This window comes from Cryobacterium frigoriphilum, from assembly GCF_004403305.1.
GTDB lineage: Bacteria > Actinomycetota > Actinomycetes > Actinomycetales > Microbacteriaceae > Cryobacterium > Cryobacterium frigoriphilum.
The window spans coordinates 1-57,671 of sequence record NZ_SOHE01000036.1; the positions used below are offsets into that span (position 1 = coordinate 1).

Below are 57,671 nucleotides of genomic sequence, written 5' to 3' on the forward strand. Positions count from 1 at the left end.
GCTGCTGCCGGCGCCGGTGCTGCAACGGGCTCGGGTGCGGCGACGGGTTCCGGGGCCGCGGCCTCGGCGGCGGGTGCCTCCGGGGCGGCGGCCGGCGCGGAGCCGTCACCGATGACGACGAGGGCGGTACCGACCTCGACGGTTTCGTCTTCCTGAACCAGGATGGCCTCAATGATGCCGGCGACGGGGGACGGGATCTCGGTGTCCACCTTGTCGGTCGATACCTCGAGCAGGGGCTCGTCGACCTCCACGCGGTCGCCCACGTTCTTGAGCCAGCGGGTGACCGTGCCCTCTGTGACACTCTCTCCGAGTGCCGGGAGGCTGACGGATTCGCTCATGCGCATGTCTCCTTCAAAACCATATGTATGCTGAAAAATTCTGTATCTAACACGTGCCTATGGAACAACTGCGTAGAAATGGTGAACGAGCCCGATTACATCGCGTGCAGGGGCTTGCCGGCGAGGGCCATGAAGGCCTCGCCCAGCGCCTCATTCTGCGTGGGGTGGGCGTGAACGAGGGGCGTGATGTCCTCGGGGTACGCCTCCCAGTTCACGATGAGCTGGCCTTCGCCGATGAGTTCGCCGACGCGGGCGCCGATCATGTGCACACCGATGATGGGGCCATCCGTCACGCGCACGAGCTTGATCGAGCCGGACGTGCCGAGGATCGAGCTCTTACCGTTGCCGCCGAGGTTGTACTCGTAGGTTGCGATCTTGTCGGCGCCGAATTTCTCGGCGGCCTTGGCCTCTGAGTAACCGACCGAAGCGACCTCGGGGTCGCAGTAGGTGATCTTCGGAATGTTGATGTCTTCAACGACGATCGGGTTCAGGCCGGCGATTTCTTCGGCAACGAAGATGCCCTGCTGAAAACCGCGGTGTGCGAGCTGCAGGCCGGGCACGATGTCGCCCACGGCGTAGACGCCGGGCAGGTTCGTGGCGAGGCGCTCGTTGGTGAGCACGAAGCCGCGGTCCATCGTGACGCCGACCTCGTCGAAGCCCAGACCAGCGGTCGACGGGCCACGGCCCACGGCGACGAGCAGAATGTCAGCCTCGACGGTGGTGCCGTTTTCGAGTGTGACGACGACGCCATTCTCATCCTGCGTGACGCTCTTGAAGCGGATGCCGAGGGAAAATTCGATTCCACGCTTGCGGAAGGCGCGCTCGAGCTGCTTGGAGACGGATTCTTCCTCGTTCGGAACGAGGTGGGGGAGCGCCTCGATGATCGAGACGTCGGCTCCGAAGGACTTCCAGACGCTGGCGAATTCGACGCCGATGACGCCGCCGCCGAGAACGGCGACCTTCTTGGGGATGTAATCGAGCTCGAGGGCCTGTTCGCTCGTGATGACACGGCCACCGATTTCGAGGCCCGGAAGCGAGCGCGAGTAGGAGCCCGTCGCCAGAATCACGTTCTTGCCGACGATGGTATCGTCGCCGACCTGCACGGTCGTCGGGGAGACCAGATGGCCCTCACCCGCAATGACCGTGATGCCGCGTGCCTTGATCAGGCCCTGGAGTCCCTTGTACTTGCTGGCCACGATGCCCTCACGGAAGGCGGTGACGGCAGCGATGTCGACCCCGTCGAACGTGGTCTTGACGCCGTACTTGCCGGCCTCGCGGCTGACGTCGGCGACCTCGGCCGAGTGCAGCAGAGCCTTGGTGGGAATGCAACCCACGTGCAGACAGGTGCCGCCGAGTTTGCCCTTCTCGATCAGGCCAACGGTGAGGCCGAGCTGCACGGCGCGCAACGCTGCTGCGTACCCGCCGCTTCCTCCGCCAAGAACGACAACGTCAAAATTCTGCTCCGACACTCAGTTACTCCCTCGTGCATCACACCATGCCACGGCGGCTTTCGATTCGAGCCGCCGCGCAAACGATTAGTGGCAAGCTTTTCTTGCCCCTTCGACTGTACTACGGGCGTGAAAAGTCCTCGGCCAGTCGAAGCAACGCCCGCACCGACACTCCGGTCGGTCCGACTCCCGTGAAACCCCACGGGCTTCCGGTGTTTTGAGCCGGTCCGGCGATGTCCAGGTGCGCCCAGGGAATCGTCACTCCGTCGGCGTTCGTACCGACGAACTCCCGCAGAAAGACCCCGGCAAGAAGCATGCCGCCCGCCGGACTGCCGATCTTGGCATTGGCGATGTCCGCCACGTCGGAATTCAGCAGCGCACGCAGCTCGTCCGGAAGCGGCATCGGCCAGACCTGCTCATTGGCATCGGCACTGGCCGCGAGTACGCGCTGCACCAGGGCGTCATCGCCCATCGTTGCGTAATAGCGGGTACCGAGGGCCACGATCGCCGCCCCGGTGAGGGTGGCCACGTCGATGATCGCGTCGGGCTGTTCCTCGCTGGCGGCGACGAGGCCGTCGGCAAGCACCAGGCGACCCTCGGCATCCGTATTGAGAACCTCGACCGTGCGGCCGCCACGCATGCGCAGCACGTCGTTCGGGCGGATGGCCGAACCCGACGGCATGTTCTCGGCGATGCACATCCAGGCGGTAATGCGCACGGGCAGGGCCAGTCGAGCGGCGGCGAGCGTCACAGCGAGCACCGTAGCGGCACCGGTCATGTCGTACTTCATACCGACCATGGAGGCCGGCGGCTTGAGCGAGAGTCCGCCGGTGTCGAAGGTGATTCCCTTGCCCACGAGAGCCAGGTGCTGGGCGGCGCCGACCGGCGAATAGCTGAGCTTGACGAGTCGGGGCGGGCGAGCGGAGCCCTGCCCGACGCCGGCGATGCCGCCGAAGCCGTCGGCGACCAGTTCTTCCTCGTTCCACACGGTGACCTCGACGGGCAGGCCTGCTGCGGCAGTGACGGCGCGCTGGGCGAGGGAGTCCGGATACAGATCGAGGGGAGGGGCGTTGACGAGATCCTTCACGAGGCTCACGGCCTCGGCGCAGGCGAGTGCGCGAGCGAGCACGGCCGTTTCGGTGAGCTCGTCGTCGCCGAGCGCGGTGTGCACGCTGATCTGCGTTGCGGGCAGCTTCGTCTCGGCGAGGGAACTGTGACGGTAGGAGGTGAAAGAATACGCGCCGAGAGCCGCGCCCTCGAGTACGGCTTCGGCCTCGTCGGTCGTGGTGACGGGGATCGCAATGGCGAGGCTGGTCACACCGGTCAGCTGACGTACCGCCGAGCCGACCGCGTGACGCAGCGTGTGCACCGTCACTTCGCGCCCGAGACCGACGACGGCAACGGCCCGCGCGGCCATGGTGCCGACCGACGGGACAAGCCTCACGACCTCGTCGCGAGCGCCGGTCACCGCGAGGGCGCCGAGCTGGTCGGCCAGGCCGGCGAGACTCGCGTCGGCGTACAGAACGGCGCCGGCATCCGTTTGCAGCGCCGCGACGACGACCAGGTCGACATCGGCGTCGATGGCGGGGCGGCTGGACAGTGAAAGGACAGGAATGGTCATAGTCGATCGTAACCATCGGTGCCGGGTCGTCGCGTGTTCGCTGAGGGCACCAAGCCGGACGCACCGATTACCCTTCCGGCGGTCGAGCCTCGGATTAGAGTTGAGGCATGCGCGATCCTGGTGAATTGTACGAGCTGACCGCAGACGCCGACAGCGTGCCCGAGGGCCTGCACCTGGTGGCCGGGCTCACCGGCTTCGCCGACGCGGGAGGCGCGGTGTCACAGTTTTCGGAGTACCTGCTCGGTACTCTCGGCCACACCGTCATCGCTAACTTCGATGCCGACACACTGCTCGACTACCGTGCTCGACGGCCGATCATTTATTTCGACCAGGATCATCTGACCAACTACCAGCCACCGTCGCTGCGCCTGTATCTCGCGCTCGATGAGATCGGGCAGCAGTTTCTGTTTCTGACCGGGTTTGAACCGGACTTTCGTTGGAACCAGTTCTCGGCGGCGGTGCTGCAGCTCGTGGCACGCTTCAAGGTCGCGTCCACGACGTGGGTTCATGCGATCCCGATGCCCGTTCCGCACACGCGACCGATCGGCGTGACCGTCAGCGGCAACCGATCGGATCTCATCGAGAGCATGTCCGTCTGGCGACCGCACACCCAGGTCGCCGCCAACGCGCTGCATCTGGTCGAGTACCGCCTGCAGGAGGGCGGTGCCTCGACGGTCGGCTTCGTCCTACTCGTCCCGCACTATCTCGGGGACACCGAGTTTCCCTCGGCTGCGCTCTCGGCGCTCGAAAGCACGAGCGCCTCGACGGGGCTGATTTTCCCCACCGATCGGCTGCGCGAACAAAATCGCGATTTTGTGGCCCGCATCGACGAACAGGTGAGGGACAACCCCGAACTCGCCAAACTCGTGGGAACGCTCGAGCAACGCTACGACGCCTATATGGAGGGCAGCACGCTGCGCTCGCCCCTGACCGATGAAGACGGTGAGCTGCCCAGCGCCGACGAAATCGCCGCTGAACTGGAGAAGTTCCTGGCGATTCGGCGCAGCAAAGACGAGGGCTCCGCGGCCTGACGCAGGCTCGCCCCGGTGACGGGCGGCGCCTGCCGAGGGGTAACTTGGGGGTAATGAACTCCCGTTGGTCCTGGTTGGTATTCGTTGTCGGGTCGTTTGCCTACCTGTCGGCGGTCTTGCAGCGCACCTCGATGGGGATAGCCGGCGTCGCCGCCACCGAGCTCTTCGGCGGTTCGGCGGCGGTGCTGTCGAGCCTTGCCGTGGTGCAGCTCATCGTCTATGCCGCCATGCAGATCCCGGTCGGTGTGCTGATCGACCGATTCGGCCCCCGCACCCTCATTCTCTGCGGAACGTCTCTCATGATCGTGGGTCAGCTCACCCTCGCGTTTGCCCCCACGGTGACGGTGGCCGTCATCGGTCGCATTCTGGTTGGCGCGGGCGACGCGGCCCTGTTCATCTCGATCATCCGGCTGATCAGCTCGTGGTTCTCCGGGCGAATCGTTCCCCTGCTCTCGCAGTGGCTGGGCAACATCGGCCAGCTCGGCCAGGTGCTCTCGGCCGTACCGCTGGCCTGGCTGCTGCATGAGGCCGGGTGGACCCCGGCGTTCGTGTCCGCGGCATCCGTCGCCGTGCTCGCGTTGATTCTCTCGATCATTTTCGTGCGCGACCGGCCGGCGGGAGCCGCTGACCTGCACCGGACGACGAGCTGGACCAACGCCCTCACGCAATTGCGGCACAGTTTCAAACGGCCGGGCACCCAGCTGGGATTCTGGTCCCACTACGTCACCCAGTCCTCCGGCACGGTCTTCAGCCTGCTCTGGGGATACCCCTTCATGGTCTACGCCCTGCAGATTGAACCCGTGCTCGCGGCGGCACTGCTGACGACCCTGGTCGGCACGGGCCTCGTCTTCGGCCCGATCCTGGGGGTGCTGACGGCGCGATACCCGATGCGCCGCAGCAACATTGTGCTTGCCATTGTCAGCGCGATGGCCGTCATGTGGGCCATTTTTCTGCTCTGGCCCGGCGTGCCGCCACTCTGGCTGCTGGTGCTGCTGCTCGTCGTCGTGGGTATCGGCGGACCCGGTTCGCTGATCGGCTTCGACTTCGCCCGCACGTTCAACCCCCAACGCAGCCTGGGCTCGGCGAACGGCGTGGTCAATGTCGGTGGTTTTCTGGCCAGCTTCGTCACGATGTACCTGATCGGGCTCGCGCTCGACCTGCAAAATGGATGGCGCATGGCCGCGGGGGAGGCCAGCGACCTCTATGCCCTCGACTCGTTCCGCATCGCCTTTGCGGTGCAGTACCTCGTCATCGGCATCGGTGTGGTCTTTCTGGTGCGGGCCCGCCGCAACACCCGCCGTCTGCTGCTGCACGATGAGGGCCTCGAGGTCGCTCCACTGTGGGTGGCCGTGGCTCGGGCCTGGCGATCGCGCCGGGATCGCCGGGATGATCGAGGAAACCCTCCCGCCTGAAACCTGACGGCACGACGAACAGCGCAAAGATTGTAGCCGTGGCTTGCCTCCGCTGTAAACCGTGCGATAATTATCTCTAGGACCCGTTCAGGTCCGGGGAGTTTTGTGCCTTCGTGTCATAGCGACGGTGTAGAACTGAAACAGTGTGAGACTGCTGCCCGGGACTTGACATGGGTCCAAGTACTGCCCAAAATTCACACTGCTCAGAGTCAGTGCGGCCCGGTTCGCGTGGGCCGTGCGGCGCAGCAGCGCCGTCCGGTGGCGGCATGAGAGGTATTCGAATGGCAACCCCCGAAAAATCCGAGGCGACCGACGTGGCAGCCGCTGAGTCCGCACAGACTCCGGCCGCCAAGGCGCCCACGGTCAAGAAGCCCGCGACGAAGACCGCTGCGGCAAAGACGGCCGCTGCCAAGGCCGCAGCCGTCAAGAAGGCCGCGGGCGCCGATGCCCCGGCCGCCGAGAAGGCTGCGCCCCGTAAGCGGGCCGCGACAACTCGCGCCAAGGCCAGCAAAGACGACGACACCTCTTCAGAGGACCCGGCCGGCGCGCACGATGATGACGCCGACGACGATGACCAGGGCAAGCGCGCCGCGTCGACCGAACCGCTGCCCAAGGGCGCGCTGGTTTTGTCCCTCGTCGACGACGAAGACGAAGTTCCGGTCTACTCGAGCGCCATTACGGGCGCCACGGCCGACCCGGTCAAGGACTACCTGAAGCAGATCGGAAAGGTCGCCCTGCTGAACGCGGCCGAAGAGGTCGAGCTTGCCATGCGCATCGAGGCCGGTCTGTTCGCCGAGGACAAGCTGTCGGAGATGACCGAGGCAGAGAAGAAGACGCCGCTGGGTCGTGAGCTGCAGTGGGTCGCCAAGGACGGCGCTCGCGCCAAGAGCCACCTGCTCGGCGCCAACCTGCGTCTCGTCGTGTCCCTCGCCAAGCGCTACACGGGTCGAGGAATGCAGTTTCTCGACCTCATCCAGGAGGGAAACCTGGGCCTGATTCGCGCGGTTGAGAAGTTCGACTACACGAAGGGCTTCAAGTTCTCCACCTACGCCACCTGGTGGATTCGCCAGGCGATCACGCGCGCCATGGCTGACCAGGCCCGCACCATCCGAATTCCCGTGCACATGGTCGAGGTCATCAACAAGCTCGCCCGCGTGCAGCGTCAGATGCTGCAGGACCTGGGCCGCGAACCCACTCCTGAGGAACTGAGCCGGGAACTCGACATGACCCCCGAAAAGGTCGTCGAGGTTCAGAAGTACGGCCGCGAGCCCATCTCCCTGCACACCCCGCTCGGTGAAGACGGAGACAGCGAATTCGGTGACCTCATCGAGGACACCGAGGCCGTGGTGCCCGCCGACGCCGTCGGCTTCACAATGCTCCAGAAGCAGCTCGAGAGCCTGCTGGATTCCCTGTCCGAGCGTGAGGCCGGCGTGATTCGCATGCGCTTCGGACTCGGAGACGGCATGCCCAAGACCCTGGACCAGATCGGAGACACCTTCGGCGTGACGCGTGAGCGCATCCGTCAGATCGAGTCGAAGACGATGGCCAAGCTGCGTCACCCCTCCCGGTCCCAGTCGCTGCGCGACTACCTCGAGTAGGAGTCGGGTGCGATACACGCCGGCAATCCTCATCGGCCGGGGCGTGCGGGTACTCGCCCGCTGGCGCAAGCCCGGGGGCGGGTCTGCCGTTCCGGGCCTAGTGGTCAACACAATCGCGCCCGGTTTTCTCGCTCACGCGCTCAACGGTTTTCCGCAGGGCCTCGTGATCGTCTCGGGGTCGAGCGGCAAGTCCACGACCACCAAGATGCTCGTGGCCGCACTGCGCGCTCACGGGCTCACGGTCTTCACCAATTCGTCGACCGCGAACATTCGCCAGGGCCTCACCTCGGCGCTGCTCGAGCGGGCCAGCGTGACCGGCCGGGTCGCGGGCGATATCGCGGTGCTCGAAATGGATGAGGGACACGGCGCGGCGATCGCGCCCACACTCACGCCCCGGGTGGTGGCTCTCACGAACGTGATGGTGGACCAGATCGATCGCTTTCACGACTCCGACATGGTCGCCGGCCTGTTGCGTAAGATCGCGCTGCGCTCAACCGGCGTCGTCGTCATCAACGCCGACGACGCCTACCTCGCCGATCTCGGCGGGGAGCTTGACTCCGAAGCGACCGGCGTCACCGTCGAGCGCTATGGCGTCACGAGCGACGTACTCGCGGCGAACCCGCGCGGCCTCGGGTACACGCGCACCGCCGCGGAACGACTGCCGGCCGGCGACGGACTGCTCGTCACCGAGGTGAGCGGAAGGTCAGCTCGGTTCGCCCTTGAGGGTGTGAGTTACCCGGTTGCCCTGCCGGCGCGTGGAACGCACTACGCCGTCGATGCCGCGACCGCCGTTGCCACGGCCCGCGCTGCCCTCGGGTCGCGGTTCGACGCCGCGGTGGCCATCGAGGCCGTTGGCACGATTCCGCCCGTCTTCGGGCGAGGCGAAATCGTCACCGTGAACGGACACGAGATTGAGTTCGTGCTGGTTCAGAATCCGGCGAGTTTCCAGCTCAACGTCGACAGCCTCGAGCCCAGCACCGAACAGATTCTCATCGCGATCGGCTCCGACGTGCGCGATCCCTCGTATTTCTGGCCCGTCGACACCTCGAGCCTGGGTCATGTACTGATTGCGTCGGGATCGAAGGCGCACGATATTGCGCTGCAGCTCGTCTATGACGATGTCACCGTCGACCGAATCGAGCCCGACGTCGGAGTGGCCCTCGACGCCTTCCTCGCCCTGCCGAAACCCGCGCACGGCATGAAAACCATCATCTTTTCCGCCGACGGGATGCGCCGCACACGCGCGCACCTCGGCCTGGCGACAAACGCTGAGGAGCCCGTTTGACCTCCGTCACGATCGTGTCCCTGCTGCCGGAACTGCTCGGCAACAACGGCGATGCCGCGAATGCCCGGGTGCTCGCGCAACGCGCCAGATGGAGCGGCGCGGACGCATCCATTGTTCCCGTGCGCACGCGTGCGGATCTGCCGGACCGGGTCGACGCCGTCGTTATCGGTACCGGTACCGATTCGGATCTGGTTGCGGCCAGGGACATCCTGCTGACCATGGCGACCGAGCTGCGCGAGTGGCTCACCGGCGGAGTGCCGATTCTCGCCGTGGGAACCGGCTGGGAGCTGCTGAGCTGGGGCATCGAGCTCACCGACTCAACCGTCGAGGGTCTGGGTCTCGTGCCGGGACACGCCGTACCCCGTGTCGAACGCGCCACCGGTGACCTCGTCGTGGCGTCGAAGTTTGGCCGTCTGATCGGTTTTGAGAACCACGCCCGCGATTACGTCGGTGCGGAGGCTTCACCGCTCGGCCGAGTCGAGTCCGGGATCGGCAACGGGAGCGCAGCGAGCGGCCAGGAGGGTGTGGTGATGGGGGAGTTCTTCGGCACGCACCTGCACGGCCCGGTCCTGGCCCGCAACCCAGGGCTGGCCGACCATCTGGTCAGGCTCATGCTCGACCGCATCGGCGTGGAGTATGTGGCCGGCGCCCAGAGCGTGCTGGTCGATGACATAGCTCGAGCCGCACGCAATCAGATTGCGGTGCGGCTCGAACGTGCGATTGAGGCTTAGCGCGACGGTTTAGGAGCGCTTGTCCTCCAGGAGTCGGCTCGACTCGTCGTGCCAGCTCTCGGCGATGGCCGACAACTTCTCTTGGTGCTTACGACCGTGGTGCGCGCAAAACAACAGCTCACTGTTGTTCACGACGACGCGGATGTACGCCTGCGCTCCACAAGCGTCGCAGCGGTCGGCTGCGGTGAGCTGGTGGGGGGCGCCCTGTTGGTCAACTGCACCATTCTCAGTGGCGATCTGGGACATAATCTCCTCCTCCAGACGAAATTTCTAAAACCCTTAACCGTAATGTAAACACGGCAGGCTGTGCTTTGGGAGTCAATTGCGTGGCATTTCGCTCACCGCGTAGCTGACTTCATCTTTGGGGTGTCGATCCGGGTGGTTTACACGCGGGTCACTAGGCTTAACCGTTGTGAGTTCCGACTATTCCGCCCGCCACCTGTCAGTTCTCGAAGGCCTCGAGGCGGTGCGTAAGCGTCCCGGCATGTATATCGGTTCCACCGACTCTCGCGGGCTCATGCACTGCCTGTGGGAAATCATCGACAACTCGGTCGACGAGGCCCTCGGCGGTCACGGTGATCGCATCGAAATCGTGCTGCACGGCGATGACAGCGTCGAGGTGCGCGACACCGCACGCGGCATCCCCGTCGATATCGAACCCAAGACCGGCCTGACCGGCGTCGAGGTGGTCTTCACGAAGCTGCACGCCGGCGGTAAATTCGGCAGCGGATCGTACGCCGCCTCCGGCGGTCTGCACGGTGTGGGCGCATCCGTCGTCAACGCCCTGTCCGAACGGCTCGACGTCGAGGTCGACCGCGGCGGCAAGACCTGGGCCATGTCTTTTCACCGGGGCGAGCCGGGCATGTTCGCCGATGCCGCACCGTTCAAGGACGGTGGCCTGAAGAGCCCCGACTCGCCCTTCACCCCGTTTGAGAACCAGAGTGAGCTGCGCGTCGTGGGCAAGGCCGCGCGCGGCGTGACCGGTACCCGCATCCGCTACTGGGCCGACCGCCAGATTTTCACCAAGGGCGCCAGCTTCCAGACCGATGAGGTGCTCAATCGTGCGCGCCAGACGGCCTTCCTCGTTCCGGGTCTTGCGATCTCGGTCGACGACCGTCGCACCGATGAGCCCGTGCAGCATGCCTTCCAGTTCGATGGTGGTATCTCCGAGTTCGTCGACCACCTCGCGACGGATGCCCCGGTCACGGACACCTGGCGTCTCACCGGAACCGGGTCGTTCCGGGAAACCGTGCCCGTGCTCACCGATTCGGGCGCGATGATCCCGACGGAACTCGAACGGGAATGCCAGGTGGACATCGCCCTGCGCTGGGGTACCGGCTACGACACCATCGTGCAGAGCTTCGTCAACATCATCGCGACGCCCAAGGGCGGCACCCACCAGGCCGGTTTCGACGCCGGCCTGCTGAAGTTTCTTCGCGCCCAGGTCGATCTGAATGCTCGCCGGCTCAAGGTCGGCTCCGACAAGCTCGACAAGGACGACGTGATGGCTGGCCTGACGGCCGTGCTGACCGTGCGTTTGCCGGAGCCGCAGTTCGAGGGTCAGACCAAGGAGGTGCTGGGCACTCCGGCCGTGCGGGCCATCGTGGCCGCCGTGGTCGCGAAGGCAATGAGCGAGCGATTCACCTCGACAAAGCGCGACGACAAGACCCAGTCGGCCGTTGTACTCGACAAGATCGTCGCCGAGATGAAGTCGCGGATCTCCGCTCGCGCCCACAAAGAGACCCAGCGCCGTAAGAACGCCCTGGAAAGTTCGTCACTTCCGGCCAAGCTCGTCGACTGCCGCAGCAACGATGTGAAGACCAGCGAACTCTTCATCGTCGAGGGTGACTCAGCGCTCGGCACCGCCAAGCTCGCGAGAGACAGCGAGCATCAGGCGCTGCTGCCGATTCGCGGCAAGATTCTCAACGTGCAGAAGGCATCCGTCTCCGACATGCTCTCGAACACGGAGTGTGCCTCGATCATCCAGGTGATCGGTGCCGGAAGCGGCCGAAGCTTTGACATCTCCTCGGCGCGGTACGGCAAGGTGATCATCATGAGCGACGCGGATGTCGATGGTGCCCACATTCGCACCCTGCTGCTGACGCTCTTCTTTCGCTACATGCGCCCCATGATCACGGAGGGCCGGGTCTTCGCCGCCGTGCCGCCGCTGCACCGGGTCATCGTGATGAATCCGGGCTCGAAGCCCAACGAAACCATTTACACCTATTCAGAGGTCGAGCTGCACGGCGTGCTTGCCGGGCTCGACAAGCGCGGCAAGAAGTATCAGGATCCGATCCAGCGCTACAAGGGCCTCGGTGAGATGGATGCCGACCAGCTCGCGACCACGACCATGGAGCGCGCTCACCGCACGCTGCGACGGGTGCGTGTGGATGACGCGGAAATGGCCGGCAAGGTCTTCGAACTGCTGATGGGTAACGATGTGGCCCCGCGCAAGGAGTTCATCATCGAGAGTTCCGACAAGCTCAGCCGCGAACGAATCGACGTCTAGCCTGCATGACAGCCGGTCGTGCAGGCCTCGCCCGGCATCCAGTGAACGCCGCGGCGCGGGTTGGTAGTGAGCGGCGCGGGTTGGTAGTGAGCGGCGCGGGGGCTGCGCCGCTGCGCGGGATGTGCGCCACCCGCGCAGCGGCGCACCTACCGCGCTCGATCACGACCCCACTCACGGCGCAGAGTTCGTCGTGGTGGCGCGGGTCAGATCTGGGCGCCGATCGCCCCGATGATGGCGTCGAGCATGACACCGGAGGCATCGCGGCGTGATCCCGACTCCGGCAGTGCACGCGCAGTGCCGTCCGGTGCGACGGCTCGCGCCGGCGCCGGTCCGACCCACGCGACCGAGATGGCGTCTTCGCCCTTGAGAAAACGCTGCGACCGCACACCACCCGTAGCGCGGCCCTTGGCCGGATACTCCGAGAAATCGGATACTTTCGTGCTGCCAAAATCAGGGAGCAGCAAGACTTCACTGCCGATAGCGACGGTCGCCACGACCGCTGACTCGGCGTCGCCGACACTGAGGCTCGTGAAAAACACCACCGACGTTCCCGCGGCGAGTTTGATGCCGGCCATGCCGCCGGCCGCGCGTCCCTGGGGACGCACTCCGGCCGCCGAAAAGTGCAGCAGCTGGGAATCAGAGGCGACGAAGACGAGCTCGTCGTCGTCGGCACCCTGAGCGGCCCCGACCACCTCGTCCTTCGGCTTGAGCGCAATGATCTCGAAGTCGGGGCGGTTGGCCCAGTCACCGGGAGTCACCCGTTTCACGATTCCCTGGCGGGTACCGAGGGCAATGGCGCGTTCGGTTTCGAGGGACACGAGGGCGAGTACTCGCTCATCGCGGCCGAGTACCAGATAGTCAACGACCCGAACACCGGCCGCGAGCTGGATCGAGGTCGGCGGCATGACCGGCAGGTCGACGGGGGAGAAGCGGATGAGTCGGCCCCGGTTGGTCACGGCGCCCACCTCGGTGCGGCTCGTGGTCTCGAGCGACGACAGCACGGCGTCGTGTTTGCTGCGGCGTTGCGGCGGTACGATGCGCTGCGGCTGGGACTCGTTTTCCACGAGCAGATCGACGCGGGCAATGCGACCCGTGCAGCTGAGAAAGATGCGGGTCGGGATGTCCTGCACCTCGAGGACGGCTGCATTGCGTTTGGCGGCCGCGGCCGACACACCCGCGATGCTCGGTTTGGCCTCGGTCAGCACGGTGCGGCGTGGAGTGCCGAATTTGTCGGCAACGGCCGCGAGTTCCTCGGAGACGAGGTTGCGGATCGCACCCGTGCTCGAGAGCAGCTTCTCGAGTGCCGCGATCTCCGCGAGGAGCTGGTCGCGTTCTGCCTCGAGCTCGATCCGCGAGAACCGGGTGAGGCGTCGGAGCCGCAGTTCCAGAATGTACTCGGCCTGCACCTGGCTGAGGTCGAACACATCGATCAAACGCAGGCGTGCCTGTTCGGTGTCGTCGCTCGCCCGAATCACCTGGATGACCTCGTCGATGTCGACGATTGCGACCAGCAGCCCCTCCACGAGGTGCAGCCGCTCCTTGCGTCGGGCCAGACGGTAGGCGGACCGTCGGGTGACGACCGCAATGCGGTGGTTGACGTAGACGAGCAGCAGCTCGCGCAGCCCGAGCGTCTGCGGAGCCCCCTCGACGAGGGCAACCGCGTTGATGTTGAAGGAGTCTTCGAGCGGGGTGTAGCGGTACAACTGCTCGAGAACGGCATCGGGGCTGAACCCGGTCTTGATGCCGATCACGAGGCGTAGTCCCTTGGTGCGGTCGGTGAGGTCGGTGACGTCGGAGATGCCGCTGAGCTTCTTGGAGTTCACCCCGTCTTTGATCTTCTCAATGACCTTTTCGGGTCCCACGAGGTAGGGCAGCTCCGTGACGACGAGACCGGTCTTGCGGGCGCTGATGGCCTCGACCGAGACGCGGGCCCGAGTCTTGAAACTGCCGCGACCGGTCAGGTAGGCATCCTTGATGCCCGCCAGACCCACGATCGTACCGCCGGTGGGCAGGTCGGGACCGGGAATGAATTCCATTAGGTGCTCGAGCGAGGCATCCGGGTACGTGAGCAGGTGGCGGGCAGCACCAACGACCTCGATCAGGTTGTGCGGGGCCATGTTGGTCGCCATGCCCACCGCGATACCGCTTGCTCCGTTGACGAGCAGGTTGGGGTACGCGGCCGGCAGAACGTCGGGCTGGGTGAGCTGGTTGTCGTAGTTCGGAACGAAGTCCACGACATCCTCGTCGAGGTTTTCGGTCATCGCCAGTGCGGGAGCGGCCAGGCGCGCCTCCGTGTACCTCGGTGCGGCCGGGCCGTCGTCGAGGGAACCAAAGTTTCCGTGCCCGTCGATGAGCGGTACCCGCAGCGAGAAGGCCTGGGCCATGCGCACCATCGCGTCGTAGATCGCGGTGTCACCGTGGGGGTGCAGCTTGCCCATGACCTCACCGACAACGCGGGCGCTCTTGACGTGTCCGCGATCGGGGCGCAGACCCATCTCACTCATCTGGTAGAGGATGCGACGCTGCACGGGCTTCAGGCCATCGCGCGCATCGGGCAGGGCGCGCGAATAGATGACCGAGTAGGCGTACTCGAGAAAGGATCCCTGCATCTCAACGGACACGTCGACGTCTTCGATGCGTTCGGTGCTTGCGGCGGGCGGCATGCTGGGTGAGCGGCTCATTCGTGAATTCTGCTGTGGAGGCGCGTGTGCACGGGCATGCACACGAAAGATGCGGCCCGCCCTATGTCAGACTGGGGCCGATGTCCTCTATGCTACCGGCCCGCGAATTCAGCACTCTGCGCCTTGCCGACGTTCTCACAAGTTCCCTCGACGCCATCCTCTCGCGGCCGAACCCGCTCGGGCTTCCCGCGGTGAGCAAGGCCGTCGTCGTGCTCGCCGACGGCCTCGGTGTCAGCTCGATTCGGGCCAGAGCCGGGCACGCCCGGTTTCTCGCCGCCCGCCTCAACAAGACGAGCATCATCGACGGTGTCTTTCCGGCCACGACCGTCGCCGGCATCGCGACGCTGACGACCGGCGTCGAACCCGGACAGCACGGCCTCGTCGGCTATCAGGTGCTCGATGCCGACCGCGACCGCGTGATCAATCAGCTGACCGGCTGGGACGCCGGCATGAACCCGGCGACCTGGCAACGAGCCCGCACGGTCTTCGACATCGCGGCCGAGCACGCGGTGCCGAGTTTCGCGATCGGGCCGAAGCGGTTCACGAACTCGGGGTTCACCGGAGCGGTGCTGCGCGGCGCAACCTACGTTCCGGCCGAAAGCATCGCCGATCGGTTCCGCGCCGCGCGCGCACTGCTCAATGATGAGCCGACCGCGCTGATCTACCTCTACGTGTCAGAACTCGACGTCGCCGCTCACGCGCACGGCTGGGAGTCGGCCCGCTGGCTCACCCAGCTCGAGACCCTGGACTCGGAGTTGGCGAAGTTCGCCTCAGGCCTGCGCCGCGACGAGGGACTGCTGCTGACCGCTGACCACGGAGTGCTCGATGTGCCCGCGACCAAACACGTGTTGTTTGACACCGTTCCGGAACTGGTTGCCGGAGTCCGGCATGTCGCCGGCGATCCGCGCTGCGTACAGCTCTATCTCGAGCCGGATCAGTCGCTCGTGACGGCCGATTCACTGGCCGAGGCCTGGCGTCGGGTCGAGGGGGAGCGGGCCTGGATCTTCACGCGCGCCGAGGCCGTGGCCGCCGGCATCTTCGGACGGGTCGCGCCCGAGGTGCTGCCGCGCATCGGCGATGTCATCGTGGCGGCGCGGCGTGTGGTCGCCTACTACGACTCCCGGGACAGCAACAAAGGCGCCCGCTCCATGATCGGCCAGCACGGGTCCCTCACCGATGAGGAACTTCGCGTGCCGCTGATCCGGGCGGGCGCCTTCGAACGCTAGTGCACTAGCTCGGGTACTGGCCGCGCTTGACCTGCGGCTTCGGCAGCCGCATCGGGCGCAGCTGCAGGGCACGCATCGCGGAATACCAGCGGATGCGTTCCGCTTTGGCCTCCCCGAACTTGGCGTTGACCTTCTTCGTGAGGATGAAGCCGAGCACGATGCAGTCGATGATCGCGACGATGAAGAAACCCCAGAGCGCGAGAATGCCATACGTTTGCACGGACGGGTCGGGGAAGAACGTCAGCAGGATCACGAGGAACATGACCGGGATCATGAATTCACCCACGTTGAAGCGCGCGTCAACGTAGTCGCGCGCGAACTTCTTCTGCGGGCCGCGCTCGCGCTGCGGCAGGTACTTGTCGTCGCCGGCCGCCATGCCCACGCGGGCCCGGTCGCGGGCGGCGAGCGACTTCGCCCTGGCCTGCTTCGCGGCGAGCTTACGGTCATCCGGCACCAGAGGGCGCTTGCGCGCCGCTTCCTGCTGCTTCCGGGTTGGGGTCGCCTGACCCTTGCCGGCGGGAGATCCGGCCAGTCGGGCCGCCGTTTCTTCCACGGTTTCGATCGACGGTTTGCCGTCGGGGTTTACTTTAGCCACATCAAATCCTTGCAATTGGGTGCCTTAAGATTACCCGTATGACGGTTACACCAGAGACAATCCCGACTATGGCACTGCGCCAAGCCGTGGAACAGGGGCTTCCCACCACCATTTCGGATCTGTGCGCCCTCGTGCGTATCCCGTCGGTGTCGTGGTCGGCGTTCGATCGCGACCCGGTCGCGGCCAGTGCGGAGGCCGTGGCTGACCTCGCTCGCGACCTGAACGTGTTCGAGACGGTCACCGTGAGCCAGGCGCTTATTCCCGGCACCGACGCTGAGCTCGGCCAGCCGGCCGTGCTCGCCGTGCGCCCCGCCCGCAACGGCCGACCGACCGTTCTTCTCTATGCCCACCATGACGTGCAGCCTCCCGGAAACGATGCCGACTGGGAATCACCCCCGTTCGAACCGACCGTTCGCNCGGGCGCGGCGCGGCCGACGACAAGGCCGGTGTCATGGCCCACATCGCGTCGATCAGGGCGCTCGTGGCGGCCGAAGGACCCGACTTCGACCTGGGCATCACGCTCTTCATCGAGGGCGAGGAGGAATTCGGCAGTCGCTCGTTCACATCCTTCCTCGACGACAACCTCGAGGCACTCCGCGGCGATGTCATCGTCGTGGCCGACTCCAATAACTGGGATGTCACCACCCCCGCCATCACCGTCAGCCTGCGCGGCAACGTCACGATGCGGTTGACCGTGCGTACCCTCGCCCACGCCTCCCATTCGGGAATGTTCGGGGGAGTGGTTCCCGACGCGATGCTCGCCGCCATTCAGTTGCTCGCAACCCTGCACGACTCCGACGGATCGGTCGCCGTCGCGGGGCTCACGAGCTACGACGCGCCGACCCCCGACTATGACGAAGCCCAGCTCCGCAGCGAGACCGGACTTCTTGACGGCGTCTCTCCCATCGGTCACGGCTCGTTACTCAGCCGCATCTGGTCGCAGCCGTCGATCACGGTCACCGGGATCGACGCCCCCACCGTCGACAATGCGTCCAACACCCTGTCGCCGAGCATCACCGTGCGGCTCAGCGCGCGTATAGCGCCCGGCCAGAAGGCGACGGATGCCGCGACCGCCCTGCAGGCGCACCTGCGCTCCCACGCCCCCTATGGCGCCGTGCTCGAGTTCGACGACATCGACGTGGGCGAGCCCTTCCTGGTTGACACGAGCGGATGGGCCGTGACGGAGGCTGCCGCTGCGATGACGGATGCCTGGGGTACGCCACCGGTCGACATTGGTGTGGGCGGTTCCATTCCCTTCATCGCCGACCTCGTGCGGGTGTTCCCCGAGGCCCAGATTCTCGTGACCGGGGTCGAAGACCCCGACTCACGCGCGCACAGCCCGAATGAATCACTTCACCTCGGTGTCTTCAAACGTGCCGTGCTGAGCGAAGCGTTTCTGCTCGGTCGCCTCAACCACCGAACCGGCGCCTGACCGGCACCGTCGGCACTCAGAAACTTGTTGTGGGAATGTCCATGATGACTTATTGGTTGTCGACGGTAGAATCTATTGAGATCCGATGATTTCGATCTATCGATTCAGGTCTCGCGTACGCGCGGGATCGTGACACGTGCGAACCCGAGGAGACCCATGACTGACACCCTGACTGACAGCACCGTAGCCAACACCGCAGTTGCAAGCGACAGCACTACCGCGACCGAGGCCCCGAGCACCGCTGCGCACGGTGTCGGCCTGACCGAGACCGCGGCCCTCAAGGTGCGCAGCCTGCTGACCCAGGAAGGCCGCGAAGACCTGCGCCTTCGGGTCGCCGTGCAGCCCGGCGGCTGCTCCGGCCTGATCTACCAGCTCTACTTCGACGAGCGCGTTCTCGAGGGCGACGCCCTCGTGGACTTCGACGGCGTCGAGGTCGTCGTTGACAAGATGAGCGTGCCGTACCTCGACGGTGCCACGATCAACTTCGAAGACACCATCGAGAAGCAGGGCTTCACGATCGATAACCCGAACGCCGGCAGCAGCTGCGCGTGCGGCGATTCCTTCAGCTAGACCGCGCAGCACACACCAAGCGCCGGGAGGCCATCCGTTGGATGGCCTCCCGGGCGTGTTTAACGGCTTTGACAAGACCGCCGACGCAAAAATAGTGAGAATATCGGCACCCGAACGGGGAAACTTCGCTGATCAGGTGCCACTGCGCACATTAGTCACTGCGTCTCGCAGTAGGCTAGAAACGGTCACCGCACTTCCTGTGAAGTGCCCTCGAGTCTTCCGAAAGGTCCCCGGTGCGCATGAATCACCGTCTCCGATGGGCTGCAATCCCGATCGCAGCGACGTTAACAATCTTCCTAGCAGGGTGCTCCACGGCCCAGCTCAATGGCTACCTGCCCGGTTTTGAGGAGGGGCAGGAGGCAGTCACCAACCAGACCGAACGAGTTTCGGGACTCTGGACAACATCGTGGATCGTGCTACTCATCGTGGGTATCATCACGTGGGGCCTCACCATCTGGACCGTCGTCGTCTACCGACGACGCAAGGGCCAGACGGGTCTGCCGCCCCAGCTTCGATACAACATGCCGATCGAAATCTTCTACACGGTCGTGCCTCTCATTCTCGTGGTCGGCTTCTTCGCCTTCACGGCGCGGGACCAGGCCGCCATCGAGGCCCGTTTTGACGCGCCGGACGTGCAGATTGAAGTTCAGGCCAAGCAGTGGGCCTGGGACTTCAACTACGTGGATGAAGACGTCTACTCCGCCGGCGTTCAGGCTCAGCCTGACCCCGACGGCGAGACAGGCGCCATCCTGCAGGATGAACTTCCCGTTCTCGTGCTTCCCGTGGACCAGAAGATCGAGATCGCCCTCGAAGCACGCGACGTCATCCACTCTTTCTGGGTCATCGACTTCCTGTACAAGAAGGACCTCGTTCCCGGCAAGACCAACTACATGTCGGTCATCCCGGAACGCATCGGCACCTATGCCGGTAAGTGCGCCGAACTCTGCGGCGAGTACCACTCCCTCATGCTCTTCAACGTGGAGGTCGTGTCCCAGGAGGACTACGACACCTACATTGCTTCCCTGCGAGCCGCAGGTAATGAGGGACAGCTCGACAACGAGTTCGACCGCAATCAGACCCAGCCGGGCACTGGTGCCCCGACAGCTCAGGAGGACAACTAAGCCATGAGCACGACCATTGCCGCAGTGGAGACACGCTCCACGCCCCCGGTTTCGCGATCCGCTGAGAACAAGGGCAACACCCTCGTTCGCTGGATCACCTCGACCGACCACAAGGTCATCGGGTATCTCTACCTGATCACGTCATTCGTGTACTTCTGCATCGGCGGCGTCATGGCGCTGATCATTCGTGCGCAGCTCTTCGCCCCCGGTCTGGAAATCGTGCAGACCAAGGAGCAGTACAACCAGCTCTTCACCATGCACGGCACGATCATGCTCCTCATGTTCGCGACGCCGCTGTTCTTCGGTTTCGCCAACTTCCTGGTGCCGCTGCAGATCGGCGCCCCCGACGTGGCGTTCCCTCGCCTGAACGCCCTCGCGTTCTGGTTCTTCTTCTTCGGCAGCCTGATTGCCGTCGCCGGCTTCCTCACCCCGCAGGGAGCAGCATCCTTCGGATGGTTCGCGTATCAGCCACTGGCGAGTACCACGTTCTCGCCCGGTGTCGGTGGCAACCTCTGGATGGTCGGCCTCGGCCTGTCGGGCTTCGGTACCATTCTCGGTTCCGTGAACTTCATCACGACCATCATCACGATGCGTGCCCCCGGCATGACGATGTGGCGTATGCCGGTCTTCACCTGGAACACGCTCATCACGGCGCTTCTCAGCCTGATGGTCTTCCCGGTGCTCGCCGCCGCCATGCTCGCCGCGGCATCCGACCGTATCTACGGCTCGCACATCTATGATCCCGAAAACGGCGGCGCCATCCTCTGGCAGCACCTGTTCTGGTTCTTCGGTCACCCCGAGGTGTACATCATTGCCCTGCCGTTCTTCGGTATCGTCTCTGAGGTCTTCCCGGTGTTCAGCCGCAAGCCGATGTTCGGATACAAGACCCTGATCTACGCGACCATCTCCATCGCCGCGCTGTCGGTCTCGGTCTGGGCGCACCACATGTACGTCACCGGTTCCGTTCTGCTGCCCTTCTTCTCCCTGATGACCATGCTCATTGCGGTGCCGACAGGGGTGAAGATCTTCAACTGGATCGGCACCATGTGGCGAGGGTCTCTGACGTTCGAGACCCCGATGCTCTGGGCCATCGGCTTTCTCATCACCTTCACCTTCGGTGGTCTCACCGGAGTCATCCTGGCCTCACCGCCGCTTGACTTCCACGTCTCTGACACGTACTTCGTCGTGGCGCACTTCCACTACGTCGTCTTCGGTACCGTTGTCTTCGCCATGTTCAGTGGCTTCTACTTCTGGTGGCCCAAGTGGACCGGCAAGATGCTCAACGAGAGCCTCGGCAAGTGGCACTTCTGGTTCCTCTTCATCGGCTTCCACACCACGTTCCTCGTGCAGCACTGGCTCGGTGTCATGGGCATGCCGCGTCGTTACGCGACGTACTCGCCCGAAGACGGCTTCGCGTGGATGAACCAGCTGTCGACCATCGGCTCGATGATTCTGGCCGTGTCGATGATTCCGTTCTTCCTGAACGTCTACCTGACCGCGCGTCGTGCGCCCAAGGTGACCGTGAACGACCCCTGGGGCTACGGTTCTTCGCTCGAGTGGGCAACGTCGTGCCCGCCGCCGCGTCACAACTTCACCTCGATCCCGCGGATCCGGTCCGAGCGCCCCGCGTTCGACCTGAACCACCCCGAGGTCGGTATGCCCGTTGGCATCGGTCCGGGCAAGGATGCGCCGGACGAGCGCGTCTTCGACGCCGCAGAGAACAGGGTCAAATAAATGAAGACCAATATCAATCTGCTCTGGGTGCTGACCGGCTTCTTCGGCATTGTCACGGTGACGTATGTCATCTGGAGCCTTGTCGATCCGAACCACGGCCGGGTCGAATGGGCCGGCACGTTCATGCTTGGCCTGTCGACGTTGCTCGTCGCGTTCATTGCCTTCTACCTGGGCAAGGTGCACGGAGCTCAGGGTGCTGAACTGCCCGAAGACCGTCTCGACGGCAACATCGACGATGGCGACCCCGAACTGGGCTTCTTCAGCCCGTGGAGCTGGTGGCCGATCTTCCTGGCCGCGAGCTGCGCTCTGCTTTTCCTCGGCCTCGCCGTGGGACCGTGGATCGCCTTCATCGGTCTCGGCATCGGCGTCATCAGCCTTGTCGGCTGGGTCTACGAGTACTACCGGGGCATGTTCGCCCGCTAACCCCGGCTCACCAATCTGAGCTGCTGAACGCCTGAGTCCCTGCCTTTCCGTCGATACGGAAGGGCAGGGACTCTTTCGTGTGGCCTGAGCCACCAACCGAATCCAGCAACCCGAGCTCAACCGTGCACCATCTGGAGACGTCAGGGCGTCTTTCGCGTCGTGGCCAGTGGCGGCGGCGTCGGCGTCGGCGTCGGCGTCGGCGTCGGCGAGAACGATCCCATGACCGGGCGCGAGGCCCTCGACATCCGTGTCGACCCGGTGCGCAACGCCTCGAAGCACCGCGGCCCGCGCCGGATTTCAGCGGATGATTCGGTCGTCACCGTGCTCGTCTTCCCCACCAACGAGGAGCTCGAGATCGCCCGCCAGACCCTGGCCCGCATCTAGCCCCGTCCGCGTACCATTCGACGGAGATTGACCCGGTTTGGCCCGGTTGTGCCCCGGAACAGCACGGTTGGGCGTCAAACTCCGTCGAATGGTACGGGGTGCGCGGTGAGTGGGCGCGGCATCCGCTTGCCTAAGGCAGCTGGGTGGCTGTGGGGTTCGGGGTGGGGGCGCGGGGTGGAGGGCGACAATGACCGAGTTTTCGGGGCTGCAGGGCGGCGAAGGGGCCATCTGTGACACCTCGTCAGCGAAGTGTCAGAGAACGCCCCTTGGACGGCGAGGCCCAGGGGACCCTCGCTACCTTCTCGTGAACGCGAAGCCAGCAGATGGCCCCATGCGGGCTCTCGCCGGGCCGCGCGACGCCACAAAGTGTCCACGAGCCAGCCAGTCGGTCGGTCCCGGCGCCTCGCGTGCGTACCATTCGACGGAGATGGAGCCCGTTTTGACCGGATCGTGACCAGAAACTGACGTTTCCGAGCCAAAGACCGTCGAATGGTACGGGGCTGGGCCTGGTGACGACGCGGGAGCCGGTGCCGAGCGGCACCGTGAGCAGCCCGGGAGCCCGAGAGTCCAACGGCGAAGAGAGCCAGCGGCCTGATACAGCCAGGTGACCGTCAGCGCGGTCTGATTTCGTCTGATCGCGCCAGCGCCTGCGCAGACTGGTCACGATTGCCGAGGCCGCACCTCGCCTGTCGTCACGGGCAAGCGGGCGGGAACGACACGGGACTCTGGGGCCTCCGCACTGCGCCGAACTACAGCGCGCGGCGCCGAAAGCCGAAGATATCGAAGGCGGCGGTGACGGATGTCTGCGTATCGACCTCGAGAACGGTCTGAGCACCCGCGTGGTGCGCCGACGGTCCCATGCCGAGCACAGCTCCGACGTCAGTCGCAGAGAGGCTCAGAACGCTGCTCAGCGGCTGTCGCGTCTCAAGCTCGAAGTGCGCCGCGAGCCCGTCGACGAGGTGCCGCGCCTTGTCGGGCTGCATGTCCACCGCGAGACCCGCGTCGCGCAACTCCTGCAGGTGCGTCTGCTGCGGCACAACGACGAGCAGCAGGCCGCCCGGCGCGAGCACCCGGTGGAACTCGGCAGCGTTGCGGGGGGCGAAGACGTTGAGGATGACGTTCGCCGCGGCATCCCGGATGGGGAGCGATGCCCAGACGTCGGCGATGAGGCCATCCGCTTCAGGAATCAGGCGAATCGTCCGGGAGACGGCCGCGGGGGAGAGGTCCATGGCGAGGCCGCGCGGGGATGCTGCCGGGTCTGCCACAGCGGATGCCGACAGCGCGGCGTGCAGGTAGTAGCCGCTGCCGCAGCCGATGTCGACGATGCGGCCTGGACGCTCGGCGGCGACGGTGACCGAGATGGCCGTCTGCAGCGGAGCATAGAAGCCACCGCTCTGGAAGCGGTCGCGGGCGTCGAGCATGGCGGGACTGTCACCGATAAACCGGTGCGGGCCGCTCATCAGGGTGACGTAGCCGCGCTTATTGACGTCGAAGGAGTGACCAGCGGAGCACCCGAAGCTGAGCGCGGCGGTGGGGGCGAGCGGGAGAAAACAGTTCGGGCACCGAAGCCACTCCGAAAGAGTCTGGAGTGACATCGATGCCCGTTCTGGTTGCTGCTGTCTTGCGTGTTGCCTGTGCCTGGTCTGAAGCCTACTTGTCGCTGATCTGGGCCGGCTTGTCGGCCGAACCCTCGATCTCGGTGTGGTGGGCGCCGTGGGCCTGGTCTAGTTCGACCTGGTCGACCGGAGCGATCCGGTCCTCGAAGAACCAGCGGGACAGACCCGCACGCACCTGCTCGGGAACGGTGATTTTACCGTTCGCGTTCGGGCGCAACATCAGCGGCTTCTGGTCGTTGTAACTTACCAGTTTCCAACGCTCGAAGTCGTCGACCTGCTGGTGCACCTCGACGTACTCACCGCCGGGAAGCCGAACAATACGGCCCGACTCGTAACCGTGCAGCACGATCTCGCGGTCTTTCTTCATCAGGGCGAGGCACACCCGCTTGGTGATGTAGAACGCGAGGAACGGGCCGAGAATGGTCGTTGCCTGCAGCGTGTGGATTACGCCTTCCATCGTGAGGTGGAAGTGGGTGGCCATGATGTCCGAAGACGCGGCAGCCCACAGCGAGGCGTAGAACGTGACTCCGGCCGCGCCGATGGCGGTACGGGTCGGGGCGTTGCGCGGGCGATCGAGCACGTGGTGTTCGCGCTTGTCTCCGGTGATCCACGCTTCAATGAAGGGGTAGATCATGACGGTGACGATGAAGAGTCCCACCACGCCCAGAACCACGAGGATGTTCATGGAGTACGTGTGGTTGAGCCAGACGAACTCCCATCCCGGCGGAACCAGTCGCATCGCACCATCGGCAAAGCCGATGTACCAGTCAGGCTGGGTACCGGCCGACACCGGTGAGGGGTCGTACGGTCCGTAGTTCCAGATGGGGTTGATCGTGACGAACGAGGCGATCAGCATGACGACGCCGAAGACGATGAAGAAGAATCCACCTGCCTTGGCGGCGTAGACGGGAAGGATCGGGTAGCCGACAACGTTCTTGTTCGTGTGTCCCGCGGACGGGTACTGCGTGTGCTTGTGCACGACGACGAACAGCAGGTGCATGGCGATCAGGGCGACGATGATCGCGGGCAGCAGCAGAATGTGCAGGGAATACAACCGGCCCACGATTGCGGTTCCGGGGAACTCGCCGCCGAAGAGCAGGAACGAGAACCAGGTACCGATGACCGGGATGCCCTTGATCAGTCCGTCGATGATGCGCAGACCGTTACCGGACAGCAGGTCGTCAGGCAGGGAGTATCCGGTGAAACCTTCGGCCATCGCAAGGATGAAGAGAACGAAGCCGATGACCCAGTTGATCTCGCGGGGCTTGCGGAACGCGCCGGTGAAGAACACGCGCAGCATGTGCAGACCGATCGCGGCCACGAACAGCAGGGCTGCCCAGTGGTGCACCTGGCGCATGAGGAGGCCGCCGCGGATGTCGAAGGAGATGTCCATCGTCGACTGCATCGCCGCCGACATTGCGATGCCCTTGAGCGGTGCGTATGAGCCGTCGTAGTGCACTTCGGCCATCGACGCGTCAAAGAAGAACGTCAGGAACGAACCGGACAGCAGAATGATGACGAAGCTGAACAGGGCGACCTCACCGAGAAGGAAAGACCAGTGGTCGGGGAAGATCTTTCGACCAAGTTCTTTCACCGCCCCGGAGACGCTCGTGCGCTCATCGATATAGTTCGCGGCGGATGCCGTGAATCCTCCGGATTTCTTCACCTCGGTGGGTTCACGAGTTGATACAGACGTCATTAGGAACGCTCCCAGAAGCTCGGGCCGACTGGTTCAGTGAAATCGCTCTGCGCGATGAGGTATCCCTCAGCATCCACGGCGATGGGAAGCTGGGGGAGGGCCCGCTTGGCCGGTCCGAAGATGACCTCACACTGGTTGGTGACGTCAAACTGCGACTGGTGGCACGGGCACAGCAGGTGGTGCGTCTGCTGCTCGTAGAGCGCAACGGGGCACCCGACGTGCGTGCAGATCTTGGAGTAGGCGACGATGCCGTCATATGACCAGCTGGCGCGCTCGGCCGTCTCGATCAGATCTTCCGGCTTGAGGCGCATGAGCAGCACGGCAGACTTCGCCTTTTCGGCCAGCTTGCTCTCGTGGCCGAGGTCGATCAGGCCCTCGGGGATCACGTGGAACGAGGAGCCGAGCGTAACGTCCGACGCCTTGATCGGCACGCCGGTCGGGTCCATCGTGAGGCGCGTGCCCTTTTCCCACAGCGTGGTCTTCAGCAGCGCAACGGGGTCCTGGTCCTGCGGACCAAGTCCGCGGAACAGCACAACCGCCGGCAGCGGGAAAGCGATGAGGGCACCGAAGAGGCTGTTGCGAATGAGGGTGCGTCGGCCGAAACCGGACTCTTCATTGGCCTGCTGGAAGATCTCAACGGCGCGAGCACGAACAACGTCCGTTCCCCGAACCGGGTGGCGTTCGTCGATGCCCTCGTGGGCATACATCAGGGCCTTGGCCCAGTGCACGGCACCGATACCGAGCCCGAACAGGGCAAGGGTCAGGCCGACACCGATGAACAGGTTGTTGAGTCGAACGGAACCCATGTCTTCGGGAACGATCGGGAACGCCATGTACGCCGCGATTGCGAAGATACTGCCCGCGATCGAGAGGTAGAAGAGCGTGTACACGGTGCGCTCGGCGTTGCGATCCGCCTTGGGGTCGAGGTCCGTCACGCGGGACCGGTGCGGCGGGAATCCGGGGTTACCCACTGCACTGCGGGTGACGACCGAGGTGCCGGTGGACTGCTCCACGCGCGCGACGCTCGACGAGTCGGCGGCGGTGTTGTCCGCCCCGCCGTTATCGTCCTTGGCCATTGTTCTCCTTCTTACGCTGGGTAAAAATCTGACGCGCGAAAATCCGACGCGTAAAAATCTGACGCTCGATCACGATCGAGAGTCGCTAGTTGGACTTCGCCGTGATCCATACGGTCAGGGCTACGATCGCGCCCAGGCCGAAGATCCAGATGAAGAGTCCTTCTGCAACCGGCCCCAGGGAGCCGATGGCGAGGCCACCGGGCGAGGGGTTGTCCTCGATGTACTTGAGGTACGTGATGATGTCGCGCTTGTTCTCCGGGGAGATGTTCATGTCGTTGAAGACGGGCATGTTCTGCGGGCCGGTAACCATGGCCTCGTAGACGTGCACGGCCGAAACGTCGGCCAGACTCGGGGCGAACTTACCCTCGGTCAGGGCTCCGCCGGCACCGGCCACGTTGTGGCACATGGCGCAGTTGATGCGGAACAGCTCGGCACCGACGGCTGCGTCGCCCTCGCCGTCGAGTACTTCACCCTCGGGGATAGCAGGGCCGGGAGCCAGCGAGGCGACATACGCAGCGAGAGCGGCGGTCTGTTCCTCGGTGAACTGCACCGGCTTCTTGAGCGCCTGTGGGCCCTGCATCTGCAGCGGCATGCGGCCGGTTCCGACCTGGAAGTCGACGGATGCGGCGCCGACGCCGATGAGGCTGGGTCCGTCTCCGGAGCCCTGAGCGCTCAAACCGTGGCAGGTGGCACAGTTGGCGGCGAAGAGTTTCTCGCCGTCATCAATGGTCTGCTGCGAGTTCGCGTCGGATTCGGCGCTGGCCGTGGTGGTGCTGAAGGCCGCGTAGGCGCCGCCGGTGAACAGCAGCCCAATCGCGATGAGGGCGACGCTGGCCAGAGGATGGCGTCGGCCGGCTTTGCGACCCTTGCGGGCCTTGGATGCTGGGTTCATTGTTTTCCTGGTCATGCTGAAGTTGTCCGCTCCTGAATCCTATTTAAGAACGTAGACGACCAGGAAAAGCCCGATCCAGACGACGTCGACGAAGTGCCAGTAGTAGGAAACCACGATCGCGCTGGTGGCTTCTTTGTGTCCGAAGTTCTTGACCGCGAATGCACGGCCAATGACGAGAAGGAAGGCGAGCAGGCCCGCGGTCACGTGGATTCCGTGGAAACCGGTCGTGATGTAGAACGCCGAACCGTAGGCGTCGCTGTTGAGGGCGATGCCCTCGGACACCAGGGTGGCGTACTCAAAGACCTGGCCGGTGACGAAGATCGCGCCGAGGGCGTAGGTGAGGAAGAACCACTCGACCATGCCCCACTGGCTGAGCTTCCACCCGGTGGAGCGTGCCTGGAGGCGTTCTGCCGCGAACACACCGAACTGGCACGTCACCGAAGACGTCACCAGAATGAGTGTGTTGAGCAGGGCGAAGGTGAAGTTGTGCTTGTCCGCTTGGAACAACCACAGTTCGGGTGAGGTGGATCGGAGAGTGAAGTAGATGGCAAACAGCCCCGCGAAGAACATCACCTCGCTCCCCAGCCACACAATGGTGCCCACAGCCACGCTGTTGGGCCTGTTCACAACGGGCGCATTGGCCGTTTGAGTAATTGAGGTGCTGGTCACCCCTCCATTATGGCCGATATTTGCACAGCTTTTTCTCATTGTCGCGTGCAAGTACGGTCTTTTCAGACGTTGGGGGCGTGAAATTTGACCCGATGGGGGACACCCGCCACGGTCGTTACGCGCGGAACACCGGGCTGTGTGGGGGCTGCGGCCAACGCGAGGGGGACCCTGAGTATCGCCATAGGATCGATCTATGCTCGAAATTCAGTCTTGGCCAAATATTTTGAATGCCCTCCTGAGCGGAAGCGACCTGAGCGTGGCGGATGCCGCGTGGAGCATGCAGCAGATCATGCTCGGTGAAGCGACGCCGGCTCAACTCGCGGCCTTTCTGGTCGCGCTGCGGGCCAAGGGCGAGACGGTTGACGAAATCGTGGGTTTTCGTGACGCCATTCTTGAGCAGGCGGTACCGCTGCCGGTCGATCCGATGGCACTGGACATCGTGGGAACGGGCGGGGACCGGTTCGGCACCGTCAACGTGTCGACCATGGCGTCGATTGTCTGCGCGGCGGCCGGCGTTCCCGTCGTGAAGCACGGTAATAAGGCGGCGAGCTCGGCCTCCGGGTCGTCCGACGTGTTGGCGGCGCTCGGCGTGGATCTGACGCTGCCGCCCGAGCGGGTGGCACGGATCCTGACGGAAACGGGGATCACGTTCGCCTTCGCCGCTGCTTTCCACCCGGGTTTTCGCCACGCCGGCCCGGTTCGGGCACAACTTGGTATCCCGACCGTCTTCAACTACCTGGGGCCGCTGTGCAACCCAGCGCGGCCGGAGGCATCCGCTGTCGGCGTCGCGACGCTGGACCGGGTGCCGCTGTTTGTTGGCGTCTTTCAGACCCGGGGTGCGACCGCTCTGGTCTTTCGCGGCGACGACGGCCTGGACGAACTCACCACGACCGGACACAGCCACATCTGGGAGATCTCGCGCGGACTCGTCACGGAGCACGACCTCGATCCGCGTGAACTCGGAATCAAGCGGGCCGCAATCAGCGAACTGGTTGGCGGAGACGCCGCACACAACGCCGCCGTCGTGCACTCGGCGTTCAGCGGTGACCTGGGCCCGGTGCGAGACATCGTTCTGCTCAACGCGGCGGCCGGACTGGTTGCCTTCGCACTGGCAGGCGACCCCGGACAGTCCCAGATCTCAATCGTGAAGCGTTTTCGCGACAAGATGGCCGTGGCCGCGGAGGCTATCGACTCCGGTGCGGCCACGGCCAAGCTTGCGCAGTGGGTCGATGCGACCCGTTCCTGAGCGGTCAGAACTTCGGAGTGCAGAACTCCGGACTGCCGAACTTTGGCCTACAGAACGTCGTCGTCGACCCAATCGAAGGTCTTGGTGACGGCCTTCTTCCAGTTACGTAACTGGCGGTCGCGCTCCTCGACGTCCATCTTCGGCACCCACCGGCTGTCCTCCTGCCAGTTGGCCCGCAGCTCGTCGAGGCCGCTCCAGAAACCGACCGCGAGTCCGGCCGCATAGGCTGCGCCGAGCGCGGTCGTTTCGGCGACGACCGGGCGCACCACGGGAACACCGAGGATGTCGGCCTGGAACTGCATGAGCGTGTTGTTGGCGATCATGCCGCCGTCGACCTTGATTTCGGTCAGCGGAACGCCGGAATCGGCGTTGACGGCGTCGATCACCTCTCGGGTCTGAAAGGCCGTCGCCTCAAGCGCGGCCCGGGCGATGTGGCCACGGTTCACGAATCGAGTCAGCCCGACCAGAGCCCCGCGGGCATCCGCTCGCCAGTACGGCGCGAACAGCCCCGAGAACGCGGGCACGAAGTACGCACCACCGTTGTCCTCCACCGTGTTTGCGAGGGTTTCGATTTCGGGCGCGGATGCGATCATGCCGAGGTTGTCCCGCATCCACTGCACCAATGACCCCGTGACCGCGATGGAACCCTCGAGCGCGTAGTGCGGGGCGTCCGTTCCGAGCTGGTAACCGAGAGTGGTGAGCAGACCGTTCTTGGAGTGCACGATTTCGGTGCCGGTGTTAAAAATGAGAAAGTTGCCGGTGCCGTACGTGTTCTTGGCCTCGCCCTGGTCGAAGGCCGCCTGACCGAAAGTCGCCGCCTGCTGGTCACCGAGGATTCCGGCAACGGGCACCTCCCGCAGGAGGCTGTTCTCGCTGATCGTGCCGTACACCTCCGATGAGGAACGGATGTCCGGCATCATCGAACGGGGAACGTCGAAGATTCCGAGGATCTCGTCATCCCACTGCAGGGTCTCCAGGTCCATGAAGAGCGTTCGGCTGGCGTTGGTGACATCGGTGGCATGCACCCCACCGTCGACACCGCCCGTGAGGTTCCAGAGCACCCAGCAGTCGGTGGTACCGAACAACAGGTCACCCGCTTCGGCCTTCTCGCGTGCACCCGGCACATTCTCGAGGATCCAGACAATCTTGGTTCCGGAGAAGTAGGTTGCGAGCGGCAGCCCGACCCGCTTCTTGAACCGCTCAACACCTCCGTCGGCCGCCAGCCGATCGACGATCGGCTGGGTGCGGGTGTCCTGCCAGACAATGGCGTTGTACACGGGAACTCCGGTCGTCTTGTCCCAGACCACCGCGGTCTCACGCTGGTTCGTGATGCCCACGGCCCGAATGTCGTGCCGGGTGATGTTCGCCTTGGACAGGGCCTGGCCGATCACCTCGCGCACGTTGTCCCAGATCTCCCGCGGGTCGTGTTCGACCCAGCCCGCCTGGGGAAAAATCTGCTCGTGCTCAAGCTGGCCGGTCGACACGATCGACCCCGCCTTGTCGAAGATGATCGCCCGGGAGCTGGTCGTGCCCTGGTCGATCGACAGAATGTAGTCACTCATAGCTTCGTTGCCTCCTGTGTTGATTCCGTATGGTGTGGAGCGTGTGGACGGGACGGGGTGCGCGGGTGCGGCCTAGACGACCGGGAGCAGGACCAGCGACGCCCAACCGGCAACCACCCCGCCGATGATCGGTCCCACCACGGGAACCCAGGAGTACGACCAGTCAGACGATCCCTTGCCCTTGATCGGAAGGATGAAGTGCGCGATGCGCGGCCCCAGGTCGCGGGCGGGGTTGATGGCGTAGCCGGTCGGTCCACCGAGTGAGGTACCGATCACGATGACCAGGATGGCAACCGGTAGCGGGCCAAGCGCCGCCAGCCCCCCGCCATCGCCCCAGCCGCCGAAGGCGAGGATCACGAAGACGAGCACGAAGGTGCCGATCGCCTCGGTGACCAGATTCCAGCCGTAGGAGCGGATGGCCGGACCGGTCGAGAAGACCCCCAGCTTGTTGGCGGGTTCGGGTTCGGCGTCGAAGTGCTGCTTGTAGGCAAGCCAGCAGAACACGGCGCCGAGGATCGCGCCGAGCATTTGGCCCGCAATGTAGACGAGCACCGATGTCACATTGACGGGTACATCGCTGCCGAATTCGTCTGTGCCCGCCGCGACCAGACCGAGCGTGACGGCGGGGTTGAGGTGCGAGCCGGAGTTGAGGCTGACGAGCACGCCGGCGAAGACGGCGAAACCCCAGCCGATGGTGACCATCAGAAAGCCGCCACCGAGACCCTTGTTCTTGGCGAGGGCGACGTTGGCAACGACGCCGGTGCCGAGGAGTACGAGCATCGCCGTGCCCACGAGTTCGGACAGGAATACAACTCCGATATTTTCCACGATAACCTTTCAGTTGAGGCCGGGGAATGCCGAAGCTGCCCCTTGCGGTGAGCGGTTTGCAACACCATAGCGCGGGGTCTTCGATCGGGGAATGGCCCCGTCGGAGTAGAATTTCCGCACCGATTCGCAGGCTCTATCCGCTTAACACGATGACCGCGCGCGCGTATGTTATGCCGTGGACCGTGCATAGTTTCTGGTCTCCTCGCACGCTTTCACCCGCGCACCACCGATGAATGGATGGCCATGAAGAAGCTCATCAATGATCCGAAAAACGTCGTCAACGAGGCCGTCGCAGGGTTTGAAGCGGCCCACTCCGATCTCGTGCGGGTCTCCCACGACCCGATCTTCATCGTGCGGGCGGATGCGCCGGTGGCCGGCAAGGTCGGCATCGTGAGCGGCGGCGGCAGCGGGCACGAGCCGATGCACGGGGGTTTCGTCGGCGCGGGCATGCTTGACGCCGCGGTTCCTGGCGCCGTGTTCACGTCTCCGACACCAGACCCGATTCTCGCGGCGACTCAGGCCGTCGACGGCGGGGCCGGGGTGCTGCACATCGTCAAGAACTACACCGGTGACGTACTCAACTTTGAGACGGCCGCCGACCTCGCTCTGGCCGAGGGGATCGAGGTCGCAGCCGTGATCATCAATGATGATGTCGCGGTCAAGGATTCCCTCTATACCGCGGGTCGTCGCGGCGTCGCGGGCACGGTTCTCGTGGAAAAGATCGCCGGCGCGGCCGCTGAACGCGGTGACGACCTCGCATCCGTCGCCCGCGTCGCCGACAAGGTCAACTCCCTCGTTCGCTCGATGGGTGTGGCCCTCACTCCCTGCGTCGTGCCGCATGCGGGGGAGCCGAGCTTCACCCTCGCCGATGACGAGATCGAGATCGGGATCGGGATCCACGGAGAGCCGGGCCGGGAACGCATCAAGCTCGAACCGGCCGACGCGATCGTCGATCGACTTCTCGGCCCGATCCTGACAGACCTGCCCTTCGTGAGCGGCGACCGAGTGCTGCTGTTCGTCAACGGTATGGGCGGCACACCGCAGGTCGAGTTGTACATCGTGTTCCGTCGCGCCGCGGAAGTGCTCGCGGAGCACGGAATCGACATCGCCCGCACCCTCGTGGGCAATTTCACCACGTCGCTCGAGATGCAGGGCATGTCCATCTCCATCCTGAAACTCGATGACGAGCTCATCACCCTGTGGGATGCACCCGTCGCGACCGCCGCCCTGCGGTGGGGAAGGTAACGCCGGAATGAGTCCAAATGTCACGAGTCCGAACGGCACGAGTCTGAACGGCACCTGGGCCGAGGCCTGGATCAGAGAGTGTGCCGGGGTCATCGCGGAGCACCGCGCAGAGCTGAATACCCTGGATCGCGCCATCGGCGACGGCGATCACGGTGAGAACATGGACCGTGGCTTTCAGGCCGTGGTGCTCAAGCTCGATGCTCTGCCGTCCGGGTCAACCCCCGGTGAGGTTCTGAAGCTCGTGGCCACGACTCTCATTTCGACCGTGGGCGGGGCCTCCGGTCCGCTGTTCGGCACGGCCTTTCTGAAGGCCGCGATCGCCGTCAGCGGTGCCGACACCCTGCATGCGGCGGCGACCGTGGCCCTGCTGACGGCCGCGCGTGACGGTATCGTGCTGCGCGGCAAGGCTCAGGTCGGCGACAAAACGATGATCGACGCCTGGACCCCGGCCGTCGACGCTGCCATCGACTCCCAGCACGCTGGTGAATCGGTCGTGACGCTGCTCGAACGGGCAGCGGATGCCGCAGCCACCGGCGCACTCGCGACCGAACCGCTCGTCGCCCACAAGGGCCGGGCGAGCTATCTGGGGGAGCGGGCCATCGGACACCGCGACCCCGGCGCCGAATCGACCACTCTGCTGCTGCGGGCCGCCGCCGAAACCGCGGCCCGCGCGTGAGCGCCGCCGGCATCGGCTCCGACGACCTGCGCGCCGCCCGGGTCGGTGTCGTCTTCGTTTCACACAGCGCGAAAATCGCAGCGGGTCTGGTCGAGCTGGCCGGGCAGATGGCCCCGGCGACCACGCTCGTCGCGGCGGGGGGAACCGACGCAGACGAGCTCGGAACCAGCTTCGAGCGGGTGTCCGGCGCCATGGTCGCGGCGGATGGCGGCCGGGGCGTGGTTGTGCTCTGTGACCTGGGCTCGGCGATCCTGACGGCGGAGACGGCGCTGGATTTTCTGGACGATGAGCTGCGAACACGCGTGCGCATCGTCGATGCTCCGCTCGTGGAGGGCGGCGTGGCCGCCGCAGTCGCCGCCGAGATCGGGGGAGACCTCGAGGCCGTGGCGGCCGCGGCCGAGGGCGCCGACAGGTACGCCCCCGCGCCCCACGACGGCGATGCTTCGCCTGCCACCATGACGGATGACAGCGGGGCCGTGACACGCACGGCCACGCTCGTCAACACTGACGGCCTGCATGCGCGTCCCGCTGCCGACTTCGTCAGGCTCGCGAGCACCTTTTCGGCGCAGATCACCGTCAACGATCAGGATGCGACGAGCCTGCTCGGCATCATGGGTCTCGGACTCACGATTGGCACGTCGGCACGGATCTCGGCAGTAGGCACCGACGCCGAGGCCGCCGTCACGGCGCTGACGGAATTGATCGAGTCTGGGTTCGGGGAATAGCACCGACCGTGAACAGCTTTTCTCTAGCATATTCTCGTCGTTGTGTCCAATTCGGCGTATGGTATGCGCATGAATCAGAACTCGGCTCGGCATGCGGAATCGCCCTCCTGCCCCGTGTGCGGGCACCCGATGAGTGAGCACACGATCGACCATTCCACGCGCAACACGATTCTCAACTGCCCCGTTCCACAACGGGATGGCTGGGACCGTGATGCCTACCAACCCGTGAACGAATTCGGGATGGTCATTCACCACGAATAGCCGGCAGGGCGCTGCGCGGGTGTTGCGGCGTGTCGCCGACGGCTCGCAGGCCGACGCGGCCCTACAAGAGTCACCGAATGCCTTTGACTTGACATAATGTGCATTATCGGTCATGTTGCCGTCAGCCACGATCGGGGCCGTGGCCGGCGTTCGGCAGGCTCGGTTGCAGCCCAGCTCTAGCCCGGTATGTCGGCCCCGACGTAGGCCGCGAGGTGCTGGCCGGTCAGCGTGGACCGGGCGGCTACCAGGTCGGCCGGGCTGCCCTCGAAGACAATGTGGCCGCCATCGTGGCCCGCGCCGGGGCCGAGGTCGATAATCCAATCCGCGTGTGCCATGACGGCCTGATGGTGCTCGACGACAATGACCGACTTGCCGGAGTCGACAAGCCTGTCGAGCAGGCCGAGCAGATTCTCGACGTCGGCCAGGTGCAGGCCGGTGGTCGGCTCGTCGAGAACGTAGACACCACCCTTCTCCGCCAGATGCGTCGCGAGCTTCAGTCGCTGCCGTTCACCGCCGGACAGCGTGGTGAGCGGCTGGCCCAGGCTGATATAGCCGAGCCCGACATCGACGAGCCCGTGCAGAATCGTGTGTGCGGCCGGAGTGCGGGCCTCCCCCTCGCCGAAGAACACCTCGGCCTCGGCCACCGACATGGCGAGCACCTCGCTGATGTCACGGCCGCCCAGGTGGTAATCCAAAACGGAGGCCTCGAACCGCTTACCCTCGCAGACCTCGCACGTGGTTGCGACACCGGCCATCATCCCGAGGTCGGTGAAGATCACGCCGGCACCATTGCAGTTCGGGCAGGCGCCCTCGGAGTTCGAGCTGAACAGGGCCGGCTTCACGCCGTTCGCCTTCGCAAAGGCCTTGCGAATCGAGTCGAGCATGCCCGTGTACGTCGCCGGGTTACTGCGCCGTGAACCACGGATGGCGCCCTGATCGATCGAGACAACCCCCGCGCCCGCGGGAATCGACCCGTGCACGAGCGAACTCTTGCCCGATCCGGCGACGCCGGTCAGCACGACGAGAACCCCCAGCGGAATGTCCACGTCGACGTTCTGCAGGTTGTTGAGGGTCGCGCCGCGAATCTCCAGCTGTCCGGTGGCCGGGCGAACGTGCTTTTTGAGCGTCGCCCGGTCGTCGAGGTGCCGGCCGGTCAGGGTGTCGCTCCCCCGCAGACCGTCCAGGGTGCCCTCGTAGCAGACGGAACCGCCGGCGACCCCGGCTCCGGGACCGAGGTCGATCACGTGGTCGGCGATCGCGATCATCTCCGGCTTGTGCTCGACAACGAGCACGGTGTTTCCTTTGTCGCGAAGCCGCAGCAGCAGCTCGTTCATGCGCTGAATATCGTGCGGGTGCAGGCCGATGCTTGGCTCATCGAACACGTAGGTGACGTCGGTGAGCGACGAACCCAGATGACGGATGATCTTGGTGCGTTGGGCTTCACCGCCCGAGAGCGTTCCCGACGGCCGGTCGAGAGACAAATAGCCCAGCCCGATCTCCACGAACGAATCCAGGCTCTGCCGGAGCGCGGCCAGCAGGGGCGCGACCGAGGGCTCATCGAGCGTGCGTACCCACTCGGCGAGGTCGCTGATCTGCATCGAGCAGGCGTCGGCGATATTGACGCTGCCGATTCGGCTTGACCGCGCCCCCTCACTCAGTCGGGTGCCGCCGCAGTCGGGGCAGGGCGCGAAGGTGACCGCCCGTTCGACGAAGGCGCGGATGTGGGGTTGCAGGGAGTCGACGTCCTTGGACAGCATCGACTTCTGCATCTGCGGGATCAGACCGACGTAGGTCAGGTTGATGCCCTCGACCTTGATCTTGGTCGGTTCCTTGTAGAGCAGGTCCTTGAGCTCCTTCTTGCTGTACGCGCTGATCGCCTTGTCAGCATCGAACCAGCCACAGCCGCGAAAGATGCGGCCGTACCAGCCGTCCATGGTGTACCCAGGGATCGTGATCGCTCCCTCGTTGAGAGACTTCGAGTCGTCGTAGAGGGCCGACAGATCAATGTCGCTGACCTTGCCCATGCCCTCGCAGCGCGAGCACATGCCGCCGGTGATGCTGAAACTTCGACGTTCCTTGGTGGTGGTGCCGCCACGCTCCATCGTGACGGCTCCCGCACCGGAGATCGAGGCAACGTTGAAAGAGAAGGCCTGCGGCGAGCCGATGTGGGGTTTACCCAGTCGGCTGAACAGGATGCGCAGCATCGCGTTGGCGTCGGTCGCGGTGCCCACCGTGGACCGTGAGTTGGCGCCCATCCGCTCCTGGTCAACGATGATCGCCGTCGTCAGCCCGCTGAGCACGTCGACGTCGGGTCTGGCCAGGGTCGCCATGAAGCCCTGCAGGAACGCGCTGTAGGTTTCGTTGATCATGCGCTGCGACTCAGCGGCGATGGTGCTGAAGACGAGCGAGCTTTTGCCCGAGCCAGAGACGCCGGTGAACACGGTCAGCCGACGCTTGGGGATGTCCACGCTGATGTCCTTGAGATTGTTCTCGCGGGCTCCCTGCACGCGAATCACATCATGGCTGTCGGCGACAGCGCCGACCCGCTGCGGGGCATCGGTCTCGGTGGCCAGGCTCATCGTGTCTCCATCTGTCGGGTGTGGCCGGATCGCCCCGGCACGGCCGGGGTTGCGGTCGGACCGGCGGGCTGCGGTCGGGCTGGCGGGCTTGCCGTTCAGCTCCGGCCCGCTTCGATGATACGTCGAGTTGCGGCCGGGGTGAGGGCGTCGCCCGGCCGGGCACGGTCACCCGAACGGGGGTAGCATGCCCGCATAAGAAGCAGCGAAAGGAGCAGCCCCATGTCCAATCCACACCTGTTTGAGCCCCACGCGGGCGAGGGCACGCACCGTCTCCACACCCGTGCACTCGTCGACTTGCGACTGGACCCGTCGAGTCTGTCGAAATCCGAGGTCACCGGCGCACGGATCGCGTTTGCGGTTAGTGGCTTTCTCGCTCTGGTTCTGGGAGTTCTCGTGCTCGCCTGGCCCGAGGTGACCCTCGCCGCGGTGGCGCTGCTGTTCGGCCTCTACTTTGTAGCCAGCGGCGTGGTGCGCATCGTGCGCGGCATCGCCATGTCCGGCACCCTCGGCAGTCGGGTTCTGGCCATCCTGTTCGGCGTGCTCTTGCTGGTGGCCGGAATCATCACGATCCGCAACCCGTTGAATTCGCTGCTCGTGCTCGGCCTGCTGATCGGCCTCTGCTGGATCGTGGAAGGCGTAGCCGCGCTGGTCGAAACAGCGCCCGACTCGAGCCGGTGGTTCGGTACCCTGCTCGGTGCGGTCAGCGTCGTGGCCGGCATCGTGGTGCTCGTCGCGCCGCTCGAGTCGCTCGGGGTGCTCGTCATCCTCGGTGGGGTCTTTCTGGTGCTGTCGGGCTCCGTGCAGCTGATGGAGGCGTTCACCTTCGGGCGCGAGGCACGTGCGCAGACCGAAAAAGTGCCGACGACGACCGCGGCACCGGTAAGCCGGGACACCGACTAACCAGAGCGCCGGCTAAGCAGCGAACTCGGCTGAACCACCCCGAGGGTTTCGGTCGGTGGGCAGAAACCGGGCCCACCACTCCAGGACAATGGTGAAACGCTGCAGGCGGTGGCGGGGGTTTCCGCTGCGGGTGAGTTCGTGGTTCTCGCCGGGAAAAATGACCAGTTCGGCCGGCACTCCCCCGCGTTTGAGCGCGGCATAGTACCGCTCGCTCTGCGCTTGCGGGCAGCGCAGGTCCTGGCTCGAGTGAATCAACAGGGTCGGGGTGCGCACCTGGGCGACATGCGCCTGCGGGCTCTGGGCCCGCATCCGTTCCGGATCGATGCCGACGTATTCCTGACCGAAGAAGTCGCCGATGTCGGAGGTCCCCATGAAGGCCTCCGGGTCGAGAAAACCACGCTCGACGATGGATGCCGCGAAACGATGGTCGCGGGCGATGATCCAGGCGGTGAGGAAACCACCGTAGGACCCACCCATGATTCCGAGACGGCCGGCGTCAAGCGACGGATCGGCCGTGAGAGCACCAGCCAGAAAGTCGAGCACGTCGGTCTCGTCGATCGTTCCGAGGCGATGACGGATGGACCGGCCGTGGTCCTGCCCATAGCCAGCGGAGCCACGGGGGTTGCACATCACAACGGCATACCCGGCATCGACGAGGATTTGCGCTTCGTCGAGCAGCCCCACCGTGTACTGGGCAAATGGACCGCCGTGGATCGTGAGCAGCACCGGATGCGGCCCCGGGCCGGAGGGGGTCAGCAGCCAGCCGTGAACCGGGTAGCCGTCGCGTGAGGTGACGACCAGGTCGCGGGCCGGAGCGACGCCCGCTTCGCGCAGCGGGAGGGAAAAGTCCGTCAGGCGGCGAGGCCGCGCTGCCGGCCCGACAGCTGCCGGCCCCACAGTTGCCTGCCCCACAGTTGCCTGCCCCACAGTTGCCTGCCCCACAGTTGCCTGCCCCGCTGGGGCCTGCCCTGCCGCCAGCGCCGCGACGGCCAGGTCGCCGCGGGTGAGGGCGTCCTCATAGCCAAAGACCACCACATCGCCCTGCACGTCGTGACCGGTGACCACGAGTTCACGGTCGGTGATCGACCTCGTCGTGCCGTTGGGAGAAAACTGCACGAGCTGCACGGTTCCACGCTGCTGGCGATGCGCCAGCACGCTGCCGTCGGCCGTCACACTGAGACCGGCCACGGCGTCGAACGACGATGTCTCGGGGTCGGTCAGGCGCGTCAGGGTGACCGCGCCGGGCACGCCGGTGTCGGCCAGCACGGTGTCGGCCAGCACGGTGTCAGCCAGCACAGCACCAGGCAGCACGGCGCGGTACAGGGCGGTGCCGCGGCCGACGAAATCGCGACCGTCCGGACCCACATCGGTCGCGAGCAGCACGATCGACGCATCAGGGGCCCAGACCACGCAATCGATGCCGAGATTGGCACTCGCATCGAGCACGACCCGTTCCGGCAGGCGGGGTCCGTCTGACGCGGGATCGGTCAATATCTCGACCAGTTCCGAGCGCAGGTCTTCGTCATGCCTGGCGTGACGGGCGGAAATCGTGAGCACCCGCGTTCCGTCGGGTGAAAACGAGAGGCCGGCGTGCTCATAGTCCCCGGAACTGAGCTGACGCGCCTCGGGAAACCCGAGTGCCAGGGTGCGGTCAGCCGGCGCTCCCGCGGGGGCGGCATCCTCGACTGCCGGGGCGGGCTCCGGGGTCGGCTCGCCCCACACGTCGGGTACGGCGACCAGAAATACGTGCGTGCGCCGGTCGATCACATACCCCACGCCGTTGGAACGAAATCGCCGCGTTGTGACCCGCCGCGGCGGCTCCGACCCGGAGTCCAGACCCGGGACCGTGCCGTAGCGGCCCGGTTCGGGAACGCGGGCGAGAAACCCCAGCTGGGTCGATGCCGGGTTCCAGCGAAACTCGCCGACACCGAGCGGCGCATGGGTGACCTGCAGCGGCTCGCCCCCGGCCGCCGACACCACGAACAGCTGGGCGGGCGTTCCGGGCCCGGCGCGCAGGAAGGCCAGCAGGCGTCCGTCGGGCGAGAACCGGGGCGCGGTATCGCGGTGTCCACGCGTCAGGCGCTGCGGGGCGGCCGCGGTCGTTCCGGCCGCCGCGAGACCAACCATCCACAGCTGCCCGACGTAGTCATCCGACACGAAGTCGGGGCGGGTGACCGCGACGACCGCGCGGGTGCCATCGGGATGCAGAGACGGCCGAGAAACCGACCACAACAGCGGAAGGTCGGGTGCCTGCATCCGGTGCCGGCTAACCGAGGGTGAAGTCGGAGGTGTCCCCGACGTAGCGGGTGTGATTCTCGGGTACGGGTTCCACCGCAGCCAGCGCAATCTCCGCGGCGAACTCGCTCACGTTGTAAAGACGACCGGCGGAATCCTTACGGGCACTGATCGCGCCAGGGTTCGCCCGTTCCAGCAGGGTCGCCGTGATGGTTCCCTCAATCATGTCCCCGGACACGACGACGAACTCGATCTGCGCCGCGTCCAGCTGCGGGACGAGGGCGCGCAGCGCGTCTTCCCCGGCGCGCTTGCTGCGGGCGACCGGCTCGTATTCGGGCATGGTCGGAGTCGAGGCGATGAAGTGCGCCTGGTGGCTGGTCACGAAGACCACGCGGGCCCCAGCGCTCAGCACCGGAACGGCCCGGGTCAGCAGGTTGACCTGCGCATCACGGTTGAGCATCATCGCGTAGTCGGCAGCCATACCGCTCTCCATGCCACCGGAGGCATTCATCACCAGCAGGTCGAGGCCGCCAAATTCGGCGGTGATGGTGTCGAACATCGCGGATACCGAGTCGGCATCGGTGAGGTCGGCGCCGACGGTGATGGCCGTGCCTCCGGCGGCACGGATGCTCTCGGCCAGTTTCACCGCGCGTGCCTCTTTATTGCGAAAATTAATGACCACCCGCGCGCCGGCGGCAGCGAAGTAGGCCACCGTGTCGGCACCGATCCCCCGGGACGAACCGGTGACGAGCACCCGCTTGCCATCGAGGGATCCAGCTGCCAGTGGGTTGCTCACGCGTGCTCCTTCAGGGGTCAAAGTATCTGCGGCCGTCGAGACGGCCGCCCCCGACCCTACCAAGAAGCACGTCGATTTGTGTCCCACCGGCTGATTTGCGGCTCACCTGCTAGTTTGAGGAGGGAACCAACGGAAGGTGACGTAATGGTCGATCTGACGGCATACCTCTGGATTGCCTGGCTCGTGCTGATTCTGGTCTTCGTGATCATCGAGCTTCTGAGCCTCGAATTCACCTTTCTCATGCTGTCCATCGGCAGCCTCGGCGGCCTCGGCGCGAACCTTCTGGGGCTCGACTGGTGGCTGCAGATCGTCGTCGCGGCCGTGCTCTCGATGCTGCTGATCCTCACGATCAGGCCCGTTCTCTTGCGCGCCATGCGGCGCGGAGAGGACCCGGCCCGCAGCAACGTCGACGCCCTGATCGGCATGGCCGGCCGGGTCATGTCGACCATCAACGACGCCGGCGGGCTCGTGAAGCTCTCCAACGGTGAAACGTGGTCGGCCCGGTTGTCCCCCGCCACCGCGCTGCGCACCGTGGAACCGGGAGCGCCCGTCGCTGTTGCGGCCATCGACGGTTCCATCGCCATCGTTACTCCCACGACCGTTACCCCCGCGGATTCCTCGGAAAGGACCCAGCCCCATGCTTGAACCGGCACAGTTCATCGGCCAGATCTTCGTGATCGCCCTCCTCGTGGTGCTGGGGGTGTTCGTCGTCGTCGTTCTCGCCCGATCAATCCGCATCATTCCACAGGGCAACGCCGGCGTCGTCGAGCGCCTCGGCAAGTACCACCGCACGCTGCTGCCGGGGCTCAACATTCTGGTGCCCTTCATCGACCGGGTCCGGCCGCTGCTCGACATTCGTGAGCAGGTGGTTTCGTTTCCCCCGCAGCCCGTGATCACCGAGGACAACCTCGTGGTCTCGATCGACACCGTCGTCTATTTTCAGGTGACGGATGCTCGCGCAGCGACCTACGAAATCAACAACTACCTCGGTGCGGTCGAGCAGCTGACCACCACGACCCTGCGTAACGTCGTCGGTGGACTCAACCTCGAGGAAGCCCTCACCAGCCGCGACAACATCAACAGCCAGCTGCGCATCGTGCTCGACGAGGCCACCGGCAAGTGGGGCATTCGTGTCGGCCGGGTCGAGCTCAAGGCGATCGAACCGCCCCTGTCGATTCAGGACTCGATGGAGAAGCAGATGCGTGCCGAGCGTGATCGCCGTGCGTTGATCCTCACCGCGGAAGGAACCAAGCAGTCCGCGATCCTCACCGCCGAGGGTGCGCGGCAGGCCGCGATTCTCTCGGCCGAGGGTGACGCCAAGGCGGCCGTTCTGCGCGCCCAGGGTGAGGCATCCGCCATCACGACCGTCTTCAAGGCGATCCACGACGGCGACCCTGACCCGCGCCTGCTCGCCTACCAGTACCTGCTGACCCTGCCGAAGCTCGCCGAGGGCAGCGCGAACAAGCTGTGGATCGTGCCGAGCGAGCTGACCGAGGCGATGAAGGGCATCGGCCGCGCCTTCGGCCCCAACACCGTCCCCGGAGCGGATGCGGCCACTCCCGCACCTGCTCCTGCTGCGGCTCCCGCGACGACTCCCCCGCCGGCTCCCGGGGCCTAGGGCGGTGGCTCGCGCGGGGTTCTTTGACGCGCCGGGGCCGCGGATCTTCGCTCACCGCGGCCTGGCGCTCGACGCCCCCGAAAATTCGCTGCTCGCCTTCGTGGCCGCGCTGTCGAATGGGGCAACCCACCTGGAAACCGATGTGCACGTCACCCGCGATGGGGTCGCCGTGCTCAGCCACGATCCTGACCTCACGGCGTTCGGCCGACCAGAACGCATCGACGAGCTCAGTTTCGCCCAGTTGGGGCGCATCCGTCTGCCGGCCGGTCAGGTCGTTCCGTCGCTGAGCGAGGCCCTCGATACCTTTCCGGAGGCCCTGTTCAACATCGATGTCAAAGCGGCGGGCGCGGTGGGACCCACCATTCGGGCGGTACGCGACAACCGCGCCACCCACCGGGTGCTGATCACCTCGTTCGCCGAGAACAGACGCCGGAACACCGTCGCCGGACTGCCGGGCGTCGCGACCTCGCCGTCGAGCACCGAATTCGCCCGCGCGCTCGCCGCGGCCGCGGTCAATTCCCGCTCGCAGACCCGTCGGCTGTTGCAGGGCTTCGCCGCGGTGCAGGTGCCGGAACGGGCCGGTGTTCTGCGCATCGTCTCGCCCCGCTTCGTGCGGCTGATGCACTCGATCGGTGTCGAGGTTCACGTCTGGACGGTCAACGACCCGGTCGCCATGGACCGCCTGCTGGCTCTGGGCGTGGACGGAATCGTAACGGATCGCTGTGACCTTCTTGCGGCCAGAGTCAAGGCCCCCAAACTGGGAATACCCCCAGAGTAGTCACGTCACGGAAGGAAACATACAGCTTGATGGTTTACAACTGGGTAAGCATCGAGAGGAGACCACACAATGGCGGATCGCAGTTTGCGTGGCATGAGGTTGGGCGCACAAAGCCTTCAAAGCGAAGAGGGCGTCACCTTTTCACCACGAGTTAGTCACAGTTATCTGTGCGCAACGTGCGGGCGCGAGACGGTGATGATTTTCTCCGCAGAAGCAGAAGCACCCGATGAATGGGAATGCAAGCACTGCTCACACGTCGCGACCCGGCTGGTTGACTCCAAGCCGGTCATCGTCGACCACTCGGACGAGAAGATCGCCCGCACCCACTGGGACATGCTGCTGGAACGCCGCACCCGCGATGAACTGGAGGAGCTCCTCGAGGAGCGCCTGACCGTTCTGCGCGAGCGTCGCGGTGGTCAGCAGAAGATCGGCGCCTGAGCCGATCGGTGCCTGAACCGATCGGTGCCTGAGCCGATCGGTGCCTGAACCAGGCCCGACTCACACCCGGCCTAACGGCCGAGCGAATACACGGTCCCGAAGCCTCGCGGCTTCGGGACTTTTCGTGCGCCCGCACCAGATGAGCCGGCGCCAGATGAGCCGGTGCCGGGCGAGCCTGCGCGACGCCCGAACAGGCACAGCACGAACCCGGCCAGACCGAGTCCGGACAGCAGCCACTCCAGCCCACGGCCGAGCGCCATCGCCGGGGTGATGGTCGCGCTCAGGGGAACGGTCTGCACCATCGCACCCGGCTCCCAGACCGGTAGTCGGTCGAGGGTCGCGCCGTCGGGCGTCATAATGGCGCTGGTACCAACGGTCGAGATGTTGACGACCGTGCGCCCGGTCTCGATCGCCCGCAGTCGGGCGATCGCCAGTTGCTGCACGCTCTCGTCGGTGTAGCCGAAGTCGGCATTATTGGTCTGGGCCAGAATGATCTCGGCGTCGTCGTCGATCATCTCGTGCACGAGCTGGTCGTCGGCGATATCGAAGCAGATCGCGATGCCCGCCATGATGCCGTCGATGTCGAAGACATTGTCGCGGGTGCCGATGCCGTAGTCGCGTCCGATCAGGTCGATCAGGTCGGGCGCGAAGGGTCGCCAAAAGGCCCGGTCCGGCATGTACTCCGCGAACGGCACGGGGTGCACCTTGTCGTAGATGTCGACGGCGCCCTGCCCCGATTTCCAGAGCAGCGAGCTGTTGAAGTAGACCCCGTCCTGCAGCGTGATGGTTCCCGTGATCAGCGGCGCGTCCATGGCCGAGCTGATGTAATCGGCGACCCGGGCGGCATCCGTCGACCGGGTCGGATCAATGTCGCTGCCGTTCTCGGGCCAGACGACGAAGTCCACCGGCTCGCCGATGAGCGGCAGCGTCGCGGAGGCGTGGTCGTTCAGAATCTGACCGACCTCATTCTGGGCGAACAGCCCGGCATCCGATGCGCCCTGCACGGCAGCCAGTCGCGCGGTTCCGGATTCGACGACGGGAAAGGCCGGCACGGCCAGCAACGCGGTGACGGATGCCACGACCAGCGTCGTGCCCCACACCCCGCCCTTGCTGATGACGGTCGAGCCGGGGCGGCGTGCCGGCGAGGGGGCTGCCAGGGGGCTGAGCGTGGGCTCGCGCAGCAGCTGCAGGGTGAGGGCGGAGACGAAGACAACCAGAAAACTGAGGCCGGAGAGTCCGACCCAGGCCACCAGCGAGTTGACGGGACCCTCGGATTGGGAGAGCGCGACGCGACCCCAGGCGAAGCCGCCATAGGGCCAGACCGCCGAGATCGCCTCGCGCGCCGTCCAGAGGCCGGCCACGACGACCGGGACCATGCCGAGGCGGCCGACTCTGGTCGGCCAGACCCGTGGTCCGTGACGCAACACCACGGCCGTCAGGGACAGCCCCACCGCGAAGAAGATGCTCTGCAACCCGCCGAGCGCCAGCCACGGCACCGCGCCGAGGTACAGCGTGATCCAGAAGATGTGGGTGAGCCAGAAGGACAGCCCGCCGACCAGGCCAACGAGTAACCCGGTCCACGGACCACGGCCCAGCAGCGGCACCAGCATCAGCAGTACGCCGACCGGAGCCAGCGCCCACCAGTCCCGATCGGGGAACGCTGCGTCGAGAACGACGCCGGCCCCGGCCGCGAGCAGCAGGGCCGCCCACAGCGGTAGCTTCAGGATCACCGGCGCCGGCCTACGCGACCGAGGAATACGCAACGATGCCGCGACGCACGGCGTCCATGGCCTCGCGGGCGGTACGGCCGACGTGGCCGTCACCGACAACGGAGAGCTGGTCGAGCAGGTCGATGGTCTGTTTGGTCCAGCGCACGAAGTCCCCGGCGGCCATCTCGGCCTCGTAGAGCACGTCGCTGAGCGAGGCGCCGCGAGCCCACTGCCACATGGCCAGGCTCAGCCCGACGGCCAGCGGATTGCTGCCGGGCAGGTGGTGGTCACGCTCGAGGTCATCGATGCGACTCCACAGTTCCTGAGTCTCGTCGAGGGCCGGGCGAAAGGCGCCCTTGGGCAGGTAGCGGGGATCGATGAGGCCCTCTTCGCGCCGGGGTTCGAAGATCAGGGCGCACGCCATCGCCGCGAGGCCCGCCGCATCGAGGTCGTTCCACAGGCCGCGGCGCAGGGACTCGGCGACGAGCAGGTCACGTTCGGCGTAGATGCGCCGCAAGATGCGCCCGCTTTCACTCAGCACGACGAGTCCGGCGGCGTTCTGCTCGAGATAGCCGTAGCCGAGGAGCACATCGGTCACCCGGTCGAAGACCCGCGCGATGGCGCCGGTGCGGGTATTGATCTGCTGGCTGAGGACATCCGTCTGCTGCTTCAGCTTCCACCAGCGCTCGGCCCAGCGTGCGTGCTGTTCCCGGTCCGGGCAGTGATGGCAGGAGTGCGCCTTCATGCGCTTCTTCAGGCTGACGAGTTCACGCTGGCGTTTCTCACGCTCACCGCGGTTCGCGGGATCGGCCTTGCTGCCCTCCCGTTCCACCGCCGACAGGCGACGACGGATGCCGGAATAGTCGCTGAAGTCTCCCAGGTGACAGGTCATCGCCTCGGCGAAACCGGCGAGGGATTGCTCTTGCTTGCGCACCGTTCGAGCCAGGTCGACGACCGCCCGGTCGGCCTGAAACTGCGCGAACGAGGACTCGAGCACCTCGCGGGTGCGCTCCCGGCCGAACTGGTCGAGCAGGTTGACCGCCATGTTGTAGGTCGGCTTGAAGCTCGAGTTGAGCGGATACGTGCGCTTCGACGCGAGCGAGGCCACGGCCTGAGGGTCGAGGCCCTGCTGCCACTGGATGACGGAGTGCCCGAGGGTGTCGATGCCGCGCCGGCCGGCCCGGCCGGTGAGCTGGGTGTACTCCCCCGGCGTGATGGGTACGCGGGCTTCACCGTTGAACTTTTCGAGCTTGTCGAGCACGACCGTGCGCGCGGGCATGTTGATGCCGAGCGCGAGGGTCTCGGTCGCGAAGACGGCCTTGACGAGTTTCTTCTGAAAGAGTTCCTCGACGACCTCTTTGAAGGCCGGCAGCAGCCCGGCATGGTGCGCGGCGACACCGCGCTCCAGACCGTCAAGCCACTCGAAGTAGCCCAGCACGCCGAGGTCTTCATCGAGCAGGGTGCGGCAGCGCTCGTCGACGATGTGGCGGATTTCTTCGCGCTCGCGCTCGTCGGTGAGCCGCACTCCGGCCCTCAATACCTGGCGCACGGCCTGGTCGCAGCCGACCCGGCTGAAGATGAAGAAGATGGCGGGCAGCAGGTGCTTGCCGTGCAGCATCCGCACGATCTCACCGCGGTCCATGCGTCCGGCGTCGAACTGGCTGCGCTGGGGAGGTCCGCCCCGGTAGTCGCGGCCGCCGCCGTTTCGTCCGCGACCCGACTGGCCGCCGCCGGAACGGGTGCCGGTGCCGCGGCCCCCGGCCTGGGAGAGCCTGACCAGTTCGGGGTTGACGCGATGGCTGGCGGCGAGGGCGCTGCTGTCAAAGAGGTCGAGCATGTTGCTCTTGACGAGCACGTGCTGTTCGAGCGGTACCGGTCGCTCCTCGGAGACGATGACGTCGGTGTCGCCGCGCACCGCCTGCAGCCAGTCGCCGAACTCCTCAGCGTTGGACACCGTTGCGCTGAGCGAGACCATCCGCACCGGTTCGGGCAAGTGAATGATCACTTCTTCCCAGACGGCCCCGCGAAAGCGATCGGCGAGGTAGTGCACCTCATCCATGACGACGAACGCCAGGTTGGTGAGCAGATCCGAGTCGGCGTAGAGCATGTTGCGCAGCACCTCGGTCGTCATGACCACGATTCGGGCCTGCGCGTTGACGTTGGTGTCGCCCGTCAGCAGCCCCACCTGGTCGGGGCCGTACTCGGCGACGAACTCCTGAAACTTCTGGTTGCTGAGGGCCTTCATGGGCGCGGTGTAAAAGACCTTCGCGGCGGGCGTCTGCATCGCGAGGTAGATGGCGAACTCGGCCACGATGGTTTTGCCTGCCCCGGTGGGTGCCGCCACGAGAACGCTGTGCCCGTCTTCGAGGGAGGCGCAGGCTTCGACCTGGAACGGGTCAAGGTCGAAGCGCAGACCGCTGCGCCACTGCTGCAGCTTCGGCTGAACGGCGCGGGCGCGGGCGGCCGCGAACTGTTCGGCCGGGGACTTCGTGCCGGCCGGAGACTGGGTGTGGGTCACGGGTGTTACAGCGCCGTTTCGTCGGTGAAGGCGAGCGCCCGTTTGGCGGCGCGCCGGTCGTGCAGGAAGGCAATTCCGTAGGCTGCGAAATACAACGCCACCATGGGGATCGCGAGCAGAAACATCGAGACGACATCGGCGGCGGGCGTTGCAATCGCCGTGAACAGCACGATGACGAGAATGGCAATGCGCCAGGACTTGATGATCGACGCGGCGCTGATCACCCCGGCCATGTTGAGCAGAACGATGAAGACGGGCAGCACGAATGCGACACCGATCGCGATGACGAGTTTGAGAACAAAGTTGAGGTAGTCCTGCGCGTTGATGAAGGCGGCGTCTTCGACGGGCGCGAAACTCGTCATGAGTCCGACAATGTTCGGCAGCACGAACCAGCCGGCCGTGCAGCCGGCCAGGAACAGCGGGATGGCGGTGAAGAAGAAGCCGAAGGTGTACTGCTTCTCTGTGCGGGTCAGTCCGGGCATCAGAAAGGCGAAGATCTGGTAGAGCCACATGGGGCTCGAGACAACGAGTCCGACGTAGAAGGCGATCTTCAGCTGCAGGTCAAATGACGACGTGATGTCGGGGTAGTTGATCTGTGCGTTGCGGCCCTGCTCCGCGGCAATGGCCAGAATCGGCTGCCGGAGGGCGTCCCAGACGAAGTCGGCGAGGAACCAGCCGAGGATGGCGCCCACGATGATGCCGGCGGCGGCGCGGAAGAGCCGTTTGCGCAGCTCGACCAGGTGCTGGCCGAGCGACATCTTGGCTTCGGTGCCGGCGCCGCGCCGGGTGCCGCGCAGTGGCATGAGGTTACGGCTTCGTGGTGGGGTCGACCGTGCCGGCGGCCGAGTTGTTGTTGGTTGCGTCAAGGTTCGTGTCCGCGTTCGTGCCGGCTGCGGGCTGGTCGCTCTTGATTTCGCTCTTGAAAATCTTGAGCGACTGGCCGAGGCTCCGCGCCAGGCCGGGGAGCTTGGGCGCCCCGAAGAGGAGCAACACGACGACGAGGATGACGAGGAAGTGCCATCCGGTCAGGTTGTTAAGCATGAGAGGAGTCCTTCGGGATTACGGGCGACGTTCGGAACAGTTTACCGCGGTCGATTGCCCGATCGCGACGAAGCTGACGCCGGTGAAGCCGCTCGAAGCGCCGATCGGCGGCGAGCTCGGCGAGTCGGCTTCGACTCTGAAAGACGGCCGGAAGTGCGCGCGGCGACGGGACCTCGTCGTCGGCCGGCGCTCCCACCTCGCTGAACCGGTCGCCTAACTTCCCCAGGGCTTCCGCGAGCGTCATCAGCTTACGAAAGAGCGTCACGCCGAAGAGGACGAACATGGTGATTAACCCGAGCACCAGCCCGCTCCAGATCAACAGCCAGGACCACCAGGGCATCAGACATCCGCTTCGTAGTGCGCGGCGCCGGAAGCGGCCCAGGCGGCCACGATCGCGCGCGCCTCGGCGGGTTCGATGACGGTGACGATTCCGGGCAGTCCGGCGACGAGGCGTTTGAGTCCGTGAAAACTGGCTAGTCGCAGCCGCACCCGACAGCGGTCACCGCCGGCCTGATCGGCGACGGTGTCGCTGACCAGCTCCGGCAGGTAGTCCGCCAGCAGGGGCAGGGCGGCGCGGGGCAGTTCCATCAGCACCGTGAGGTCGTGCGCCGACGGCTCGAAGAGTCGGTCGGGCAACCGGGCACCGGTCTGGGCCGAACGCGGCCGATCGGTCACGCCGAGTTGGCTGATGCGGTCCAGTCGGAACGTGCGCACCGCGGCGCGCAGATGGCACCAGCCGCGCAGGTACCAGTCGCGGTCGACCGATTCCATGCGCAGCGGATCAACGAAACGGTGCTCGTGGACGCCCTCACCATTGAGGTAGTCAAACTCGACCTGCACGTCGGCGCGCACCGCCGCGGCGATCAGGGCCAGGGCATCCGCTGAGCCGGAATTCTCGGCAAGCAGCTGGGTGGGCGGCGCTGACGCCGCACGGGTGAGCTTGGCCATCAGCGAGGCGATTGCCGCCCGATCGGCATTTTCGGGCAGGGCCGACAGATACTGCAGCCCGGCGATCAGGGCCGCGGCCTCACGGGCAGAAAACCGCGGCGAGTCGTCGATCCCGACGAGATGGGTGAGCACGATGCGATCATGAAGCTCGAATTCGTCCCACTGAATGTCGAACAGGTCACCGTGCTGGTACTGGCTCGTGGCTCCCGGTACACCGGAGACAGCGATGAGCGTGACGGCATCACGCACGCGCTCCGGCGTCACATCGAAGTGGGCGGCGACCTGCGTCACGGTCACGGTGTCGTGATCCTGCAGGTACGGCACGAGGGCGAGCAGAAACGCGAGGCGATCGGGTGCACGCAGAGGGCCCGGCATCAGCTGGACTCCGCGTCACGGTGCGCGGCGACGACGCCCTGCAGCCGCCGGTGTACGGCGTGGCGCAGGCTCTCGGGATAACGCACGTGCACCTCCGGGCCGTAGCCGGCGAGTTCGTCGGCCAAAATGTTCAGGTCGGTAAAGTGCAGACTCACCCGGGTCGACACCGCATCAGCCGGAGCGATCCCCCGTTTTCCGAGGCGAACGGCCGCGTCGCTGCCCGCCTCGACGTCGACTTCGGCCACATTGGATTGCCACAGAGCCTCGAGCTCGGCCAGCGCCGTGCGCGCCGTCAGGGTGTCGTCAGCGTCGAATGTGCGGCGCGGCAGCACGACGACGGGGCCGACGATGCGCGACAGCAGAAACGTGCGGCTCGCCCCGGCCCCCTCGTCGGAGGCGAACAGGTGCCAGCGGCCATCGAACTGCACGACCGCTCGCGGGGCGACGACGCGCCGGCGTGGTGCGGCGTCGCCGGGCTTGAGATAGCGAAACGCCACGATCTCGCGCCGGTCGAGGGCCCGGTTGAGCGGTTCGAACGACGCCTCGCGTGCCCGCAGGTGCGGCGCGTACCCCAGAACCGGGTCGCTCGCACCCGCTCCGAGTGAGCGCAGTTTGGTGAGCGCGCGACGAGACTCGGCCGAGAGCGACCCTTCCCGCCACACCGTGGCCGCGAGTTTCAGCAGCATGAGCTCGTCCGGGGAGAAGCGCACGTCGCTCGGCAGGTCGTAGAGCCCCTTCGGGATGCGATACCGCGCCTGCAGGTTGTCGTGCGGGTCGATCGTCTCGAGCGGAATACCAAGTTCGCGCAGATCATCCTTGTCACGCTCGAACTGCCGTTCCAGGCCGGAGTTGTCCTTGTCCTGAGCGTACCGCTGCCGGTAGCCCTGAACGGTGGACAGAACCTGGTCACGGGTCAGCCCGGTTTCGGTCGCGATGAGCGCGAGAACGAGACTGAACAGCCGTTCCTCAACCGCGATCGCCGCCACCTGTGGCTCCTAGTCCACGCCGAGGATGTCGACGACGAAGATCAGGGTGGAATTCGCCGGAATCGTTCCCGATGCGGTCGCGCCGTAGGCCAGTTCGGGCGGAATGACCGCGACGATCTGCGATCCCACGGTCTGACCGATCAGTGCGGTCGCGAATCCGGGAATGATGCCACCCTGGGTCGTGGATCCGTCGACGGCCATGAGCGGTACCGGGGCACCGTTTTCCCAGCTCGAGTCGAAGACGGTCTTGTCTTCTCCCCAGATGACTCCCGTGTAGTGCAGCGTGGCAACCTGACCCTCAGCGATCTTCTCACCGGCGCCCTTTTTGAGCACACCCACCTCGAGCTCGGTCGGCACGTCTCCGGCCGGGATCGTGATGCCCGGGCGGCCGTCGTCGTTCAGCACGACGGACGGCAGACCGGCCTCAGGAGCCTGATCGGCGCCGTTCGCGCGGGTCAGGTAGGTCTTCACGATGTCAACCACGAAGATGAGGGAATCGGTGGACGCAACGCCGAGCTGGGCGTTGCCGTCCTGGGGCCCGAAGCCGTCGTCCGGGGCCACCACGATGGCCACCCGCGAACCGGCCTGGGCGCAGGTGAGACCGAGGCGAAGCCCGGTGAGCGCCTCATCGTTCAGCGTCACGGGGGCAGCTGACGTGGGCGAGTATGGACTCTGCTCGATGAGTTCGCCCGAGGTGCCGTTGTAGACGCTGAGTTCGATTCCCAGTCGCTGACCCGACACGGTCGGCTCGCCCTCGCCCTCGATGAGTACGGCGCGCTGCGTGGTGTCGGTCTTCAGGGGGGTCGGAAAATCAACGACCGGCGCCGTGCCCAGGTCACCCGTGACCGAGACGAGGTCGGCGGCGGGGCCATCCGTCACGGGCACGTCGCAGTCCGCGGCTGTGGCGCCGGGGCCGCTGCACGCCGTCAGGGCGGCCATCAACAGGCCGGCGGTGGCAATGAGTGCGATTTGCTTGCGCACAGGTCCTCTTCTCGATCTGGGAGCGCTCGCACAGGCGGCGCGGGTGGTACTGGAAGGTTTCGGGTCGTGCGCTGGTGCAGGAAACCGGGCGACGCCCATCCTAATCGGCGTCGGTGTCGGCGGGAGCGCTGGCACCGGTGTCGCCGGTGAGATCGCGAGCCTTCGACAGGGCCGCGCTGGTTCCCGCCGCCCGCACCCGCTTGCGCAGGCTCTTGGGGCTCGCCGTGCGTTCGCCGAGGGCGCCGGGGGTCCAGGCCTCGAAGTCGGCGTCGGTGAAGTCGGTCTTCGACGGCCGACGCTTGAGCTCGGGCAGGATCGTGTCGGGAGCGAGGCGGCGGGCAGTGATGAGAAATCCGGTGTGGCCGATCATGCGGTGGTCGGGGCGCACGGCGAGTCCCTCGACATGCCAGCCGCGAATCATGGTCTCGTTGGAATCGGGGTTCGTGTACAGCCCGGTGCCGCGGATGGCCTCCGCCACACGGGAGAGCTGGGTCACGGTCGCGACGTAGCAGAGCACGACGCCGCCGGGCTTGAGGGCGTCGGAGACGACGTCGAGGCATTCCCACGGCGCGAGCATGTCGAGCACGACACGGTCGACACTCTGGGCCGGGAGGGTGTCGGGCAGGGTCTCCGCGAGGTCGCCGAGGGTGATGGTCCAGTTCTCGGGGTCGGAGCCGAGGAACGTCGCGATGTTGTCGCGGGCGACGTCGGCGAATTCCTCGCGGCGTTCGAAGGAGGCGAGCCGCCCCGCGGGGCCGATGGCGCGCAGCAGCCACAGCGACAGCGCCCCCGACCCGACACCGGCCTCAACGACGGTGGCGCCCGGAAAGATGTCGGCCTGCGCCAGAATCTGGGCGGCATCCTTGGGGTAGATGATGGCCGCGCCGCGCGGCATCGACATGACAAAGTCGACGAGCAGCGGGCGCAACACGAGGTGTTCGACGCCCACGTTGTTGGTGACGACGCTACCGTCGGGCAGCCCGATGATGTCGTCGTGGGCGACAATGCCGCGGTGGGTGTGGAAGACCTTGCCCGGTTCGAGCGTGATGGTGTTCAGGCGCCCCTTGGGGCCGGTCAGCTGGGCCCGGTCGCCGGCCCGAAACGGTCCGCTGTTCTGAACGCCCTGATTGTACTGAACGCCCTGATTGTGCTGAACATCTGGAGTGAGACTCATACGGTAACGGTGTCCTCGGAGGTTGTGGGGGTGAGTGGGGTCTCGCGGCTGGCGAACAGGGCGAGGAGGTCGGCGACGCCGCGACCGGCCAGCGACGGCCAGCGCACGTAGTCGGCGCTCTCCGGCAGGTCTATCTGGTGCGGAACGGCGATCGTGAGGGCGCCAGAGGCGACGGCGGAGGCGACTCCGGGAACGGAATCCTCGATCGCGATGCATCGGGCCGGGTCGACGCCGAGCGTGCGCGCGGCGGTCAGATAGGCCTCGGGGTGCGGTTTGCTCTCGGTGACCATGTCGCCGGCGACAATGGTGTCGAAGGCGGCCAGGCCGGAAAAGTCGACCAGATCGGCGACCTGACGCGCCATCCGCTCCACCGACATGGTGACGAGGGCCGTGGGGATGCCGGCCGTTTTCAGCTCCTGCAGCAGCTCGCGGGCGCCCGGGCGCCAGGGGATGCCGCCCTCGGCGAGTTGCTCCTGCACCCGGCTGGTCAGCCAGGCCACGATGGCGTCGGCCGGCATCTCAACGCCGTGGGACTGCAGGATCGCGGCCGAGTTCCAGAGGCCGGAGCCGACAAGCTGCATGCAGTCGGCGTGGGTCCAGGTGCCGCCAAAAGAGCCGACGAGTTCGGTTTCGGCGCGCATCCAGTACGGTTCACTGTCGACGAGGGTCCCATCCATGTCCCAGAGTACGGCGGCGGGCAGGGCTGAATTTGCGGGGATCGGTGTCACGGGGTTCAAGTGTACGGGGCACCGCCTATTCTTGACTGATGGGTGTAGCGCGGCACGGAATGCGACACCGAAGAAACGAGGGTTAACGACGGTGACAGACGGCAACGGATTTCTGGGTGGACGACTGCTCGTGGTGGCCTTCGAGGGCTGGAACGATGCGGGCGAAGCGGCAACCGGTGCCGTGCGTACCCTGAAGGAGCTGCTCGATGTGACCCAGGTCGCCGAGGTCGACCCCGAGGTCTATTTCGATTACCAGTTCAACCGGCCGACCGTCTCGACCAATGAAGACGGCCAGCGCCGGCTGGAGTGGCCCGGAGCGATCATGTACGGGCCATCCGTTCCGACCGTGGCCGGCGCGCCGCTCGCGGAAGACGCCCAACTGCACGTCAGCGGCAGCAATGCCGGCAACATCTACCTGTTGCTGGGAACCGAACCCAGCCGCAGCTGGAAGAGCTTTGCCTCGGAAATACTGGACGCGGCCCTCGCTGCGGACGTGACCGGCATAGTCTTTCTCGGCGCGATGCTCGCCGACGTGCCCCACACCAGGCCCATTTCGATCTTCGTCTCGAGCGACAACCCCGCAGTCAGAAGCGAGCTGCAGATCGAGCGCAGCACCTACGAGGGCCCGGTGGGCATTCTGAGCGTGCTCTCCGACCTCGCCGAGCAGCTCGGCATTCCGACGGTCTCGATCTGGGCCTCCGTGCCGCACTACGTGCACAATGCACCGTCGCCCAAGGCGATGCTCGCCCTCATCGACAAGCTTGAGGAGATCATCGACGTCGTCATTCCCCGCGGCACCCTCGTGACCGAGGCAGCCGAGTGGCAGACCGGCATCGACGCCCTCGCGGCCGAAGACGACGATATGGCGGCGTACATCAACCAGCTCGAACAGGCCCGCGACACGGTCGATTCGCCGGAGGCCAGCGGCGAAGCCATCGCCCACGAATTCGAGAAGTACCTGCGCAAACGCGGCGACGGCCGGGATGGCCGCGACGGACGCTCCGGCGGACCCGGCGGACCCGGCGGATCCGGCGGATCTGGTGGACCTGGGACAACTCCGGACGGTCCCCGGCAGTCCTGACCCTGCCAGCTGCCCGAGACACCCGAGACACCCGAGAGACGCCGCTACAGGTCGACGCCCAGAAGAGCATCGACCGCGCGTGCGAGCAGTGCCGGGTCGCTGACCCCGGTGAGCGCGGCCTTGTCGACGAGCGCCAGCGCGGTCGGGGTGTCCAGATCGTTGACGAGTGCGGTGCGCAGGGTTCCGATCACGTAGGAGCTGGTCGCGGTGCCGGGCACCGCATCCGCTCCGAACGCGGCGGTCCAGCGCGCCAGGCGGGCCGTACCGATTCCGAGGTGGGCGTCGGTCCAGGTCCAGTCGGTGCGGTAGTGCTGGGCGAGGAGCGCGAGCCGAATGGCGCGGGCATCCGCTCCCTGCTGCAACAACACCGACACGAGCACCAGGTTGCCGAGTGACTTGCTCATCTTCTCGCCCTGATAGGCGACCATGCCGGTGTGGCTGTAGACACCGGCAAGCGGATGTCCGGACAGGGCGGCCGCATGGCCCGCGCTCATGTCGTGGTGCGGAAAGATCAGGTCGGCTCCCCCGCCCTGCACGGTGAAGTCGGTGCCGAGTTCCTGCAGGGCGATCACCGAACACTCGATGTGCCAGCCGGGGCGACCCGGCCCGACCTCGGACTCCCAGGCCGGTTCGCCGGCGCGCGCGGCACGCCACAGCATCGGGTCGAGCGGATCGCGCTTGCCGGGGCGGTCGGGGTCGCCGCCGCGCTCGGCGGACAGCAGCAGCATGTCCGCCCGGCTGAGGTTGCTTTCGTCACCGATCTGCCAGGCGGTCTGCCGTTCGGCGGCGGCAATGTCGAAGTACACGTCGGAGCCGCGAACGGGGTCGGTGCCGTCGACCGGGGTGACGCTGAGGGCGTCCGCGGTCGGCACGGAGTAGGCCATGCCGGCGGCTACGAGCTGGCCGACCGCCGCGGCGACCTCGTCGATGACATCCGTCACGGCGACATAGTCGTTGGGCGGGATGATGCGCAGCGCGGCCATGTCGGTGCGGAACAGTTCCACCTGGGATTCGGCCAGGTCACGCCAATCCACCCCGGTAGCGATGGCCCGCTCGAGCAGCGGATCGTCGACATCCGTCACATTCTGGGCGTAGTGCACCCGGTAGCCGGCATCACGCCAGACCCGCTGCAGGGTGTCGAAGGCGAGGTAGGTCGCGGCGTGGCCGATATGCGTGGCGTCGTACGGGGTGATGCCACAGACGTACAACCGGGCGACATCCGTCGGCTTCGCTTCGACGAGGCTGTCGCTCGCGGTGTCGTGAAGCCACGGCGCCGTCGAGGGGCCGGGAACGGACGGAATCTGGGGGTGTTGCCATGCACGCATGCATCCAGCCTAACTAGGCCGTGATGGTGCCGTTCGCCAGCAGCACGAGAAGAGTGCCGCCCAGAAGAATGCGGTAGATGACAAAGGGCAGAAAGCTGCGCTTGGAGATGTAGCTCATGAAGAAGGCGATCACCGCGAGGCCGACGAAGAAGGCGATGACGGTCGCGATGAGGGTTTCGAGGGGGCCGAAGATCTCCGGGGTGCAATTACCGGCGGCGACCACGCAGGGCTCGGCGATGCTCTTGAAGATCTGGTAGAAGCCGCTGCCGAGTACCGCGGGAATCGCCAGCAGGAACGCATAGCGGGCGGCAGCGGCGCGCTCGTAGCCCAGGAACAGGCCCGCTGTGATGGTGCCGCCGGAACGGGACACCCCCGGCACGAGCGCGAGGGCCTGTGCGAAGCCGAAGATCACGCCGTGCCCGACGGTGAGGTCGGTCAGGGCACGACGCTTGGCTCCGACATAGTCGGCGACGCCGAGCAGCACGCCGAACACGATCAGCATGATCGCGGTGATCCACAGCGACCGCAGCACGGTCTCGATCTGGTCCTGAAACAGCAGGCCCAGCACGATGATCGGCAGGGAGCCGAGAATGATGAGCCAGCCCATGCGAGCGTCGGTGTCGGTGCGCGGCACCCGGCCAACGAGCGAACGGCACCATCGCCCGATGATGCGCACGATATCCCGCCAGAAGAACAGCACCACGGCCAGCTCGGTGCCAATCTGGGTTATCGCGGTGAATCGCGCCCCCGGATCTTCGCCGGTTCCCAGGAACTGCCCGACGATGGTGATGTGCGCGCTCGAGGAGACCGGGAGAAATTCGGTCAGG

At 65.7% G+C, this 57,671-nt stretch carries 50 protein-coding genes and 1 pseudogene (1 of these 51 running past the window's edge); 23 read left to right on the plus strand and 28 right to left on the minus strand.

From position 1 onward, the window contains the following. The 3 genes from E3T55_RS07400 to E3T55_RS07410 all read right to left on the minus strand — a co-directional run. Positions 1-338 (minus strand): biotin/lipoyl-containing protein (locus tag E3T55_RS07400; RefSeq protein ID WP_338145121.1); only part of this gene is annotated, 338 nt, incomplete at its 3' end. Positions 339-433: 95 nt separating this feature from the next. Continuing rightward, positions 434-1,807 (minus strand): dihydrolipoyl dehydrogenase, encoded by a 1,374-nt coding sequence (gene lpdA / locus E3T55_RS07405; RefSeq protein ID WP_134518941.1) that lies wholly within the window; start codon positions 1,805-1,807, stop codon positions 434-436. A gap of 100 nt (positions 1,808-1,907) precedes the next feature. Then, positions 1,908-3,407, minus strand: coding sequence for a leucyl aminopeptidase (locus E3T55_RS07410; protein ID WP_134518942.1), 1,500 nt, complete (start codon positions 3,405-3,407; stop codon positions 1,908-1,910). Between the two features lie 107 nt (positions 3,408-3,514). Here E3T55_RS07410 and E3T55_RS07415 point away from each other — a divergent pair, with 107 nt between their 5' ends. From E3T55_RS07415 to E3T55_RS07435, 5 genes are all read left to right on the plus strand, one after another. Then, positions 3,515-4,438: a proteasome assembly chaperone family protein gene (locus E3T55_RS07415; RefSeq protein ID WP_134518943.1), complete on the plus strand. Its 924-nt coding sequence runs from the start codon at positions 3,515-3,517 to the stop codon at positions 4,436-4,438. A gap of 53 nt (positions 4,439-4,491) precedes the next feature. Next, entirely contained in the window at positions 4,492-5,850 is a 1,359-nt protein-coding gene (locus E3T55_RS07420) for an MFS transporter (protein ID WP_134518944.1), read from the plus strand. A 170-nt stretch (positions 5,851-6,020) separates the two neighbouring features. After that, entirely contained in the window at positions 6,021-7,448 is a 1,428-nt protein-coding gene (locus E3T55_RS07425; protein ID WP_420897981.1) for an RNA polymerase sigma factor, read from the plus strand. A gap of 7 nt (positions 7,449-7,455) precedes the next feature. Beyond that, on the plus strand, positions 7,456-8,733 hold the full coding sequence (locus E3T55_RS07430; protein ID WP_134518946.1) for a MurT ligase domain-containing protein: 1,278 nt from the start codon (positions 7,456-7,458) through the stop codon (positions 8,731-8,733). Beyond that, positions 8,730-9,464 carry a type 1 glutamine amidotransferase gene (locus tag E3T55_RS07435; RefSeq protein WP_134518947.1) on the plus strand — a complete coding sequence of 245 codons (735 nt, stop codon included), beginning with the start codon at positions 8,730-8,732 and terminating at the stop codon, positions 9,462-9,464. The genes E3T55_RS07430 and E3T55_RS07435 overlap by 4 nt, the downstream gene beginning before the upstream one ends. A gap of 9 nt (positions 9,465-9,473) precedes the next feature. Here E3T55_RS07435 and E3T55_RS07440 read toward each other — a convergent pair whose 3' ends face one another. Beyond that, on the minus strand, positions 9,474-9,710 hold the full coding sequence (locus E3T55_RS07440) for a DUF7455 domain-containing protein (RefSeq protein WP_119973730.1): 237 nt from the start codon (positions 9,708-9,710) through the stop codon (positions 9,474-9,476). Between the two features lie 166 nt (positions 9,711-9,876). Between E3T55_RS07440 and E3T55_RS07445 the strand changes: the two genes are divergently transcribed. Continuing rightward, complete coding sequence (locus E3T55_RS07445) at positions 9,877-11,973, plus strand: DNA gyrase/topoisomerase IV subunit B (RefSeq protein ID WP_134518948.1); 2,097 nt, start codon at positions 9,877-9,879, stop codon at positions 11,971-11,973. Between the two features lie 203 nt (positions 11,974-12,176). On the opposite strand, the gene E3T55_RS07450 is transcribed toward E3T55_RS07445, so the two are convergent. Then, positions 12,177-14,654 carry a DNA gyrase/topoisomerase IV subunit A gene (locus tag E3T55_RS07450; RefSeq protein WP_134518949.1) on the minus strand — a complete coding sequence of 826 codons (2,478 nt, stop codon included), beginning with the start codon at positions 14,652-14,654 and terminating at the stop codon, positions 12,177-12,179. 80 nt (positions 14,655-14,734) lie between these two features. Between E3T55_RS07450 and E3T55_RS07455 the strand changes: the two genes are divergently transcribed. Then, a complete protein-coding gene (locus tag E3T55_RS07455) occupies positions 14,735-15,880 on the plus strand; it encodes an alkaline phosphatase family protein (protein ID WP_174775445.1) in 1,146 nt (381 codons plus the stop codon). 4 nt (positions 15,881-15,884) lie between these two features. On the opposite strand, the gene E3T55_RS07460 is transcribed toward E3T55_RS07455, so the two are convergent. Beyond that, entirely contained in the window at positions 15,885-16,475 is a 591-nt protein-coding gene (locus E3T55_RS07460; protein WP_134518950.1) for a DUF3043 domain-containing protein, read from the minus strand. A 38-nt stretch (positions 16,476-16,513) separates the two neighbouring features. Here E3T55_RS07460 and E3T55_RS07465 point away from each other — a divergent pair. From E3T55_RS07465 to E3T55_RS20935, 6 genes and pseudogenes are all read left to right on the plus strand, one after another. Continuing rightward, positions 16,514-17,907 (plus strand): annotated as a pseudogene (locus tag E3T55_RS07465) (M20/M25/M40 family metallo-hydrolase). Positions 17,908-18,063: 156 nt separating this feature from the next. Further along, positions 18,064-18,477 (plus strand): HesB/IscA family protein, encoded by a 414-nt coding sequence (locus tag E3T55_RS07470; RefSeq protein WP_134518951.1) that lies wholly within the window; start codon positions 18,064-18,066, stop codon positions 18,475-18,477. Positions 18,478-18,710: 233 nt separating this feature from the next. After that, complete coding sequence (gene ctaC / locus E3T55_RS07475) at positions 18,711-19,598, plus strand: aa3-type cytochrome oxidase subunit II (RefSeq protein ID WP_166791708.1); 888 nt, start codon at positions 18,711-18,713, stop codon at positions 19,596-19,598. Between the two features lie 3 nt (positions 19,599-19,601). Beyond that, on the plus strand, positions 19,602-21,332 hold the full coding sequence (gene ctaD / locus E3T55_RS07480; protein WP_134518953.1) for an aa3-type cytochrome oxidase subunit I: 1,731 nt from the start codon (positions 19,602-19,604) through the stop codon (positions 21,330-21,332). Then, positions 21,333-21,755, plus strand: coding sequence for a cytochrome c oxidase subunit 4 (locus E3T55_RS07485; protein WP_134518954.1), 423 nt, complete (start codon positions 21,333-21,335; stop codon positions 21,753-21,755). It abuts the gene before it with no gap. Between the two features lie 159 nt (positions 21,756-21,914). Then, positions 21,915-22,139 (plus strand): hypothetical protein, encoded by a 225-nt coding sequence (locus E3T55_RS20935; RefSeq protein WP_420897982.1) that lies wholly within the window; start codon positions 21,915-21,917, stop codon positions 22,137-22,139. A gap of 749 nt (positions 22,140-22,888) precedes the next feature. On the opposite strand, the gene E3T55_RS07495 is transcribed toward E3T55_RS20935, so the two are convergent. The 5 genes from E3T55_RS07495 to ctaE form a co-directional block, all read right to left on the minus strand. After that, positions 22,889-23,734, minus strand: a complete 846-nt coding sequence (locus tag E3T55_RS07495) for a putative RNA methyltransferase (RefSeq protein WP_134518955.1) — start codon at positions 23,732-23,734, stop codon at positions 22,889-22,891. A 55-nt stretch (positions 23,735-23,789) separates the two neighbouring features. Beyond that, complete coding sequence (qcrB, locus tag E3T55_RS07500; protein WP_134518956.1) at positions 23,790-25,454, minus strand: cytochrome bc1 complex cytochrome b subunit; 1,665 nt, start codon at positions 25,452-25,454, stop codon at positions 23,790-23,792. After that, on the minus strand, positions 25,454-26,530 hold the full coding sequence (qcrA, locus tag E3T55_RS07505) for a cytochrome bc1 complex Rieske iron-sulfur subunit (protein ID WP_134518957.1): 1,077 nt from the start codon (positions 26,528-26,530) through the stop codon (positions 25,454-25,456). Before qcrA ends, qcrB begins: the two co-directional genes overlap by 1 nt. Before the next feature lie 85 nt (positions 26,531-26,615). After that, complete coding sequence (gene qcrC, locus E3T55_RS07510) at positions 26,616-27,437, minus strand: cytochrome bc1 complex diheme cytochrome c subunit (protein ID WP_134518958.1); 822 nt, start codon at positions 27,435-27,437, stop codon at positions 26,616-26,618. 24 nt (positions 27,438-27,461) lie between these two features. After that, a complete protein-coding gene (gene ctaE / locus E3T55_RS07515) occupies positions 27,462-28,130 on the minus strand; it encodes an aa3-type cytochrome oxidase subunit III (protein WP_134519016.1) in 669 nt (222 codons plus the stop codon). Positions 28,131-28,284: 154 nt separating this feature from the next. Between ctaE and trpD the strand changes: the two genes are divergently transcribed. Next, positions 28,285-29,337, plus strand: coding sequence for an anthranilate phosphoribosyltransferase (trpD, locus tag E3T55_RS07520; RefSeq protein WP_134518959.1), 1,053 nt, complete (start codon positions 28,285-28,287; stop codon positions 29,335-29,337). A 47-nt stretch (positions 29,338-29,384) separates the two neighbouring features. Here trpD and glpK read toward each other — a convergent pair whose 3' ends face one another. After that, on the minus strand, positions 29,385-30,899 hold the full coding sequence (gene glpK, locus E3T55_RS07525; RefSeq protein WP_134518960.1) for a glycerol kinase GlpK: 1,515 nt from the start codon (positions 30,897-30,899) through the stop codon (positions 29,385-29,387). Between the two features lie 72 nt (positions 30,900-30,971). Then, positions 30,972-31,727 (minus strand): MIP/aquaporin family protein, encoded by a 756-nt coding sequence (locus E3T55_RS07530; protein ID WP_134518961.1) that lies wholly within the window; start codon positions 31,725-31,727, stop codon positions 30,972-30,974. 243 nt (positions 31,728-31,970) lie between these two features. Between E3T55_RS07530 and dhaK the strand changes: the two genes are divergently transcribed. From dhaK to dhaM, 3 genes are read left to right on the plus strand one after another with little or no spacing between them, the layout of a single operon-like run. Further along, positions 31,971-32,972 (plus strand): dihydroxyacetone kinase subunit DhaK, encoded by a 1,002-nt coding sequence (dhaK, locus tag E3T55_RS07535; protein ID WP_134518962.1) that lies wholly within the window; start codon positions 31,971-31,973, stop codon positions 32,970-32,972. Positions 32,973-32,979: 7 nt separating this feature from the next. Further along, complete coding sequence (gene dhaL / locus E3T55_RS07540) at positions 32,980-33,648, plus strand: dihydroxyacetone kinase subunit DhaL (protein ID WP_134518963.1); 669 nt, start codon at positions 32,980-32,982, stop codon at positions 33,646-33,648. Continuing rightward, on the plus strand, positions 33,645-34,373 hold the full coding sequence (gene dhaM / locus E3T55_RS07545; protein ID WP_241992933.1) for a dihydroxyacetone kinase phosphoryl donor subunit DhaM: 729 nt from the start codon (positions 33,645-33,647) through the stop codon (positions 34,371-34,373). Before dhaL ends, dhaM begins: the two co-directional genes overlap by 4 nt. 437 nt (positions 34,374-34,810) lie before the next feature. On the opposite strand, the gene E3T55_RS07555 is transcribed toward dhaM, so the two are convergent. Further along, positions 34,811-37,213, minus strand: a complete 2,403-nt coding sequence (locus tag E3T55_RS07555) for an ATP-binding cassette domain-containing protein (protein WP_134518965.1) — start codon at positions 37,211-37,213, stop codon at positions 34,811-34,813. Positions 37,214-37,432: 219 nt separating this feature from the next. Here E3T55_RS07555 and E3T55_RS07560 point away from each other — a divergent pair, with 219 nt between their 5' ends. Further along, positions 37,433-38,113: an HdeD family acid-resistance protein gene (locus tag E3T55_RS07560; protein WP_134518966.1), complete on the plus strand. Its 681-nt coding sequence runs from the start codon at positions 37,433-37,435 to the stop codon at positions 38,111-38,113. Between the two features lie 12 nt (positions 38,114-38,125). Here E3T55_RS07560 and E3T55_RS07565 read toward each other — a convergent pair whose 3' ends face one another. Continuing rightward, on the minus strand, positions 38,126-40,369 hold the full coding sequence (locus E3T55_RS07565; RefSeq protein ID WP_134518967.1) for a S9 family peptidase: 2,244 nt from the start codon (positions 40,367-40,369) through the stop codon (positions 38,126-38,128). Between the two features lie 10 nt (positions 40,370-40,379). Further along, entirely contained in the window at positions 40,380-41,144 is a 765-nt protein-coding gene (locus E3T55_RS07570) for an SDR family oxidoreductase (RefSeq protein ID WP_134518968.1), read from the minus strand. Between the two features lie 144 nt (positions 41,145-41,288). Here E3T55_RS07570 and E3T55_RS07575 point away from each other — a divergent pair, with 144 nt between their 5' ends. The 4 genes from E3T55_RS07575 to E3T55_RS07590 all read left to right on the plus strand — a co-directional run bounded on the left by E3T55_RS07575 (position 41,289) and on the right by E3T55_RS07590 (position 43,978). Further along, on the plus strand, positions 41,289-41,789 hold the full coding sequence (locus tag E3T55_RS07575; protein ID WP_134518969.1) for an NfeD family protein: 501 nt from the start codon (positions 41,289-41,291) through the stop codon (positions 41,787-41,789). Further along, positions 41,782-42,762: an SPFH domain-containing protein gene (locus tag E3T55_RS07580; RefSeq protein WP_134518970.1), complete on the plus strand. Its 981-nt coding sequence runs from the start codon at positions 41,782-41,784 to the stop codon at positions 42,760-42,762. Before E3T55_RS07575 ends, E3T55_RS07580 begins: the two co-directional genes overlap by 8 nt. Positions 42,763-42,766: 4 nt before the next feature. After that, entirely contained in the window at positions 42,767-43,540 is a 774-nt protein-coding gene (locus E3T55_RS07585) for a glycerophosphodiester phosphodiesterase family protein (protein WP_241992934.1), read from the plus strand. A 69-nt stretch (positions 43,541-43,609) separates the two neighbouring features. Beyond that, positions 43,610-43,978 carry an RNA polymerase-binding protein RbpA gene (locus E3T55_RS07590; protein WP_134518972.1) on the plus strand — a complete coding sequence of 123 codons (369 nt, stop codon included), beginning with the start codon at positions 43,610-43,612 and terminating at the stop codon, positions 43,976-43,978. Between the two features lie 71 nt (positions 43,979-44,049). Here the strand turns inward: E3T55_RS07590 and lnt are convergent, their stop codons facing one another. From lnt to E3T55_RS07640, 10 genes are all read right to left on the minus strand, one after another. Next, a complete protein-coding gene (gene lnt / locus E3T55_RS07595) occupies positions 44,050-45,708 on the minus strand; it encodes an apolipoprotein N-acyltransferase (RefSeq protein WP_241992935.1) in 1,659 nt (552 codons plus the stop codon). A 10-nt stretch (positions 45,709-45,718) separates the two neighbouring features. Beyond that, positions 45,719-48,205: a DEAD/DEAH box helicase gene (locus E3T55_RS07600; RefSeq protein ID WP_134518973.1), complete on the minus strand. Its 2,487-nt coding sequence runs from the start codon at positions 48,203-48,205 to the stop codon at positions 45,719-45,721. Between the two features lie 5 nt (positions 48,206-48,210). Then, positions 48,211-48,963 (minus strand): twin-arginine translocase subunit TatC, encoded by a 753-nt coding sequence (gene tatC, locus E3T55_RS07605; protein ID WP_134519018.1) that lies wholly within the window; start codon positions 48,961-48,963, stop codon positions 48,211-48,213. A gap of 49 nt (positions 48,964-49,012) precedes the next feature. After that, entirely contained in the window at positions 49,013-49,246 is a 234-nt protein-coding gene (gene tatA / locus E3T55_RS07610) for a twin-arginine translocase TatA/TatE family subunit (protein WP_134518974.1), read from the minus strand. Further along, positions 49,239-49,586, minus strand: coding sequence for a hypothetical protein (locus tag E3T55_RS07615; protein ID WP_134518975.1), 348 nt, complete (start codon positions 49,584-49,586; stop codon positions 49,239-49,241). Before E3T55_RS07615 ends, tatA begins: the two co-directional genes overlap by 8 nt. Then, positions 49,586-50,569 carry a helix-turn-helix transcriptional regulator gene (locus tag E3T55_RS07620; protein ID WP_134518976.1) on the minus strand — a complete coding sequence of 328 codons (984 nt, stop codon included), beginning with the start codon at positions 50,567-50,569 and terminating at the stop codon, positions 49,586-49,588. The genes E3T55_RS07615 and E3T55_RS07620 overlap by 1 nt, the downstream gene beginning before the upstream one ends. Further along, positions 50,569-51,555, minus strand: coding sequence for a helix-turn-helix transcriptional regulator (locus tag E3T55_RS07625; RefSeq protein WP_241992936.1), 987 nt, complete (start codon positions 51,553-51,555; stop codon positions 50,569-50,571). The genes E3T55_RS07620 and E3T55_RS07625 overlap by 1 nt, the downstream gene beginning before the upstream one ends. A gap of 9 nt (positions 51,556-51,564) precedes the next feature. Next, the gene (locus tag E3T55_RS07630; RefSeq protein ID WP_166791709.1) at positions 51,565-52,536 is read right to left on the minus strand and encodes an FKBP-type peptidyl-prolyl cis-trans isomerase; all 972 of its coding nucleotides are present in this window, start codon (positions 52,534-52,536) and stop codon (positions 51,565-51,567) included. Between the two features lie 100 nt (positions 52,537-52,636). Then, entirely contained in the window at positions 52,637-53,710 is a 1,074-nt protein-coding gene (locus tag E3T55_RS07635) for a tRNA (adenine-N1)-methyltransferase (RefSeq protein ID WP_134518978.1), read from the minus strand. Continuing rightward, entirely contained in the window at positions 53,707-54,447 is a 741-nt protein-coding gene (locus E3T55_RS07640) for an HAD family hydrolase (RefSeq protein WP_420897983.1), read from the minus strand. Before E3T55_RS07640 ends, E3T55_RS07635 begins: the two co-directional genes overlap by 4 nt. 82 nt (positions 54,448-54,529) lie before the next feature. Between E3T55_RS07640 and E3T55_RS07645 the strand changes: the two genes are divergently transcribed. Beyond that, the gene (locus tag E3T55_RS07645; RefSeq protein WP_134518979.1) at positions 54,530-55,519 is read left to right on the plus strand and encodes a PAC2 family protein; all 990 of its coding nucleotides are present in this window, start codon (positions 54,530-54,532) and stop codon (positions 55,517-55,519) included. A gap of 44 nt (positions 55,520-55,563) precedes the next feature. On the opposite strand, the gene mshC is transcribed toward E3T55_RS07645, so the two are convergent. Both mshC and E3T55_RS07655 read right to left on the minus strand, forming a co-directional pair. Continuing rightward, complete coding sequence (gene mshC / locus E3T55_RS07650; protein ID WP_134518980.1) at positions 55,564-56,844, minus strand: cysteine--1-D-myo-inosityl 2-amino-2-deoxy-alpha-D-glucopyranoside ligase; 1,281 nt, start codon at positions 56,842-56,844, stop codon at positions 55,564-55,566. 13 nt (positions 56,845-56,857) lie between these two features. Beyond that, positions 56,858-57,671 carry the 3' portion of an undecaprenyl-diphosphate phosphatase gene (locus E3T55_RS07655; protein ID WP_134518981.1) on the minus strand. The gene runs 41 nt beyond the window's last position, so the window shows 814 of its 855 coding nt (coding positions 42-855); its start codon lies off the right edge, out of view — the gene reads right to left on this strand; the stop codon is at positions 56,858-56,860.

Bases quoted from the DNA above. Each gene is read 5' to 3' on its own strand.
- E3T55_RS07410 (WP_134518942.1), bottom strand. From the start codon at position 3,407: ATGACCATTCCTGTCCTTTCACTGTCCAGCCGCCCCGCCATCGACGCC.
- E3T55_RS07415 (WP_134518943.1), top strand. From the start codon at position 3,515: ATGCGCGATCCTGGTGAATTGTACGAGCTGACCGCAGACGCCGACAGC.
- E3T55_RS07420 (WP_134518944.1), top strand. From the start codon at position 4,492: ATGAACTCCCGTTGGTCCTGGTTGGTATTCGTTGTCGGGTCGTTTGCC.
- E3T55_RS07425 (WP_420897981.1), top strand. From the start codon at position 6,021: ATGGGTCCAAGTACTGCCCAAAATTCACACTGCTCAGAGTCAGTGCGG.
- E3T55_RS07440 (WP_119973730.1), bottom strand. From the start codon at position 9,710: ATGTCCCAGATCGCCACTGAGAATGGTGCAGTTGACCAACAGGGCGCC.
- E3T55_RS07450 (WP_134518949.1), bottom strand. From the start codon at position 14,654: ATGAGCCGCTCACCCAGCATGCCGCCCGCCGCAAGCACCGAACGCATC.
- E3T55_RS07455 (WP_174775445.1), top strand. From the start codon at position 14,735: ATGTCCTCTATGCTACCGGCCCGCGAATTCAGCACTCTGCGCCTTGCC.
- E3T55_RS07470 (WP_134518951.1), top strand. From the start codon at position 18,064: ATGACTGACACCCTGACTGACAGCACCGTAGCCAACACCGCAGTTGCA.
- ctaD (WP_134518953.1), top strand. From the start codon at position 19,602: ATGAGCACGACCATTGCCGCAGTGGAGACACGCTCCACGCCCCCGGTT.
- E3T55_RS07485 (WP_134518954.1), top strand. From the start codon at position 21,333: ATGAAGACCAATATCAATCTGCTCTGGGTGCTGACCGGCTTCTTCGGC.
- E3T55_RS07495 (WP_134518955.1), bottom strand. From the start codon at position 23,734: ATGTCACTCCAGACTCTTTCGGAGTGGCTTCGGTGCCCGAACTGTTTT.
- qcrB (WP_134518956.1), bottom strand. From the start codon at position 25,454: ATGACGTCTGTATCAACTCGTGAACCCACCGAGGTGAAGAAATCCGGA.
- qcrA (WP_134518957.1), bottom strand. From the start codon at position 26,530: ATGGCCAAGGACGATAACGGCGGGGCGGACAACACCGCCGCCGACTCG.
- qcrC (WP_134518958.1), bottom strand. From the start codon at position 27,437: ATGACCAGGAAAACAATGAACCCAGCATCCAAGGCCCGCAAGGGTCGC.
- ctaE (WP_134519016.1), bottom strand. From the start codon at position 28,130: ATGAGAAAAAGCTGTGCAAATATCGGCCATAATGGAGGGGTGACCAGC.
- trpD (WP_134518959.1), top strand. From the start codon at position 28,285: ATGCTCGAAATTCAGTCTTGGCCAAATATTTTGAATGCCCTCCTGAGC.
- glpK (WP_134518960.1), bottom strand. From the start codon at position 30,899: ATGAGTGACTACATTCTGTCGATCGACCAGGGCACGACCAGCTCCCGG.
- dhaK (WP_134518962.1), top strand. From the start codon at position 31,971: ATGAAGAAGCTCATCAATGATCCGAAAAACGTCGTCAACGAGGCCGTC.
- dhaL (WP_134518963.1), top strand. From the start codon at position 32,980: ATGAGTCCAAATGTCACGAGTCCGAACGGCACGAGTCTGAACGGCACC.
- E3T55_RS07555 (WP_134518965.1), bottom strand. From the start codon at position 37,213: ATGAGCCTGGCCACCGAGACCGATGCCCCGCAGCGGGTCGGCGCTGTC.
- E3T55_RS07560 (WP_134518966.1), top strand. From the start codon at position 37,433: ATGTCCAATCCACACCTGTTTGAGCCCCACGCGGGCGAGGGCACGCAC.
- E3T55_RS07565 (WP_134518967.1), bottom strand. From the start codon at position 40,369: ATGCAGGCACCCGACCTTCCGCTGTTGTGGTCGGTTTCTCGGCCGTCT.
- E3T55_RS07575 (WP_134518969.1), top strand. From the start codon at position 41,289: ATGGTCGATCTGACGGCATACCTCTGGATTGCCTGGCTCGTGCTGATT.
- E3T55_RS07580 (WP_134518970.1), top strand. From the start codon at position 41,782: ATGCTTGAACCGGCACAGTTCATCGGCCAGATCTTCGTGATCGCCCTC.
- E3T55_RS07590 (WP_134518972.1), top strand. From the start codon at position 43,610: ATGGCGGATCGCAGTTTGCGTGGCATGAGGTTGGGCGCACAAAGCCTT.
- tatC (WP_134519018.1), bottom strand. From the start codon at position 48,963: ATGTCGCTCGGCCAGCACCTGGTCGAGCTGCGCAAACGGCTCTTCCGC.
- tatA (WP_134518974.1), bottom strand. From the start codon at position 49,246: ATGCTTAACAACCTGACCGGATGGCACTTCCTCGTCATCCTCGTCGTC.
- E3T55_RS07615 (WP_134518975.1), bottom strand. From the start codon at position 49,586: ATGCCCTGGTGGTCCTGGCTGTTGATCTGGAGCGGGCTGGTGCTCGGG.
- E3T55_RS07620 (WP_134518976.1), bottom strand. From the start codon at position 50,569: ATGCCGGGCCCTCTGCGTGCACCCGATCGCCTCGCGTTTCTGCTCGCC.
- E3T55_RS07635 (WP_134518978.1), bottom strand. From the start codon at position 53,710: ATGAGTCTCACTCCAGATGTTCAGCACAATCAGGGCGTTCAGTACAAT.
- mshC (WP_134518980.1), bottom strand. From the start codon at position 56,844: ATGCGTGCATGGCAACACCCCCAGATTCCGTCCGTTCCCGGCCCCTCG.